Annotated in this window: 50 protein-coding genes, 1 tRNA gene and 1 pseudogene (2 of these 52 running past the window's edge); 37 read left to right on the forward strand and 15 right to left on the reverse strand. The window is 69.0% G+C overall.

All coding sequences use genetic code 11. The features are described from left to right. From ACO2Q2_RS04380 to ACO2Q2_RS04400, 5 genes are all read left to right on the forward strand, one after another. Positions 1–6807: the 3' portion of a GH36-type glycosyl hydrolase domain-containing protein gene (locus ACO2Q2_RS04380; RefSeq protein WP_423254682.1), read on the forward strand. 1680 nt of this gene lie to the left of the window's left edge; 6807 of the gene's 8487 nt are visible here — the last part of the coding sequence; its start codon lies beyond the left edge, outside the window; it ends in the stop codon at positions 6805–6807. 144 nt (positions 6808–6951) lie between these two features. Beyond that, entirely contained in the window at positions 6952–8625 is a 1674-nt protein-coding gene (pgi, locus tag ACO2Q2_RS04385; protein ID WP_423254559.1) for a glucose-6-phosphate isomerase, read from the forward strand. Between the two features lie 158 nt (positions 8626–8783). After that, positions 8784–10436: a phosphoglucomutase (alpha-D-glucose-1,6-bisphosphate-dependent) gene (pgm, locus tag ACO2Q2_RS04390; protein WP_423254560.1), complete on the forward strand. Its 1653-nt coding sequence runs from the start codon at positions 8784–8786 to the stop codon at positions 10434–10436. 27 nt (positions 10437–10463) lie between these two features. Further along, entirely contained in the window at positions 10464–11006 is a 543-nt protein-coding gene (locus ACO2Q2_RS04395; protein ID WP_423254561.1) for a cytochrome b, read from the forward strand. A 45-nt stretch (positions 11007–11051) separates the two neighbouring features. After that, a complete protein-coding gene (locus ACO2Q2_RS04400; RefSeq protein ID WP_423254562.1) occupies positions 11052–11747 on the forward strand; it encodes a VIT1/CCC1 transporter family protein in 696 nt (231 codons plus the stop codon). Positions 11748–12042: 295 nt separating this feature from the next. On the opposite strand, the pseudogene gnd reads toward ACO2Q2_RS04400, so the two are convergent. Both gnd and ACO2Q2_RS04410 read right to left on the reverse strand, forming a co-directional pair. Next, positions 12043–12969, reverse strand: a pseudogene (gene gnd / locus ACO2Q2_RS04405) (phosphogluconate dehydrogenase (NAD(+)-dependent, decarboxylating)); the annotation flags it as partial. Positions 12970–13024: 55 nt separating this feature from the next. After that, positions 13025–16489 (reverse strand): glycosyltransferase, encoded by a 3465-nt coding sequence (locus ACO2Q2_RS04410; RefSeq protein WP_423254563.1) that lies wholly within the window; start codon positions 16487–16489, stop codon positions 13025–13027. A 215-nt stretch (positions 16490–16704) separates the two neighbouring features. Between ACO2Q2_RS04410 and ACO2Q2_RS04415 the strand changes: the two genes are divergently transcribed. Further along, complete coding sequence (locus ACO2Q2_RS04415) at positions 16705–18513, forward strand: MASE1 domain-containing protein (RefSeq protein WP_423254564.1); 1809 nt, start codon at positions 16705–16707, stop codon at positions 18511–18513. Between the two features lie 44 nt (positions 18514–18557). Here ACO2Q2_RS04415 and ACO2Q2_RS04420 read toward each other — a convergent pair whose 3' ends face one another. After that, the gene (locus ACO2Q2_RS04420) at positions 18558–18998 is read right to left on the reverse strand and encodes a hypothetical protein (RefSeq protein ID WP_423254565.1); all 441 of its coding nucleotides are present in this window, start codon (positions 18996–18998) and stop codon (positions 18558–18560) included. 227 nt (positions 18999–19225) lie between these two features. Between ACO2Q2_RS04420 and ACO2Q2_RS04425 the strand changes: the two genes are divergently transcribed. Next, on the forward strand, positions 19226–19468 hold the full coding sequence (locus tag ACO2Q2_RS04425) for a type II toxin-antitoxin system YhaV family toxin (RefSeq protein WP_423254566.1): 243 nt from the start codon (positions 19226–19228) through the stop codon (positions 19466–19468). Between the two features lie 22 nt (positions 19469–19490). Here the strand turns inward: ACO2Q2_RS04425 and ACO2Q2_RS04430 are convergent, their stop codons facing one another. Then, positions 19491–20354 (reverse strand): AraC family transcriptional regulator, encoded by an 864-nt coding sequence (locus ACO2Q2_RS04430; protein ID WP_423254683.1) that lies wholly within the window; start codon positions 20352–20354, stop codon positions 19491–19493. A gap of 29 nt (positions 20355–20383) precedes the next feature. Between ACO2Q2_RS04430 and ACO2Q2_RS04435 the strand changes: the two genes are divergently transcribed. Then, positions 20384–20518 (forward strand): hypothetical protein, encoded by a 135-nt coding sequence (locus ACO2Q2_RS04435; RefSeq protein WP_423254684.1) that lies wholly within the window; start codon positions 20384–20386, stop codon positions 20516–20518. A 98-nt stretch (positions 20519–20616) separates the two neighbouring features. On the opposite strand, the gene ACO2Q2_RS04440 is transcribed toward ACO2Q2_RS04435, so the two are convergent. From ACO2Q2_RS04440 to ftsY, 5 genes are all read right to left on the reverse strand, one after another. Beyond that, a tRNA-Phe gene (locus tag ACO2Q2_RS04440) sits at positions 20617–20692 on the reverse strand. Between the two features lie 82 nt (positions 20693–20774). Continuing rightward, complete coding sequence (locus ACO2Q2_RS04445) at positions 20775–21053, reverse strand: oxidative damage protection protein (RefSeq protein ID WP_423254567.1); 279 nt, start codon at positions 21051–21053, stop codon at positions 20775–20777. After that, a complete protein-coding gene (gene mutY / locus ACO2Q2_RS04450; RefSeq protein ID WP_423254568.1) occupies positions 21050–22123 on the reverse strand; it encodes an A/G-specific adenine glycosylase in 1074 nt (357 codons plus the stop codon). Before mutY ends, ACO2Q2_RS04445 begins: the two co-directional genes overlap by 4 nt. Continuing rightward, entirely contained in the window at positions 22120–23175 is a 1056-nt protein-coding gene (locus ACO2Q2_RS04455) for an AsmA family protein (protein ID WP_423254569.1), read from the reverse strand. The genes mutY and ACO2Q2_RS04455 overlap by 4 nt, the downstream gene beginning before the upstream one ends. A gap of 24 nt (positions 23176–23199) precedes the next feature. Further along, the gene (gene ftsY, locus ACO2Q2_RS04460; RefSeq protein ID WP_423254570.1) at positions 23200–24291 is read right to left on the reverse strand and encodes a signal recognition particle-docking protein FtsY; all 1092 of its coding nucleotides are present in this window, start codon (positions 24289–24291) and stop codon (positions 23200–23202) included. Positions 24292–24365: 74 nt separating this feature from the next. On the opposite strand from ftsY, the gene rsmD reads away from it, so the two are divergent. From rsmD to ACO2Q2_RS04490, 6 genes are all read left to right on the forward strand, one after another. Further along, on the forward strand, positions 24366–24938 hold the full coding sequence (gene rsmD / locus ACO2Q2_RS04465; RefSeq protein ID WP_423254571.1) for a 16S rRNA (guanine(966)-N(2))-methyltransferase RsmD: 573 nt from the start codon (positions 24366–24368) through the stop codon (positions 24936–24938). After that, positions 24939–25508 (forward strand): pantetheine-phosphate adenylyltransferase, encoded by a 570-nt coding sequence (gene coaD / locus ACO2Q2_RS04470; protein WP_423254572.1) that lies wholly within the window; start codon positions 24939–24941, stop codon positions 25506–25508. Beyond that, entirely contained in the window at positions 25501–26001 is a 501-nt protein-coding gene (locus ACO2Q2_RS04475) for a hypothetical protein (RefSeq protein ID WP_423254573.1), read from the forward strand. The genes coaD and ACO2Q2_RS04475 overlap by 8 nt, the downstream gene beginning before the upstream one ends. Positions 26002–26096: 95 nt before the next feature. Continuing rightward, positions 26097–26357 (forward strand): YfhL family 4Fe-4S dicluster ferredoxin, encoded by a 261-nt coding sequence (locus ACO2Q2_RS04480; protein ID WP_423254574.1) that lies wholly within the window; start codon positions 26097–26099, stop codon positions 26355–26357. A gap of 28 nt (positions 26358–26385) precedes the next feature. After that, positions 26386–27252: an MBL fold metallo-hydrolase gene (locus ACO2Q2_RS04485; protein WP_423254575.1), complete on the forward strand. Its 867-nt coding sequence runs from the start codon at positions 26386–26388 to the stop codon at positions 27250–27252. Next, positions 27252–28322: a TMEM43 family protein gene (locus ACO2Q2_RS04490; protein WP_423254576.1), complete on the forward strand. Its 1071-nt coding sequence runs from the start codon at positions 27252–27254 to the stop codon at positions 28320–28322. The genes ACO2Q2_RS04485 and ACO2Q2_RS04490 overlap by 1 nt, the downstream gene beginning before the upstream one ends. Positions 28323–28526: 204 nt before the next feature. Here ACO2Q2_RS04490 and ACO2Q2_RS04495 read toward each other — a convergent pair whose 3' ends face one another. The 5 genes from ACO2Q2_RS04495 to ACO2Q2_RS04515 form a co-directional block, all read right to left on the reverse strand. Beyond that, complete coding sequence (locus tag ACO2Q2_RS04495; RefSeq protein ID WP_423254577.1) at positions 28527–29792, reverse strand: EAL and HDOD domain-containing protein; 1266 nt, start codon at positions 29790–29792, stop codon at positions 28527–28529. Between the two features lie 51 nt (positions 29793–29843). After that, positions 29844–30290 carry a flagella synthesis protein FlgN gene (locus ACO2Q2_RS04500; protein WP_423254578.1) on the reverse strand — a complete coding sequence of 149 codons (447 nt, stop codon included), beginning with the start codon at positions 30288–30290 and terminating at the stop codon, positions 29844–29846. Further along, positions 30287–30625 carry a flagellar biosynthesis anti-sigma factor FlgM gene (flgM, locus tag ACO2Q2_RS04505; protein ID WP_423254579.1) on the reverse strand — a complete coding sequence of 113 codons (339 nt, stop codon included), beginning with the start codon at positions 30623–30625 and terminating at the stop codon, positions 30287–30289. The genes ACO2Q2_RS04500 and flgM overlap by 4 nt, the downstream gene beginning before the upstream one ends. A 94-nt stretch (positions 30626–30719) precedes the next feature. Beyond that, positions 30720–31418 (reverse strand): flagellar basal body P-ring formation chaperone FlgA, encoded by a 699-nt coding sequence (gene flgA / locus ACO2Q2_RS04510; protein WP_423254580.1) that lies wholly within the window; start codon positions 31416–31418, stop codon positions 30720–30722. Next, complete coding sequence (locus ACO2Q2_RS04515) at positions 31418–32725, reverse strand: methyl-accepting chemotaxis protein (protein WP_423254581.1); 1308 nt, start codon at positions 32723–32725, stop codon at positions 31418–31420. The genes flgA and ACO2Q2_RS04515 overlap by 1 nt, the downstream gene beginning before the upstream one ends. Before the next feature lie 176 nt (positions 32726–32901). Here ACO2Q2_RS04515 and ACO2Q2_RS04520 point away from each other — a divergent pair, with 176 nt between their 5' ends. The 12 genes from ACO2Q2_RS04520 to flgL all read left to right on the forward strand — a co-directional run bounded on the left by ACO2Q2_RS04520 (position 32902) and on the right by flgL (position 44852). Further along, the gene (locus ACO2Q2_RS04520; RefSeq protein WP_423254582.1) at positions 32902–33831 is read left to right on the forward strand and encodes a chemotaxis protein; all 930 of its coding nucleotides are present in this window, start codon (positions 32902–32904) and stop codon (positions 33829–33831) included. A 222-nt stretch (positions 33832–34053) separates the two neighbouring features. Further along, on the forward strand, positions 34054–34446 hold the full coding sequence (flgB, locus tag ACO2Q2_RS04525; protein ID WP_423254583.1) for a flagellar basal body rod protein FlgB: 393 nt from the start codon (positions 34054–34056) through the stop codon (positions 34444–34446). Between the two features lie 5 nt (positions 34447–34451). Further along, positions 34452–34874, forward strand: coding sequence for a flagellar basal body rod protein FlgC (gene flgC / locus ACO2Q2_RS04530; RefSeq protein ID WP_423254584.1), 423 nt, complete (start codon positions 34452–34454; stop codon positions 34872–34874). A gap of 17 nt (positions 34875–34891) precedes the next feature. Next, positions 34892–35557, forward strand: coding sequence for a flagellar hook assembly protein FlgD (locus ACO2Q2_RS04535; protein ID WP_423254585.1), 666 nt, complete (start codon positions 34892–34894; stop codon positions 35555–35557). Between the two features lie 40 nt (positions 35558–35597). After that, a complete protein-coding gene (gene flgE / locus ACO2Q2_RS04540; protein ID WP_423254586.1) occupies positions 35598–36812 on the forward strand; it encodes a flagellar hook protein FlgE in 1215 nt (404 codons plus the stop codon). Between the two features lie 9 nt (positions 36813–36821). Then, positions 36822–37562: a flagellar basal-body rod protein FlgF gene (gene flgF, locus ACO2Q2_RS04545; protein ID WP_423254587.1), complete on the forward strand. Its 741-nt coding sequence runs from the start codon at positions 36822–36824 to the stop codon at positions 37560–37562. Positions 37563–37602: 40 nt separating this feature from the next. Continuing rightward, positions 37603–38388: a flagellar basal-body rod protein FlgG gene (flgG, locus tag ACO2Q2_RS04550; protein WP_423254588.1), complete on the forward strand. Its 786-nt coding sequence runs from the start codon at positions 37603–37605 to the stop codon at positions 38386–38388. An 8-nt stretch (positions 38389–38396) separates the two neighbouring features. Next, a complete protein-coding gene (gene flgH, locus ACO2Q2_RS04555) occupies positions 38397–39083 on the forward strand; it encodes a flagellar basal body L-ring protein FlgH (RefSeq protein ID WP_423254589.1) in 687 nt (228 codons plus the stop codon). 338 nt (positions 39084–39421) lie between these two features. Then, positions 39422–40504: a flagellar basal body P-ring protein FlgI gene (locus tag ACO2Q2_RS04560; RefSeq protein WP_423254590.1), complete on the forward strand. Its 1083-nt coding sequence runs from the start codon at positions 39422–39424 to the stop codon at positions 40502–40504. A gap of 1 nt (position 40505) precedes the next feature. Then, entirely contained in the window at positions 40506–41438 is a 933-nt protein-coding gene (gene flgJ, locus ACO2Q2_RS04565) for a flagellar assembly peptidoglycan hydrolase FlgJ (RefSeq protein ID WP_423254591.1), read from the forward strand. A gap of 301 nt (positions 41439–41739) precedes the next feature. After that, on the forward strand, positions 41740–43617 hold the full coding sequence (gene flgK / locus ACO2Q2_RS04570) for a flagellar hook-associated protein FlgK (RefSeq protein ID WP_423254592.1): 1878 nt from the start codon (positions 41740–41742) through the stop codon (positions 43615–43617). A 5-nt stretch (positions 43618–43622) separates the two neighbouring features. After that, on the forward strand, positions 43623–44852 hold the full coding sequence (gene flgL, locus ACO2Q2_RS04575) for a flagellar hook-associated protein FlgL (RefSeq protein ID WP_423254593.1): 1230 nt from the start codon (positions 43623–43625) through the stop codon (positions 44850–44852). Between the two features lie 250 nt (positions 44853–45102). Here flgL and ACO2Q2_RS04580 read toward each other — a convergent pair whose 3' ends face one another. Beyond that, on the reverse strand, positions 45103–45237 hold the full coding sequence (locus ACO2Q2_RS04580; RefSeq protein WP_423254594.1) for a hypothetical protein: 135 nt from the start codon (positions 45235–45237) through the stop codon (positions 45103–45105). Here ACO2Q2_RS04580 and ACO2Q2_RS04585 point away from each other — a divergent pair. From ACO2Q2_RS04585 to ACO2Q2_RS04635, 11 genes are all read left to right on the forward strand, one after another. Continuing rightward, positions 45236–46702 (forward strand): flagellin, encoded by a 1467-nt coding sequence (locus ACO2Q2_RS04585; protein WP_423254595.1) that lies wholly within the window; start codon positions 45236–45238, stop codon positions 46700–46702. The two genes, ACO2Q2_RS04580 and ACO2Q2_RS04585, sit on opposite strands and share 2 nt — an antisense overlap. Before the next feature lie 303 nt (positions 46703–47005). Further along, complete coding sequence (gene fliD / locus ACO2Q2_RS04590) at positions 47006–48400, forward strand: flagellar filament capping protein FliD (protein WP_423254596.1); 1395 nt, start codon at positions 47006–47008, stop codon at positions 48398–48400. 14 nt (positions 48401–48414) lie between these two features. Next, a complete protein-coding gene (gene fliS, locus ACO2Q2_RS04595; RefSeq protein WP_423254597.1) occupies positions 48415–48843 on the forward strand; it encodes a flagellar export chaperone FliS in 429 nt (142 codons plus the stop codon). After that, a complete protein-coding gene (locus tag ACO2Q2_RS04600) occupies positions 48840–49142 on the forward strand; it encodes a hypothetical protein (RefSeq protein WP_423254598.1) in 303 nt (100 codons plus the stop codon). The genes fliS and ACO2Q2_RS04600 overlap by 4 nt, the downstream gene beginning before the upstream one ends. 126 nt (positions 49143–49268) lie before the next feature. Further along, positions 49269–49829, forward strand: a complete 561-nt coding sequence (locus ACO2Q2_RS04605) for a PilZ domain-containing protein (RefSeq protein WP_423254599.1) — start codon at positions 49269–49271, stop codon at positions 49827–49829. Between the two features lie 417 nt (positions 49830–50246). Next, complete coding sequence (locus ACO2Q2_RS04610; RefSeq protein ID WP_423254600.1) at positions 50247–51662, forward strand: sigma-54 dependent transcriptional regulator; 1416 nt, start codon at positions 50247–50249, stop codon at positions 51660–51662. Positions 51663–51816: 154 nt separating this feature from the next. Continuing rightward, on the forward strand, positions 51817–52161 hold the full coding sequence (fliE, locus tag ACO2Q2_RS04615; RefSeq protein WP_423254601.1) for a flagellar hook-basal body complex protein FliE: 345 nt from the start codon (positions 51817–51819) through the stop codon (positions 52159–52161). Positions 52162–52202: 41 nt separating this feature from the next. Then, on the forward strand, positions 52203–53909 hold the full coding sequence (gene fliF, locus ACO2Q2_RS04620) for a flagellar basal-body MS-ring/collar protein FliF (protein WP_423254602.1): 1707 nt from the start codon (positions 52203–52205) through the stop codon (positions 53907–53909). Further along, entirely contained in the window at positions 53902–54906 is a 1005-nt protein-coding gene (gene fliG, locus ACO2Q2_RS04625) for a flagellar motor switch protein FliG (RefSeq protein WP_423254603.1), read from the forward strand. The genes fliF and fliG overlap by 8 nt, the downstream gene beginning before the upstream one ends. After that, positions 54906–55544, forward strand: a complete 639-nt coding sequence (locus ACO2Q2_RS04630) for a FliH/SctL family protein (protein ID WP_423254604.1) — start codon at positions 54906–54908, stop codon at positions 55542–55544. Before fliG ends, ACO2Q2_RS04630 begins: the two co-directional genes overlap by 1 nt. Then, positions 55541–55893, forward strand: the 5' portion of a protein-coding gene (locus ACO2Q2_RS04635) for a hypothetical protein (RefSeq protein WP_423254605.1). 82 nt of this gene lie beyond the right edge of the window; 353 of the gene's 435 nt are visible here — the first part of the coding sequence; it begins with the start codon at positions 55541–55543; its stop codon lies off the right edge, out of view. The genes ACO2Q2_RS04630 and ACO2Q2_RS04635 overlap by 4 nt, the downstream gene beginning before the upstream one ends.

The raw sequence follows: 55893 nt of genomic DNA on the forward strand, positions 1-55893 counted from the left end.
GGCAAGCTGGCCGACCTCAACGCCCTGTTGCGCGGCGGCGGACACGAGCCGTTTGTGCTGATCGTCGGCGAGTTGGCCGCGTTGCACGGCATTGCCTACGTGATCACGCTGGATTCGGATACCGAGCTGCCGCGCGACGCGGCGCGGCGCTTCGCCAGTGCCATGGCCCATCCGCTCAATCGCCCGGTGTACGACGCCGCGCGCGGTCGCGTGGTGCGTGGCTACGGCATCCTGCAGCCGCGGGTGGGGGTGAGCCTGCCCAGCGCCGCGCGTTCGCGCTATGCGCAGCTGTTCGGCAGCGAGGCCGGCATCGATCCGTATACGCGCATGGTGTCGGACGTCTACCAGGACCTGTTCGGCGAAGGCTCGTTCATCGGCAAGGGCATCTATCACGTCGATGCGTTCCGCCTGGCGCTGGAACAGCGCTTTCCCGACAACGCCATCCTCAGCCACGACCTGATCGAGGGCGCCTTCGCACGCGCCGGCCTGCTCTCCGACGTGCAGCTGTACGAGCCATATCCGTCGGGCTACCTGGCCGACTGCCAGCGGCGGCATCGCTGGATCCGCGGTGACTGGCAGATCCTGCCGTGGCTGTTGCCGCGCGCGCCCGGGCCGCACGGCTGGCAGCGCAATCCGCTGTCGGCGCTGTCGCGCTGGAAGATCCTGGACAACCTGCGCCGCAGCCTGGTGCCGGCCGCTTTCGTGCTGCTGTTGCTGGTGGGCTGGCTCGGTGTGGCGCAGGTAGTGTCGTGGACGGTGGCGATCCTCGGCCTGGTGGTGCTGATGCCGGTGCTGGGCACCATGCTGGTGCTGGTGCAGAAATCGCCCGATGTGCTGTGGCGCGCACATCTGCGTGTGGTGCTGCGCGCAGGCATCGCGCAGGGCATGCGTGCGGGATTCTGGGTGATGACGCTGCCGCACGAGGCGCTCTACAGCCTCGATGCGGTGATGCGCAGCCTGTGGCGGATGGGCGTGAGCCGGCGCCATCTGCTGCAGTGGCGGGCGTCGCGCGACTGCACGCAGGATGCGCGCGGCCCGTTGGCGCAGGTGCTGCGCCGGATGTGGATCAATCCTGCGCTGGCGATCGCCGCGGCGGTGGCGCTGGCCGTGCTGCGCCTGCCGGCGCTGCCGGTGGCCGTGCCGTTGCTTGCGCTGTGGGCGCTGGCGCCGGGGCTGGTATGGTTTTCCGGCCAGCCGCGTCGGCGCGAGGTGTTCGCGCCCACTGCCACTCAGCAGCGCTTCCTGCGCATGCTGGCACGGCGCATCTGGGGCTTCTTCGAGGTGCACGTGGGCAGCCACGACAATGCGCTGCCGCCGGACAACATGCAGGAGCATCCGACCGAGGCGATCGCCCATCGCACCTCGCCGACCAACATCGGGCTGGCGCTGCTGTCCAACCTGGCCGCCTACGACTTCGGCTACATCACCGCCGGCCGGCTGATCCAGCGCACCGCCGACACGCTGCACACCATGCAGGGGCTGGCGCGCTACCGCGGGCATTTCTTCAACTGGTACGACACCGTATCGCTGCAGCCGCTGGCGCCGCAGTACGTGTCGAGCGTGGACAGCGGCAACCTGGCCGGCCACCTGCTGACCCTGCGCCCCGGGCTGCTCGCCCTGATCGACGCGCCGGTGTTCCATTCGCGCCTGCTCGACGGCCTCGCCGACACCCTCGACCTGCTGGCCGGCGCGAGGCCGGACGACGACTTCCTGGTCGCCGCCTGTGGCGAGTTGCTGCAGCGACTGGACGAGGCGCGCGAGGCGCCGCCGCGCACGCTGGTGCAGGCCCGCGATGCGGTGCGTCCGATCCACGCCGGCGTCCTCGCCATGCGCACGCACGTGCCGGCCGACGATGCGCGCGACGAGGCCGCACTCTGGTACGGCCGGCTGGTGGAGCAGGTGGGCGATGTGTTCGGTGAGCTGGACTATCTGTCGGACGCCGCGCCGACGGCGGGCATGCCCACGCTGCGCCAGCTCGCGACGTACGCGGCGCCGATGGCTCCGGGAACCGACTGCGTGGCCGATCGCGCTTGCGCGCGCGTCGGCGAGCTGGGCCAGCTCGCCCGCCTCGCCGGCGACATGGCGGTGATGGATTTCAGCTTTCTCTACGACCGCCGGCGCGACCTGCTCAGCATCGGCTACAACGTCGACGAGCGTCGCCTCGACGCCGGCTTCTACGACCTGCTCGCCTCCGAGGCGCGGTTGGCCAACTACGTGGCGATCGTCCAGGGCCAGTTGCCGCAGGAGAGCTGGTTCACGCTGGGACGCCTGCTCACCACCACCACGCGCGGTCGGCCGGTGCTGCTGTCGTGGACCGGCTCGATGTTCGAATACCTGATGCCGATGCTGGTGATGCCTAGCATCGAGGGCACGCTGCTGGACGAGACCTGCCACGCCGCGGTGGCGCGGCAGATCGAGTACGGCCAGCAGCTCGGCGTGCCGTGGGGCGTGTCCGAGTCGGGCTACAACACGGTCGACGTGCAGCTCAATTACCAGTACCGGGCGTTCGGCGTGCCCGGGCTGGGCCTCAAGCGCGGGCTGGGCGACGACGTGGTGGTGGCGCCCTACGCCAGCACCATGGCGATGATGGTGGCGCCCGCCGCGGCCTGCGCCAACCTCGAACGACTGGCGCAGGAGGATCGCCTGGGCCGCTTCGGTTTCTACGAGGCGATCGACTACACCCCCGCGCGCCTGCCGCACGGCCAGAGCGCCGTGGTGGTGCGTTCGTTCATGGCGCACCACCAGGGCATGAGCCTGCTGTCGCTGGCCCACGCGCTGCTGGACCAGCCGATGCAGAAGCGCTTCGAGGCCGATCCGCAGTTCCGCGCCGGCGCGCTGCTGCTGCAGGAGCGTGTGCCGGAGACGGCGGCCGAATACCGCCATGCCACCGGCTTCCCGATCCAGCCGGTGGACGCCGCCACAGCCGAAGGCACGCTGCGCGTGTTCACCGATCCGGACATGCCGCGCCCGGCCGTGCAACTGCTCTCCAACGGCCGCTACCACGTGATGGTGAGCAGCGGCGGCGGTGGCTACAGCCGTCTGCGCGATATGGCGGTGACGCGCTGGCACGAGGACATCAGCAGCGATCACTGGGGCCAGTTCTGCTACCTGCGCGACGTGGAAACCGGCGCGTTCTGGTCCACCGCGCACCAGCCCACGCTGCACCAACCGGAGCATTTCGAGGCGATCTTCTCCGATGCGCGCGCCGAGTTCCGCGTGCGCGAGCGCGATTACGACGCGCACACCGAGATCGTCGTCTCGCCCGAGGACGACATCGAGCTGCGTCGCGTGCGCCTGACCAACCGCGGCCGCACCGCGCGCACCATCGAGATCACCACCTATGCCGAGGTGGTGATTGCGCCGGCGGCGGCCGACGCAGCGCACCCGGCCTTCAGCAACCTGTTCGTGCAGACCGCCTGGCTGCCCGCGGCGCAGGCGCTGATCTGCACGCGCCGGCCGCGCTCGGCCACCGAGGCGGTGCCGTGGATGTGTCACCTGATGGCGGTGCACGACGCGCGGGTGGAGTCGCTGTCGTACGAGACCGATCGCGCCGCCTTCATCGGCCGCGGCCGCAGCCTGGCCCGGCCCAGGGCGCTGAGCGACCGGCTGCAGGTGCAGCTGGGCAACAGCGACGGCTCGGTGCTCGATCCCATCGTGGCGATCCGCTGCCGCATCACGCTGGCACCGGAGCAGTCGGCCACCATCGACATCGTCACCGGCGCGGCCGACAGCGATGAGGCCTGCCGGCATCTGGCCGAGAAGTACCGCGACCGCCACATCGCCGACCGCGTGTTCGACCTGGCCTGGACCCACAGCCAGGTCTTGCTGCAGCAGCTCAATGCCGGGCCGGGCGACGCGCGGCTGTACGAGCGCATGGCCGCGTCGATCATCTACGCGAACACTTCGCTGCGCGCCGAGCCGGGCGTGCTGCAGGCGAACCGGCGCGGGCAGTCCGGGCTGTGGGGGCAATCAATTTCCGGCGACCTGCCGATCGTGCTGCTGCGCATGACCGACCCGGCCAACATCGAGCTGGTGCGCCAGCTGGTGCAGGCCCATGCCTACTGGCGGCTCAAGGGACTGGCGGTGGATCTGGTGATCTGGAACGAGGATCAGGCCGGCTATCGCCAGCTGTTGCAGGACCTGATCATGGGTCTGATCGCCTCGGGTACCGAGGCGAGCCTGATCGATCGTACCGGCGGCATCTTCGTGCGCCCCGCACAGCAGCTGTCGGTGGAGGATCGGGTGCTGGTGCGCTCGGTGGCACGGGTAGTGCTCAGCGATACCCGCGGCTCGCTCGCCGAGCAGCTGTCGCGACGCCGGGTGGAACCACCACTGCCGCGCTTCGATCCCACCCGCATCCATCTGCCCGAGCCGGTTGCCACGGACGCCACCGTCGACCCGCAGCTGGCCACGTTGCAGCTGGCCAACGCCTACGGCGGCTTCAGCGCCGATGGAAGCGAGTACGTGATCGTGCTGCTCCCGGGCAGCCCCACACCCGCGCCGTGGTGCAACGTGCTGGCCAATCCCGGCTTTGGCTGCGTGATCTCCGAGAGCGGCGGCGCCTGTACGTGGAGCGAGAACGCGCACGAGTTCCGCCTCACGCCGTGGCACAACGATCCGGTGACCGATGCCAGCGGCGAGGCGATCTACCTGCGCGACGAGGAGAGCGGTCACTATTGGTCGCCCACGCCGCTGCCGCGTCGCGGTACTGGCCGCTACGTCACGCGCCACGGCTTCGGCTACTCGGTGTTCGAGCACGTCGAGGACGGCATCGAATCGGAGCTGTGGGTATACGTGGCACTGCATGCGCCGATGAAGTTCTCGGTGCTGCGCCTGCGCAATACCACCCGCCAGCCGCGCCGGTTGTCGGCCACCGGCTACGTGGAGTGGGTGCTGGGCGATGTGCGCGCGAAGTCGGCGATGCACGTGGTCACCGAATCGGACCCGGCCACTGGTGCACTGTTCGCCCGCAACGCCTACCAGATGGACTTCAGCGGCCGGGTGGGCTTCTTCGACGTCGACGGCGGCGCGCGCAGCGTCACCGGCGACCGTCGCGAGTTCCTCGGCCGCAACGGCAACATGCGCGCGCCGGCGGCGATGGGGCAGGGCGGCTTGTCCGGGCGGCTCGGCCCGGGGCTGGATCCCTGCGGGGCGATCCAGGTGCCGTTCGAGCTGGCGCCGGGCGAAACGCGCGAGGTGGTATTCCGGCTCGGCGCCGCGCACGATCAGTCGGTCGCCAGCGACCTGGTGCAGCGCTTTCGCGGCTCGGCGGCGGCGGCCGCGGCGCTCGACGAGGTGCGCATGCACTGGCACTGGACGCTGGGCAAGGTGCAGGTGCGCACGCCCGATCCAGCCGTGAACGTGCTCGCCAATGGCTGGCTGATGTACCAGGTGATCGCCTCGCGCTTCTGGGCGCGCAGCGGGTACTACCAGTCCGGCGGTGCATTCGGTTTCCGCGACCAGCTGCAGGACACCATGGCGATGATCCACGCCAGCCCGTACAGCGCGCGCCGGCATTTGCTGCTCAGCGCGGCGCACCAGTTCGTCGAGGGCGACGTGCAGCACTGGTGGCATCCGCCCATGGATCGTGGCGTGCGCACGCACTGTTCGGACGACTACCTGTGGTTGGCGCTCGCTACCAGCCACTACGTGCTCGCCACCGCCGATACCGGCGTGCTGGACGAGCGCGTGGCCTATATCGAAGGCCGCGCGGTGAAGCGCGAGGAGGAGTCGTACTACGACCTGCCCACGCACTCCGAGCAATCGGCCACGCTGTACGAGCACTGCGTGCGCGCCATTGAGCATAGCCGTCCGCGCGGCCCGCACGGACTGCCACTGATCGGCACCGGAGACTGGAACGACGGCATGAACCGCGTCGGCGAGCGGGGACGTGGCGAAAGCGTCTGGCTGGGCTTCTTCCTGCACGAGGTGCTCAACCGCTTTGCCGTCACCGCGCGTCGGCATGGCGACGCGCCATTCGCCGAGCTGTGCGAGATGGAGGCGGCGGCCCTGCGCGATGCGCTGGAAGCCCACGGCTGGGATGGAGCCTGGTATCGCCGCGCCTATTTCGATGACGGCACGCCGCTGGGTTCCAGCGCTAACCTCGAATGCCGCATCGACTCGATCGCACAGAGCTGGTCGGTGCTGTCCGGCGCGGCGCCGGACGCGCGCCGGCGGCAGGCGATGGAATCGCTCGACACGCACCTGGTGAAGCGGCGTGCGGGGCTGATCCAGCTGCTGGAGCCGCCGTTCGATCGTTCCGACCTCGACCCGGGCTACATCAAGGGCTACGTGCCGGGCGTGCGCGAGAACGGTGGCCAGTACACGCACGCCGCGGTGTGGGCCACGATGGCCTTCGCGGCGCTCGGTGACGGTGCCCGCGCGTGGGAGCTGCTGGGCATGATCAACCCGGTCAACCACGGCAGCGGCGCGGGCGACATCGAGGTGTACAAGGTGGAGCCCTACGTGGTCGCCGCCGACGTCTACGGCGTGCCGCCGCACCAGGGGCGCGGCGGCTGGAGCTGGTACACCGGCTCGGCCGGCTGGATGTACCGGCTGATCGTCGAGTCGCTGCTGGGCCTGCGCATCGAGGGCGAGACCCTGCGCGTGACGCCGGTGCTGCCGCCGGGCTGGAGCGGCTTCGAGCTGGCGTACCGGCATCGCGAAACCGACTACCGCATCATCGTGCGACCCGGCGACGTGGCCGGCGCGGCGCCGCGCATCGTCGTCAACGGTGTGCCGATCGAAGGCGAGGTGGTGGCGCTGGTCGACGACGGCGGCGAGCACCGCATCGAGATCGCGCCGTGAGGCCTTGACGCTGCGTGCGCGCACGATCCGGATCATGCCCCGGGCCAAGCGCCGCGATGCGCGGCGCTTGGCGTTAATCTAGACATCCAACTGATCTTGTGCCGGCACCGCGCCGGTCTCCCTTCCACGACGACGGAACGCCCCGTGACCGCTTCTCCGACTCCCGACCTGACCCGGCTCCCGCAATGGCAGGCGCTGCGCGCCCACCACGAGCGCAACGGCGCGCGCCACCTGCGCGAGCTGTTCGCCGCCGACCCCACCCGCGGCGAACGCCTCACCGCCGAGGCGGCCGGGCTGTACATGGATTACTCCAGGCAGCGCGTCGATGACGAGACGCTGCATCTGCTGTGCGGCCTGGCCGTGGCCTGCGGCCTGGAGACGCGCATCGCGGCGATGTTCGACGGCGAAAAGATCAACGTCACCGAAGACCGCGCCGTGCTGCACACCGCGCTGCGCGCGCCGGCCCACGCCAAGGTGACGGTGGACGGCGAGAACGTGATCCCCGCCGTGCACGCGGTGCTGGAACGCATGGCCGCCTTCGCCGACAGGCTGCGTGGCGGTGCGTGGCTGGGCCATACCGGCAAGCGCATCCGCAACGTGGTCAACATCGGCATCGGCGGCTCGGACCTCGGCCCGGTGATGGCCTACGAGGCGCTGCGCCACTACAGCGATCGCGAGCTGACGTTCCGCTTCGTCTCCAACGTGGACGGCATCGACTTCGTCGAGGCCACGCGCGACCTGGATCCGGCCGAGACGCTGTTCATCGTCTGCTCCAAGACCTTCACCACGCTGGAGACGCTGGCCAATGCGCAGGCAGCGCGACGCTGGTGCCTGGCGGCGCTTGAGGACGAGGCGGCGATCGCCCGGCACTTCGTTGCGGTGTCCACCAACGAGAAGGAAGTGGCGAAGTTCGGCATCGACACCGCCAACATGTTCGGCTTCTGGGACTGGGTCGGCGGGCGTTATTCGATGGATTCGGCGATCGGCCTGTCGACCATGCTGGCGATCGGACCGGACGGCTTCGGCGACCTGCTCGCCGGCTTCCACGCGATGGACGAGCACTTCCGCAGCGCGCCGCTGCAGCGCAACCTGCCGGCGCTGATGGGGCTGATCGGCCTCTGGAACACCAACTTCCTCGGCGCCGAGACGGTCGCCGTGCTGCCCTACGAGCAATACCTCAAGCGCTTTCCCGCCTACCTGCAGCAGCTCACGATGGAGAGCAACGGCAAGCGCGTGACGCTGGACGGGCGCGCCGTGGACTACGCCACCGGCGCGATCTACTGGGGCGAGCCGGGCACCAACGGCCAGCACTCGTTCTACCAGCTGATCCACCAGGGCACGCGGCTGATTCCCTGCGACTTCATCGGCTTCGGTCGGCCGCTGACGCCGCTTCGCCTCCCCGACGGCAGCGATCAGCACGATCTGCTGATGGCCAACCTGATCGCCCAGGGCGAGGCGCTGGCCTTCGGCAAGAGCGCCGAGGAAGTACGCGCCGAAGGCGTGGCCGAGGCGCTGGTGCCGCACAAGACCTTCCCGGGCAACCGGCCCAGCACCACGATCCTCGCCGAACGGCTCACCCCGCACGTGCTCGGCGCGCTGGTGGCGCTATACGAGCACGCCACCTTCGTGCAGGGCGTGGTGTGGGGCGTCGACTCGTTCGACCAGTGGGGCGTGGAGCTGGGCAAGGTGCTGGCCAGGCGCACCGCCGCCGAGCTCAGCAGCGAGACCGAGCCCGAGCTCGGCCACGACAGCTCCACCAACGCGCTGATCCGCCGCTACCGCGCACTGCGCGACGGGCGCCCGGTGGACCCCGCGTAACACCCCTGGCCCCCGCGTGATGCCCCTGTAGGAGCGCACCCTGTGCGCGAATGCTCTTGGCTTTGATGTCCATCAGGAGCAAGAGCATTCGCGCACAGGGTGCGCTCCTACCCGGGAGGTTGGCGGCAAACGCATTCCGTGAACTTCTTCGAGCAACCATGAGCCCGACCCTCAGTCCTCTTGCCGGCAAGCCGGCGCCCGCCTCGATCCTCGTCGACGTGCCGCAGCTGCTCGCCGCCTACGCCGACCTGGCGCCCGACCCGTCGGTGCCCGCGCAGCGCGTGGCGTTCGGCACGTCGGGCCATCGCGGCTCCTCGCTGAGCCGCAGCTTCAACGCGGCGCACGTGCTGGCGATCAGCCAGGCGATCTGCGACTACCGCGCCATGCAGGGCATCGACGGTCCGCTGTTCGTGGCGATCGACACGCATGCGCTCTCCGCGCCGGCGTTCGAGCACGCGCTGGAAGTGTTCGCCGCCAACGGGGTCACCACCATGATCTCGGCCGGCACGCCGTACACGCCCACGCCGGTGCTGTCGCACGCGATCCTGGTCTACAACCGCGGCCGCACGGATCACCTGGCCGACGGCATCGTGCTGACACCCTCGCACAATCCGCCGGCCGACGGCGGCTACAAGTACAACCCGCCCAACGGCGGCCCGGCCGACACCGACGTCACCCGCTGGATCCAGGATCGTGCCAACGCGCTGCTGGCCGATGGGCTCAACGGCGTGCGCCGGGTGCCCTACGCGCAGGCGCGCCGCTCAGCGCGGGTGATCGAGCACGACTACGTGGCCAGCTACGTGTGCGACCTGGCGAACATCGTCGACTTCGACCTGATCCGCGCCGGCGGCCTCAGGCTCGGCGTCGATCCGCTGGGCGGCGCCGGCGTGCACTACTGGGCGTCGATCGCCGAGCGCTACCGGCTCGACCTCACCGTGGTGCGCGAGACGGTCGATCCGCGGTTCGCCTTCATGAGCGTGGACTGGGACGGCAAGATCCGCATGGATCCCTCGTCGAAGTACGCCATGGCCAGCCTGATCGCGATGAAGGACCGCTTCGACGTGGCCTTCGCCTGCGACACCGATCACGACCGCCACGGCATCGTCGCGAAAAGCTGCGGCCTGATGCAGCCCAACAGCTACCTCGCCACGCTGGTCGACTACCTGTTCCGCCACCGCCCGCACTGGCGCGCCGACGCGGCGGTGGGCAAGACGGTGGTCAGCAGTTCGCTGATCGACCGCGTGAGCGCGCGGCTGGGGCGCCGTCTGTATGAGGTGCCGGTAGGCTTCAAGTGGTTCGCCGACGGCCTGTTCGACGGATCGCTGGGTTTCGGCGGCGAGGAGAGCGCGGGCGCGTCGCTGCTGCGCATGGATGGCAGCGTGTGGAGCACCGACAAGGACGGCATCGTGCCGGCGCTGCTGGCCGCGGAGATGACCGCGCGCGAGGGGCGCGATCCGGGTGAGCGCTACGCCGACATCACCGCGGCGCTGGGCACGCCGCATTCCGACCGCGTCGACGCGCCGGCCACCGCCGGGCAGAAGGCACGACTGGGCAGGCTGGCGCCCGCGCAGGTGCACGGCACCGAGCTGGCCGGCGATCCGATCATCACCGTGCTCGACAAGGCGCCGGGCAACGGCGCGGCGATCGGCGGCATCAAGGTGGTGACCGCGGCCGGCTGGTTCGCCGCGCGTCCCTCCGGCACCGAGGCGATCTACAAGATCTACGCCGAGAGCTTCCGGGACGAGAACCATTTGCGCGAGCTGATCGCCGAGGCGAATAAGATGGTGGACGGCGCGCTCGCCACCCCCTGAGCAGCAGCGATTTCCAAGGAGCCTTCCATGTCACCGATCAACCCGCCCAGCCGCTACGCGGCGTCGTTGCGCTGGCTGCACTGGACCGTGTTTGCGCTGGTACTGCTGGCGTACGTGTTCATCAACCTGTTCGATCTGTTCCCCAAGGGCAGCACGCCGCGTCTGAATACGCTGGCGGCGCACTACCTGGCCGGCATCGCGGTGCTGCTGCTGGTGCTGCCGCGGCTGGCGGTGCGGCTGTCGCACGTGGATCCACCGATCCTGCCCGAGCCGGGCGTGTGGATACAGCGCTTGAGCAGGCTCACCCACGTGGCGCTGTACCTGTTCCTGATCGCCCAGCCGATCATGGGCATCGTCACGCTGCAGATCGCAGGCAGGCCGGTGACGCTGTTCGGCGCCACCTTCCTGCCGGCATTGTTCGGACCCGGTGACCGCGCGCTGGCGCACCAGTGGGAGGATATCCACGGCACCGTGGGCGAGATCTTCTACTACGTGATCGGCCTGCATATCGTGGCCGCGCTGTGGCATCACTTCGGCCGCAGGGACAACACGCTGCGGCGCATGGTCTGATCAGTCACACCGATCCGCTGCCGCACGACCGACCAGTGAACCCACATGCATCATCGACACAGCGAGCGGCACGTCACCGGCCGCATGGGCTGGCTGCGCGCCGCCGTGCTGGGCGCCAACGACGGCATCGTCTCCACCGCCAGCCTGGTGCTCGGCGTGGCGGCGGCGCATGCCGGCCTGCAGGGCATCCTGATCGCCGGCACCGCGGGCCTGGTGGCCGGCGCCATGTCGATGGCCGCGGGCGAATATGTGTCGGTGCACTCGCAGGCGGACAGCGAGGCGGCCGAACTGGCGCGCGAGCGCAGGGAACTGGAGACCGACGTGGACGGCGAGCACAGGGAGCTCGCCGCGATCTACGTCGGGCGCGGGCTGGATCCGGCGCTGGCCAGGCAGGTGGCCGAGCAGTTGATGGCGCACGATGCGCTGGACGCGCACATGCGCGACGAGCTGGGCATCACCGACACGCTCAAGGCGCGTCCGCTGCAGGCCGCGGCCGCCTCGGCACTGAGCTTCGCGCTGGGCGCGGCGCTGCCGCTGATCGTGGTGGCGCTGGCGCCGGCCGGCGTGCTGCTGTGGTCGGTGTTTCTCACCTCGCTGGTCTTTCTCGCGGTCCTTGGCGGATTGGCGGCGCGTACGGGTGGTGCCGACATCCGCATCGGCACCTTGCGCATCACCTTCTGGGGCGCGCTTGCCATGGCGATCACCACCGGCGTGGGCATGCTGGTGGGCGTGGCGGGTTAGGGATGCCCTGATCAATCTGTGCGCCTTCTGGACATCATGGCGCCTGCGCAGGGTTGATCCGAGCATTCCTGGGGTGGTGTCACGCCACCCGCGCAACACCACCCCGGGCGTTTGGCGACGGTCGCAGTAGGCGGGCGATTTTTTCTCAGCCTCTCAGCCGCCGCGTTCGTCCCACAGCCGGATGCCGCCGGTCAGGCCGGCCTTGTTGGAGGCGATCAGTGCGGCGGCCTTCAGCCCGCTGCCTCCGATGTCGATGGCCACGTGGCGGGGCGGCGTTGACGGGTCCGTGCCGCGCTCATTCGGATTTCACCGCGTGGCCGCCGAACTGGTTGCGCATCGCCGCCAGCAACTTGTCGGAGAACGTATCGGTATCGCGCGAGCGCAGCCGTTCGAGCAGCGCCAGCGAGATCACCGGCGCGGCGACGTTGAGGTCGATCGCCTCGGCCACCGTCCAGCGGCCCTCGCCCGAGTCGGCGACGTAGGGGGCGATGCCGTCCATCGATGGATTCTTCTTCAGCGCATCGGCGGTGAGGTCGAGCAGCCACGAGCGCACCACCGAACCCACGCGCCAGATTTCGGCGACCTGGTGCAGGTCCAGCGCGAATTCCCGCTTGTGCCGGAGGATCGAGAAGCCCTCGGCGTAGGCCTGCATCAACCCGTACTCGATACCGTTGTGGACCATCTTGGTGAAGTGGCCGGAGCCCACGGCACCGACGTGTCCCCAGCCCTGGCCGGGCGCCGGGGCCAGCGCCTCGAACAGCGGACGCAGCCGCGCCACGGCCTCGTCGTTGCCGCCCACCATCATGCTGTAGCCCTCGGCCAGTCCCCACACGCCGCCGCTGGTGCCGCAGTCGACGTAGTGGATGCCGGCCTCGGCGAGCTCCGCCGCGCGGCGCAGGGTGTCCTTGTAGTGGGCGTTGCCGCCGTCGACGAGGATGTCGTCGCGGTCGAGCCGGCCCTTCAGGGAGGCAACGGTGCCGGCGGTGATCTCGCCGGCCGGCACCATCATCCAGACGGCCCGCGGTCCGGGCAGCTGTTCGACCAGCGCATCGAGCGAGGCGACCGCTTCGCCGCCGCGCTGCGTCCACGCCTCGCGCGCCTTCGGCGAGGGATCGAACCCGACCACGCGGTGTCCGGCGCGCCGGAGCCGCTCGGCCATGTTGCCGCCCATGCGGCCCAGCCCGACCATGCCGATGTCCATGCCTGCCTCCTTCGATGCCGATAGGTCAGCGTGGAAGTCTGCCCCCCGGCACCTGCAGGCGGCGTGATGGGGGCGCTCAGCGGGTCGTTGCGCAGTCCTTCGGCCGCGCCGTCGCCGGCGGGGCCTCGATCTCCTCGATCTCCTCGCTGCCGACCTTCACCGTGGCCTTGCGTTCCTGTCGACCCCAGCCGACCGACAGTCCGCGCAAGGCGGTCGACACCGAGCGCACCACCACGTAGTACATCAGCTGCCGGTAGCCGAAGCGCTGCAGCACCAGCCACCACAGCAGGCTCCAGCGCTCGCGCTTCTCCATCGCGAAGGCGAGTACGCCGGCGCCCAGGTCCACCGCCATGAACAGCGCGTAGAACGCGCCCATCCTGATCAGGTTGCTGTCGTTGAACTGACCGCGGTGCTGCAGGTAGTCCAGCCCGGTGGCGATGATCTGCCAGACCAGCAGCAGGTCGACCAGCGGCGAGACCACCGAGAACACGATCTGGAACAGCCACACCTGCGGCAACGCGATCATGCCCAGCGCGCCGTAGCGCGGGCGGAACGTGACGTCGCGGTGCTTCCACAGGCACTGCAGCGTGCCGTAGGCCCAGCGGAAGCGCTGGCGGGCCAGCCCGCGGGCGGTGTCCGGCGCCTCGGTCCAGGCGATGGCGTCGGCATCGAACACGGTGCGGTAGCCGGCCTTCTGGATCGCGATGGTGAGGTCCTGGTCTTCCGCCAGCGTGTCGCCGGGGAAGCCGCCGAGCTGCTCCAGCGCCTCGCGCCGCCAGGCGCCGACCGCGCCCGGCACCACGGTGATCGCGCCCAGCGCGGCCAGCGCGCGGCGCTCCAGGTTCTGCGCAGTGACGTATTCCAGCGCCTGCCACGCGGTGATCAGGTTGATGCGGTTGCCCACCTTGGCGTTGCCGGCGACGGCGCCGATGGCCGGGTCGGCGAACCAGCGCACGAGGCGCGCGATGGTGTGCGGTTCGAACTGCGTATCGGCATCGAGCGCCACGATCACCTGTCCGCGCGAGGCGCGCAGTGCCGTGTTCACCGCGTTCGCCTTGCCGCCGTTGGGAATGCCGATGAGCCGCACGCGGGGATGGTCGGCGTACTGGCTGCGCACGATCGCGGCGGTGGCATCGGTGGAGCCGTCGTCGACCACGATGACTTCCAGCGCGCCGTGGCGGCTGTTGAGGATGCGGCCGATCGCGCTGGCGATGACCTTTTCCTCGTTGAACGCGGGAATCAGCACGGATACCAGCGGCGGATCACCCGGCGCCGGCGCCACGCGGCGGCGATCGCGATACCAGTTGAGCCCGCCCAGCCCGCCCAGCAGCAGCAGCCGCGCCACGCCCAGCCAGATCGCGGCGAGGAACAACGCGTTGAGGAAATGGCCGAACCAGCCGAGGGTGAGGAACACCGAGCGGTCCGCCCACTGCGACAGCGAGCCGACGGTGAGCGGCGGCATGCCCTGGTCGCGGGTGAGGCCGGCCAGCGCCGAGACGGTGACGAAGTCGTAGCCCTCGGCGCGCAGCGCATCGATGATCCGAGGCAGCGCGGCGACCGTGTTGGCGCGGTTGCCGCCGCCGTCGTGCAGCAGCACCACGCGGCTTTGCCGATCCGGGCTCTGGTGATGCACCTGGTCGAGCACGCGCTGCACGATCGTGTCCACCGGCGGGCGCTGCCAGTCATTCGGATCGATGTGCAGGCCCACCGCGATGTAGCCCATCGCCTGGGCCTGCTCGATCGGCACCAGCTCGTCGGCGGTGGTGGGCTCGGCGTCGCCGAAGTAGGGTGCGCGAAACAGCCGCATCGAGCGGCCGGTGAGCGCCTCGAACAACCGCTGGGTGGCGTTGAGTTCCAGCGCGGTGATGCCCGGCGAGGTCTCGCCCAGGTTGGGATGGGTGAAGGTGTGGTTCCCCACGTCGTGGCCTTCGGCCACCATGCGCTGGACCAGTCGCGGCGACGCCTCGGCGTTCTCGCCGATGATGAAGAAGGTGGCCGGCACGTGCCTGGCCTTGAGGATGTCGAGGATCTTCGGCGTCCAGTCCGGATCGGGGCCGTCGTCGAAGGTGAGCGCGATCTTGCCGGGCTGGGTGCCCACGCGCTGGATCACGTAGGAGGTGGGCAGCGCGGTGTAGTGCTCGCCGTCGATCTCGCCGCTGTCCTTGTCGATGGTGAAGCTGCGCGCACCGGCTTGCGGCTTCGAGACGATCTGCAGGATTTCGCCCTGGCCCTCGATGTCGATGCTCTGGCCCTGGCCGATCTCGCGCAGGGCGTCCGGCGCGCCGGCGCCGTAGGGGCGCCCCATCACAGACCAGATCGACGGATCCTCCGAGCCCAGCCGCCACACCGCGTAGCCGTAGGGCTGGTAGCCGTCGGCATCGTGGATCTGGTTGTAGGCGGTGGCGGCGTCGAGGAACCACAGGTCGTGGACGGTGCCGTTGTCCTCGCTGTAGGAAAAATGCGGGTTCTGCGTGTCGTCGTCGAAGTCGATCGTGGTCTGCGCGTCGGCGGCGCGGTCCATCGCGTCCTGGAAGGTCACCGCCTCGGCGTTCCGGCCGCGTGCCCAGTCGTAGCCGTAACTGCCCAGCGCGATGATCGTCTGGTCGGGGTCCAGTTCGTTCATGCGCTTGTCGAGCGTGCTCTCGAACCAGTCCTGCGCCGCGATGCTGCCCGGATCCTTGCCGGCCCAGTGCTGGTCGTAGGCCATCAGCAGTTCGAAATCGACGATTTTGGCAAGGCCGGCGTAATCCCACGCCTCATCGTCGAAGGGTACCGACAGCACGATGCCCCAACCGTAGGGCGCGAACGCGTCCGCGAGCTCGCCGAGGAACTGCTTGAGGTCGGGCTGGGCGCTGTCCGGCAGGTTCTCGAAATCCACCGTGACGCCCTGGAACCTGTTGGCCGCCAGGAACGCCACGATCTGTGCCACGCGTTCGTGGCGCAGATCGGCATCGGCGAGCATCCTCGCCAGGCCGTCGCCGTCCCAGCTGCTGTTCACCGCGTTCTGCAGCAGCGGCAGGATCGGGGTGGAGGGCTTCTCGCGCCGGATCAGGTCCAGCGCCCTGGTGTCCACATGGGTCTGCAGCGCCATGTCCGGCCCACTGACGGACATCCAGCCGGGAATGACCCAGTCCAGCGTGGGCAAGGCCCGTTTCAGCGACGGATAGCTGTCGTCGTCCCAGTTCACGTAGAAGCCGATCGCCAGCGCGCGACCGGCCGGCTTGTCCAGCGAAGGCGGGGTCGCGCGAAGCGCCCCATGGATGCGTGCAGCGTGCGCAGCGTGGTGGTGGGCGCGCACCTCGGACGCCAGCCGGGCGGCCCGCCTGGCCAATGCCGGCGCCGCCAGAGTCACGCCCTTCAAGGCATGCAGGCCCTTGCCGTGCCGGCCCAGTTGCACGCCCTCCATGGTCGGTCCCACGAACAGGCTCAGTACGAAGGCAACGACGAACAGGGTGCTGATCACCGCCAGGGCCAGCCCCATGCGCGAAAGTCGACTGGCCCGCCGGCCGGTAGGGTCGAAGAACACGGGTTTCTTGTGCATGGAGCGGCGCAGGCAGGGCGAGGCCGCTATTGTGGGGCCACGATCCCGGTTTCCGGCAGGAGGCGCTCAAGTCGCAGCATCCTGCGGCCGCTGACTGTTCAGGCTTCCAACGGAGATGCCGTGGATCGACAGTCCGCCACGACGTGCCCAGGCAAGGTCGGTACCGTCCACTTCATCGCAGTGGCGGACCTCACGGCGGCCGAGAAGAGAATGGCGTGGTGTTCTGCCAGGCGGGTGGTGTCGAGGGCGGCGGCATCGGCGGCGCGGGCCTGTCCGGGACATCGCCGGATCGATCCGCGCTGCATGACCCGCGCTGCAGCTTGTGTTCGGCGCCACCGCATACGATGATCCAAAAGTCAACGCGCGGCGCGCAGCCCGCCGCCAGTCTGCCGGGGTTGTACAGGGGAAGTATCCAGCGCAGGGGGAAGCAGTCGATGTCGAAGCAGGGAAGTCGATGGGTTGAGGTTTCGAAGCACGTTGCCGTGGCGCTGGGGTATGCGCTGGGCTTCATGCTGCTCCGCGAGGTCTCGTTCTCGCACTGGGTGCTTTTTGCTGGTTTTCGGTTCTGTTCGTTGTTGCTCGTACCATACAAATATTGGCCGGCCCTGGCGGTTGGTGAGCTGGGCCCAGCCGCATACACGAGCTTCAGCTGCATCGAGGTCTATGGACTTGCCTGGTCCATGCTCGCAGCGGTTCCGCCCATCATCTTTGGTATGCCGCTTATCTGGTGGGGGCGTGCCCACCTGAATGTTCTCCCCCAAAGCGGCTCTGTAAATATCAGGTCACTACTTCTGTGCACACTGGCAGCCGCGAGTGTGTGGAGCTTCTTCAATCTGTCCGTCCTCTCGCTTGCCAAGCTGCCGACTCATGCCCCCCCTCTCGCTTACCCAAGTATTCTCGGGCGCTGGTTTGTCGGCAATTTCCTTGGGGTGCTCACGGTCGCCCCACTTGTTCTGAGCTTGCGCGAGTTAATCGGTAGGCGTTCTGGACGCGAAGATATTCGAACTGCGTTCGCCAAAGAGGTGTTTGGCACCGGTGGAATGGTGATTACTTCCCTGACTGCTCTCGCCATGGTGGGGCATTTCGCGTCTAGCGAGGGCCTGCGGCAAAGCGCTCGAATGGCCATGTTCCTGCCCGTAGTCTGGCTAGCGTTGAAGTACGGATGGCATGGTGCCGCCATAGGCGGGACTCTTGCGAGTATCGGTGTTGTTGCGACGATGCCGGCAGTTGCCGATACCGATACCATGCAGGCTCAGGTGTTTATTGCTTTCGCCATCACGACGATGCTTTTGCTCGGAGAGCGCATCGCATCTCTCCATTACGACGGGCAAAAGGAGCGGCAGGAACTGCGCAGTGCGATGATGCTTGCCCAAAAAAACATGTTCCTTGGTGAGTTGCATTTGCGTCAGACCTCCGAGGCTCTGGAGCACGTCCGCGAAGCAGTTCAAGGCACATATGGTCAACTTCTCACCCGATTTCAGCACTTGTTGCCCGATCAAGATGAGAGGGATTGCCGAAAGAAAGCGGCGGTAACCCAGCAACAATTGTTTCGTCTTGCCGACAGTCTGAATCCGGTTGTGTGGCGTTCCGAGGGTTTGGCCGCGGCATTGCGTCAGGGGTCAATTGCACGCGCCTTGTCTGAGTGGGGCGTCGATTATTGGTGCGACATTCGAGAGAGGGGGCTGGAAGACATTTCCGACACGCTTTCCATCTCTGCCTACCGACTGGTATGTGACGCGATTTTCGATCTTTGCAAGGATCACCCCGTCAGTTCCATATCGCTTGCTCTCAGAGTTGGTACAGAGAACAGGGGGCGCCGCTGGCTGGTAGTGTGCGTCACGGCATCTTGGCTGGGGGAAGCCAAGCCCCTCCACTCCTCGGAGCTTGCTTTGCGGCTCTCAACCAGTGGGCTGGGAATCGAGGCTGTACAAGACAGGGTCTCAACTTTTTCCGGTCGACTTAAGTACCGCCACTATGATGATTACGCGCGTATCAGCATCATCATGTACGACCTCCAGCCCTGACTGGTCGGCAGGGCTGGAGTTGGTTCAAGCCCACATCCAATCGATCAATTGACGCGGGTGCTGCACTCCACCGGATCCTTGCAGTCAGTCGAAACCAGGAGTGTGGTCACGCCAATGCTCGGCGATGCAGCCTTGATGGTCATGGTGCCATCGCTGTACACCGTGTTGCCCGTGGTGTTCGTCGTGGTGCCGGTCGTGGTGGTGACGTTTTGTGCATCCGTGCCGATCGGCAGGACCAGCACCTGGCCGCCGGCGGTGGCGATCGCGGCGTGCACGCCGCCGTTGATGTCATTCACCTGGACGTAGCGCACGCCGTCCTTTTCGAACACGTATACGTGCCAGTGCGGATTGGCGCTGACATCGGTGGCGTTCGGCCAGGACTGGCCCAAGCCGGAGGAGGGTGCATCCGTGGCCTGGGCCATGCCGGACAAACCGAAGGCGAGGAGCACTCCGGCGATTGCGTGAAAACGCGAAATCTTGAGCATTGCAATTCCCCTTTTTTGTGGACGTGATGACTGCCAGTGATCGTGAGATCGCGCCCAACATACCACTGCAGGATTCCGATGGGTGGGGACCTGCATCACGCGGAACAGGCCGTGGCTCCTGCCCGTGGGGATGATTTGAATGTCTCGCGTGCTTGATTCGCGCGAATGGGTCGGGATCGGGCGGTACTGAAAACAAAAGGCCCGCCTGGCGGCGGCTTTTCGATGCCATGGTTGCAGATTCTGGCCAAGTTGAGCACTTGATCCATGAGGGCTGGTCACGCTGCTGCGCCTGGGCGAATGACGAAGACACCAGACGCGCCTGCAAAAGTAGCGACGACGCCTACCGGGTGTTTCGCAAGATGCTGAAAGGCGGGCATCCGCCCGATGACTGGGATCGGCCCCTAGCCCACGCGCAGAAAGAATCGCAGCGGACGCAGGAATCATTGGCACGGGCGCCAGCCGTGCAGTGATTGGCGCAGCGTGCGTCGTCCCTCAGCCGTGACTCGGCCCGCCCGTGGAACCGCTGCCGATCCATTCGCGCGGACACGCACCGAAGCGTTGCTTGAAGGCCCGGGACAGCGAAGAGGGGCCGGCGAACCCCACTTCCCCGGCAACCTGCTTCAAAGGGCGGTCGTCGCGCAGTAGGGCCGTCGCCAGCGTCAGCCGCCAGTCCGTGAGATAGCGGGCGGGGGTGACGCCGGCCGCGCGTTTGAACGCTTGTGCGAACGCGCTGCGCGACATCGCCGCCTCCGATGCGAGCGAGGCGAGCGACCAGGCGTGGGCCGGCGAGCGATGCATCGCGACAAAAGCCCGCGCCAGCCGCGGATCGGACAGCCCCGCGATCATGCCGCTGCTGACGCCGACCTCGTCCGGGTGGTCGATGATCCAGCGCAGCAATTGAATGAAGACCACCTCGAACAGTCGGTCGATCAAGACCCGCGATCCGCATCGAACGCGATCGGTCTCCGCGAACAGCAGATCGAGCGCCGGCTGCAGTCCCTCGATCCGCGCCAGGGGCACGCAGATCGACGGGGGCAGGGCGTCGACGATCGGATTGTGTTCGGCGCCGTCGAAATCGAGCGTGGCACAGGTGAAGTCCGAGCCTTCCCGCGGTGGATGGATGAATTCGTGGAAGACCGGGCGGGCGTACAGCAGCAGGCTCGGCTCATGCAGTTCCATCAGCTGCGCAAGACCCGGCGTCCGGCGATGGCGGACGGTGAGTGTCCCGCGCCTGAGCACGTGCAGGAATGCCCGACCCGGCCGGGCATCGAAGTGCGTCCGGCCGCACAGCGGGCCGTTGTGGAGGAGCGCGGCCCGAACCCGGAAGCGCTCGAGCAGAACCGAGAGCCGATCGATCGGCTGCTTGGCCGGGGACTCGGCAGGCCTTGGGCAGGATCTGGACGCAAGCCGGCATCGACCTCGATGCGCTGCGTGCCCCGGCCCGCGAGCATCGGCGCGGGCTCGCGCAGGCGCTCGATCGCGTGCTGTCCGATTGGTTCGCACGCAACCGGCTGGCCTGAAGCGGTGGTGGCACAGGCAGATCGGCGCCGAATCCCGCGTGGCGTCGCGGAACCCGGAAATGAAAACGCCCAACCGGAGAGGGTTGGGCGCTGAAAGGTGGTGGCCGGGGACGGAATCGAACCGCCGACACGGGGATTTTCAATCCCCTGCTCTACCAACTGAGCTACCCGGCCAGGGTATGGGTCCGCCGAGGCAGGCGCGGCCTGGGCCGGTGCGTCGTGGAGCCGCGCATTAAACTGGATGCGCCTTCCAGCGTCAAGACGCGGATGGCGGTGGCACGTAGCCTGCGGGCTGTTCGGCGCCACCCTCGAACAGGAATTTCTCCATTTCCCGGGCAAGGAACGAGCGCGCGGCCGGATCGAGCGGATTGAGCCGGTTCTCGTTGATCAGCATGGTCTGGTGCGTCATCCACTGTTGCCAGGCCGGCTTGGAGATTTCCGCGTAGATGCGTTGGCCGAGCGGGCCTGGCCATGGGGCGAAGTCGAGTCCTTCGGCATCGATGCCGAGCTTGCGGCAATGGACGGTACGGCTCATGGGGATTCCTCGTGATCGGCTTGAAGGGACTGGAGCAGGACGCGGACCGGCGCGGGCAGGCCCAGCACGGCGCATTCGTCCCGATCGCACCAGCGGTGCAGCGGCTGGTCGGCCACGCCGGGGTGCGCGCTGGCGCGATCGAACAGCAGCGGCTCCACGGCGAGCCTGTAATGGCTGAAGACGTGGGTGAACGGCGCCAGCGGTCGCGCGTCGTCCACCCGCGCCCATTGCCCGGCGGTGCGCCAGGCGGCGTCCGGGTCGGGCGCTTCGGGCAGGCTCCACAGGCCCGACCACACGCCCTGCGGCCCGCGCCGCTCCAGCAGGATGCGGCCCCGCTCGTCGCGCAGGATCAGCATCAGCGTGCTGCGCACGGGCTGGCGCCTGCCGGGCCTGGCGGTGGGCAATTGTGCGGTGAGGCCCTCGCGACGGGCCACGCAGTCTTCCTGCAGTGGGCAGTCTCCGCAGCGCGGCTGGCTGCGAACGCACACGGTCGCGCCCAGGTCCATGATGGACTGGGTGTAGTCGGCCACGCGCTGGTCGGGTGTGTGCGATGCGGCGAGCTGCCAGAGTTTCTTTTCGACGGCGCTCTGGCCCGGATCGCCGTGGATGCCGTGGTAGCGGCTCAGCACCCGCTTCACGTTGCCGTCGAGGATGGGAAAGCGCAGCCCGTGGGCCTGCGCCAGGATCGCGCCGGCGGTGGATCGGCCGATGCCGGGCAGCGCACGCAGCGCCTCGAAGTCGCGCGGGAGTTCGCCCTCGTGGCGCTCGACGCAGCGCTGCGCGGCCTGGTGCAGGAAGCGCGCGCGCCGGTAGTAGCCCAGGCCCGACCACAGCGCGAGCACGGTGTCCTCGTCGGCGCGCGCGAGATGGCCGAGGGTCGGCAGTGCCTCGATGAAGCGGTGGAAGTACGGGACCACCGTCGCCACCTGGGTCTGCTGCAGCATCACTTCGGACAGCCAGACCCGGTAGGCATCGCGGCAGCCGGCCGCATCGCCGTGTTGCCACGGCAGATCCTTGCGGCCGTGCCGGTCGAACCAGCGCAGCAGGCGGGCGGCGACGCGCTCGGTCATGGCGAGGCGGTGGGTGGCATGGCCGCGCTGGCGGTGCCGGCGGGGACGTCCTTGCCGATATCCAGGCTCAGTCCCTCCACGTGGATGCCGCCGACATCGAGGCGGTCGGCATCCACGTGGCCCTGGCCGGGCGGCATGGTCAGCGGCGTGCCGCCCCGGGTGCCCAGTTGCGACCACCAGCCCGCCAACTGCAGCGGTGGCAGGCGCAGGTCGACGTGGTTGGCGGCGCCATCGAGCTTGAGCGCCAGCAGCAGCGGATCGCGTGCGTTGGCCGGGGTCAGTCGCATGGACACCTCGTAGCGCCCGCTGTCGGCGCTGTCGAGCTGGCCGGCGAGATCGGCCGAGGCGTCGGCCGCGCCGTGCCAGCGCGCGCTGCCGCGCAGATCCAGGACCATGCTTGCGCCGTGCGACAGGTGCAGCACGATGTTCTCGAACAGCATGCTGGCGCCGCGCATGCGGGGCGTGGCGAGCAGGCGCAGTTGCACCGGATCTTCGCCGGCGTCGCGTCCGGTCATGTCCAGCGAGAACGGCTTGCCGGGATTGAGCTGCCCGGTTTCCAGCGCGAGGTTCTGCAGCAGGATGTCGTTGCCGCGCACCACGCTGGCCCGGCTGATCAGGATGCCGGTGACGATGCGTGGAATCTGCGGCGGGTGGGCGGCGTCCGTGGCCGGAAGGCGCGCGGCCCAGGCCTGCAGGGCGTCCAGATCGACGCGCGGAGCGTCGATCTCAAGCCGGGAGATCACCGTCCGTCCGCCGAACAGCGTGCGCCACGGCAGCGCCAGCCGGCCGCGCGCGGCCAGCAGGATCGGCATGGTCGCGTCCTGCTCGTTGAGCGTGATGCCTTCGAGCTCCAGCGCGGGCCGGGGGAACAGCGTGGGCCGGGCCGGGCTGGCCAGGTGCAGTTGCAGCCCCGCGGCGCTCGCCTGTGCCTGCAAGGTGGCGGTGAAGCGATCCGGCTGCAGCAGCCAGTAGACGCCGATGACGATGGTCAGCAGCAGCGTGGCCGCCGCGCCGGCCAAGCCGAGCAGGGCGATACGCCAGCGGCGCTTCATCCGCGCAGGCCCGCGTGGCGCGACTCAGTCATGGCCGAGCCGGGCAGGGAGCAGGCCGTCGACGAAGGCCGCGGCATCGAACCGACGCAGATCCGTGGCGGTCTCGCCCAGCCCCACGTAGCGGATCGGCAGGCCGAACTCGCGGGCCAGCGCGAACACCACGCCGCCCTTGGCGGTGCCGTCCAGCTTGGTGACGACCAGGCCGGTGACGCCGACGATCTGGCGGAACTGGCGGACCTGGCTCACCGCGTTCTGGCCGGTGGTGCCGTCGATCACCATCAGCACCTCGTGCGGCGCCGCCGGATCGAGCTTCTTCAGCACGCGGGCGATCTTGCCCAGCTCGTCCATCAGGCCGCCCTGGGTGTGCAGGCGGCCGGCGGTGTCGGCGATCAGCACGTCGGCGCCACGCGAGCGGGCCGCCTGCAGCGCGTCGAAGATCACGCTGGCCGAATCGGCGTCCTGGCCCTGCGCGATCACCGGCACCTGGTTGCGCTCGCCCCAGGCCTTGAGCTGGTTCACCGCGGCGGCGCGGAAGGTGTCGCCGGCGGCCAGCAGCACGCTGCGGCCCTCGTCGCGATAGCGGCGCGCCAGCTTGCCGATGGTGGTGGTCTTGCCCACGCCGTTGATGCCGACGGTGAGCACCACGAAGGGCTGGTGGCCGGAGACGTCCAGCGGCTGCTGCACCGGCACGAGCTGCGCGACCAACGCCTGGCGCAGCGCATCGAGCAGGGCGTCCGCATCGGCGAACTCGCGCGCGTGCATGCGCCTGCGCAGCGCCTCGACCAGGTTCGTGCTGGCCTCGACGCCCACGTCGGCGGTGATCAGCGCGGTTTCCAGCTCGTCGAGCAGGTCGTCGTCCAGCCGCGGATGGCGCACGAACAGCGCGCCCAGGCTCCTGGCCAGGCCGCTGCCGGACAGGCGTTCGCGCCAGCTGCGCCGGGCCGGTTCCGATTCGCCCGCGGTACCTGCTGCGGTAGATGCGACGGCGGTGGGCATGGCCGCCCCCGCCGGCGCGGCGGGAACATCCGATGCGGTCGAGGCGGCATCGTCAGCTGCGGTGGCCGCATCCTGCGCCGGTTCGCCGTCGGCGGGCTTCTTCTTCCAGAACTTGAGCATGGCGAGGGCGATTCAAAGACAATGGGCGGCATGCTATCACCCCGATCCGAACTGCCCGCTGAGGGCGCGACCCGATGAGGCGCACGCCCGGGCGCATCCGCATCATCGGCGGCAGCCTGCGCAATTCCCGCCTCGACGTGCCGGACCTGCCGGGCTTGCGGCCCACTCCCGAACGGGTCCGCGAAACGCTGTTCAACTGGCTGTCGCCGGTGATCGCCGGCGCGCACGGGCTGGATCTGTGCGCCGGCACCGGCGCGCTCGGCCTGGAAGCGCTTTCGCGCGGGGCGGCCAGCGTGCATTTCGTGGAGCCGCAGGCGGCCGCGGCGCAGGCGTTGCGCGCCAACCTGGCCCGGCTCAAGGTGGCCGGGGCGAGCGTGGATGCGGTCGATGCCGCCCGTTTTCTCGCCGGCGCGCCGCGGCCGTTCGACGTGGTCTGGCTCGATCCGCCGTTCGCCGCGGATCTCTGGAGCACGCTGGCGCAGCGGCTGGAGCAGGGCTGGCTCGGCGCCTCGGCATGGATCTACGTGGAGTCGCCACGGGATCGGGTGCTCGCCTTGCCGGCCCACTGGATGCTGCACCGCGAGGCGCAGGCCGGCGAGGTGCGCCATGCGCTCTATCGCCGCGCCGGGATGCTTCCGTTAAGCTAAATGCCCATTCATTCGGGCTGCCGAGCATCCGTGAGCAAGCCGTCGATCAACCAGCGCCTGGCCGTCTATCCGGGCACCTTCGATCCGATCACCAACGGCCACACCGACCTGGTGGCGCGCGCCGCGCCGCTGTTCGAGCGCATCGTGGTGGCTGTAGCCGAAAGCCCGAACAAGGGTAAGGGGCCGGGCTTCTCGATGCACGAGCGGATTGCGCTGGCGCGGCTGGCGCTGGCCGACCTGCCGAACGTGGAAGTGCGCGGCTTCGACTGCCTGCTGGCGCAGTTTGTCGACCGGGTCGGCGCAGGCGTGATCATCCGCGGGCTGCGCGCCGTGTCGGATTTCGAATACGAGTTCCAGCTGGCCAGCATGAACCGGCACCTGATTCCGCAGGTCGAGACGCTGTTCCTCACGCCGGCGGAGCAGTACAGCTTCATTTCCTCGTCGTTGGTACGCGAGATCGGCCGCCTCGGCGGGGATATTTCCGGTTTCGTGCATCCGGCGGTGCAACAGGCCATGCGCCAGCGCTGGCACAAAAAGCAACCTGACAACGAAGGTGACCACCATGCGTAAGTTCGTCCTCGCCGCCACGCTCGCCCTGGCCGGTACCGTCATGCTCTCGGCCTGCAACAAACAGGGTGACGGGCAGCAGACCGCCCAACAGACCCAGAAGGCCACCAAGCCGACCGATCCGAACGATACCAAGGCCTGGAACGCCTACCTCGGCCAGATCGTCACCGCCAACATGCAGGGCATGAGCGCCGATCGCCCCTACGCCTACCTGGTGCCGGCCGGCGACGATGCCGATTCGCAGGCCAAGTACGGCCGCCAGCTCGAGGCGGTGCAGGGTGTGGTCGCCCGCGGCGTGCTGCCGGGCAACATGCTGGTGTTCGCCGGCCCCAACTCGGCCAAGACCGCCGACTTCATCACGGCCGCGTTCAAGGACGCCAGGCCGGGTTCGTTCAAGGACGTCATCGTGCTGTTCATCGGCGACGAGGCCGACAAGCAGCGCGTGATGGACGTGCTGACCCCGACCAGCGCCAACATCCGTTTCGTCGCCATGTAATCGGCAGCTGCGGAAGCCGGGTTGCGCTTGCGCGATCCGGCCTGGCGCGTGGTGCCATGCCGCCACGCGCCTTTCCGCCGGCCGTATACCGCCCCATGGCCCTCAAGATCCTCGACACCTGCGTCAACTGCGACGTCTGCGAACCGGCCTGTCCGAACCAGGCGATCTCGCTGGGCGAGGAGTTCTACGTGATCGATCCGGCCCGCTGCACGGAGTGCCACGGGCATTACGACGAGCCGCAGTGCGTGGTGGTGTGCCCGGTCGAATGCATCATCGTCGACCCCGACCACGTGGAAACCGACGCACAGCTCGACCTGAAGTACCGACAGCTGACCGGAACCGGCGACGGTTCCTGAGCCGGCGCTCCACCCGCAGGGTCGACCCATGCCATTGTTCTCGATTCTCGGCAATTCGCAGCGGCTCGACGGCGGCGCGATGTTCGGCAACGCGCCGCGCGCGCTGTGGTCGCGCTGGATCGCGCCGGATGGGGAAAACCGCATCCCGCTGGCCTGCCGCTGCCTGCTGGTGAAGGATGCGGACGGCCGCCACGTGCTGTTCGAGACCGGCATCGGCGCGTTCTTCGAGCCGGCCCTGCGCGAGCGCTACGGCGTGGTGGAATCGCGCCACGTGCTGCTCGATGCGCTGGCGGAACTGGGCCTGTCGCACGAGGACATCGACGTGGTGGTGCTCTCGCACCTGCACTTCGACCACGCCGGCGGCCTGCTCGCGCCGTGGGCCGATGGCGCGCCGCCGCGGCTGCTGTTTCCCCGGGCGCGCTTCCTGGTGGGCGCCGTACACTGGCGGCGCGCGCTCGATCCGCATCCGCGCGACCGCGCCTCGTTCATCCCCGAACTGCCCGGCCTGCTCCAGGCCAGCGGGCGGCTGGAACTGGTCGAGGGGGCACACTCGGCCACGCTGGGCGAGGCGGTGCGCTTCCATTATTCGGACGGCCATACGCCCGGCCTGATGATGGCCGAGGTCGGCGGCGTGGTGTTCTGCGCCGACCTGATCCCCGGCCGGCACTGGGTGCACCTGCCGATCACCATGGGCTACGACCGCTGGCCGGAAAAGCTGATCGAGGAGAAGCGCGAGTTCCTCCAGGACAAGCTCTCCCGCGGCGTGCGGCTGTTCTTCACCCACGATCATGAGTGCGCGCTGGCGGAGGTGACCTGCGACGCGCGCGGTCGCTTCGGCACCGCGCACGAGCGCGCTGCGCTGGCCGGTTCGCTGGCCGCGCCGGAGGCGACGTGATGCGCGGCGAGCATGTCCCACGCGTGCTGGTCATCGGCGGCGTGCTGCTCAAGGTGCTCGGTGCGCTGCTGGTGCTGGGCGGGCTGGCGCTGCTGGCATCCACCGAGAACGGCCTGCTGGCCTATCGCCAGGCGGCGCAGCGGCACGGTGGCGAGATTCTCGATCTGGACCGGCAGATCGGCCCGGAGATCGGCCAGTACGGCTACATGGCGCGCATCGCCGGCACCCCCCGCGTGGTGGTCCCGCCGCGCGATGCGGACTTCAACCAGAGCGCGGCGGTGCCCGTGCTGATCCGCCACGTGGAGATGTTCCAGTGGCGCGAGGTGGTCGTCGGCGGTGTCGCCCACTACGAACTGGACTGGGTCGACCATCCGGTCGACGCCAACCGTTTCGAGCATCCGGCCGGCCACGCGAACCCGGGCAGGTTTCCGATCGTGGGGCGGCAGTTCGACGCCGGCGAGGTGCGCCTGGGCGGGTTCCGGCTGTCCACGCCGCTGCTGCATGCGCTGCCGGGCAGCGCGCGGCTCACGCCGGACGCCAGGGCGCTGCCGCCCAACCTGGCGGCCAGTTTCTCGGCGGACGGCGACTACCTCACCACCAGCGCGCAGCCGCAGTCGCCGCGGCTGGGCGACCTGCGCGTGAGCTGGGAAACGGTGCCGGTGCAGACGGTGACCGTGGTCGGCCGCCTCGACGGCGACACCCTGGTGCCGGCCACCGACGCGCCCGACGGCAAGGGTTACGAGGTGCAGCTCGGCGAGCGGGCGCTGGTGGACATCTTCCCCGACCTGCCGATGCCACCGGAAGGCGTCATGCCGCGGCGCGCGATCGCGCTGCTGCTGGCCGCACTGGGCGTGCTGGCACTGCTGTGGGAGCGCCGCGAGCACGTCAGCGACCTGCTGCTGCCGGTGGGCATCGGCGCCCTGCTGATCGGCGCGGTCGGCGGCACGATGTGGCTGGGCGGCAGTGTGGGGATGAGCCTGCGCTGGTTCATGCTGGCCGGGTTGGGGCTGGCGATCGCCGCCTGGCCACTGTGGCGGCGCCAGCGCGCGGGCGGTGGCGAACCGGGCTGAGAGCCGAGAAAAATTCGACCGCCGCAGGGAACCTCGAAAAACCGCTCTTTGTTCATCATTTCCGCGAAAGCGGGGATGACGAGCCTTATTTCGAGTTTTTCGAGGTTCGCCGCAGCGATCGCGCCGCGCCGCGTCGCGTTTGGTTCCATGAAAAAGCCGCCTCGCGGCGACTCCCCGCATCCATCGGGATGGCCGCCTGGCCGATCAGCTCGGCCGCGCCTCGGCGTGCGAAAACACTTGGTCGGCAAACTGGGTCGCCTCCAGGTAGATCGCGGCCATGCGCTGGATGCGCTGCGGCTGCGCGTTCTGGCCGGTGAGCTCGCCCGCTTCCCACGCATGGATCTGCTCCAGCAGCGGGCCGAACGGGCCGCGTCCGCCGACCAGCGCCTCGGCGATCTCCGGCACCAGCGGCAGGTGCCTGAGCACGAACTCCATCGGCGCGCACATCAGCGTGTCCAGCAGCGAGAACAGGCCGGCGGTGAAGGCCATCTCCTGCCTGTCGCGCGCCATGCCGGCGCCGACGGCGAGCTTCTCGCACATGTGGGCGCGGATCAGCGCCGCGCGCAGCAGCTCCGGCGGACGATCGTCCATGCCACTGAGCGACATGGTGTAGATCCAGTTGCGCATGCGGGTGACGCCGAAGAAGATCGCCGCCTGCTGCACCGACTTCAGCTGCTTGGGCAGCGAGAAGTAGGCCGAATTGACGCAGCTCAGCAGCTTGTAGCTGAGGATGGCGTCGTCGCGGATGATGTCGCCCAGCTCCACCGGACCCGGGTTGGACTCCTGCAGCTCGCGCATCAGGCGCAGCATGCTCAGCCGGTTGGCGGTGAGCACCGGCACCTCGACGGTTTCCGGGATCAGCAGGTAGCGGCCCTGGATCGCCTGCAGCGGCAGCTCCAGGCAGCGCTGGTAGGTGGCGTGGTCGTCGACCTGGCCGGCCACCACCCAGATGCCGCGGTCGTGCAGTTGCTGGCTGGTTTCGCGCAGCACTTCGGGCGCCATCACGCTGGCGTCCAGCCGCACGAACTGCACGATCTGCAGCAACGCCTCCAGCGCCGCCGAGCCGGCGATCTCCGGTTCCGTGACGTCCAGCATCAGCAGGCAGCCGCGCTGGGCCATCTGCTGCAGGCGCTCCATCAGCGTCGTGTCGTGCGCCACTTCCGGGCGCAGCAGCACGCCGAAGCGCGGCTGGTGCAGCAGCACGTCGGTCTGCTCCAGCAGCAGGTCGCGCGACAGGCGCAGGAAGGTGCGGTTGCCGCGCACCAGGCGGGTCAGCGCGCCGTCGAGGATGGTCGACAGCACGCGCTGCATCAGCGCGGCCTCGTCGACGCCCTCGCGGTGAAACAGGATCTCGTAGGCGAACAGCTGGCGCCTGGCGTCCAGCATCGGCAGGCGCACCACCGGCAGCGGCTGCTCCGTGCTCATGGCGGGCGGAAGGGCGGAGGAGGCAGCGGCGGCGACTTGGTTCATGGTGACTCTTCGCGCAGGGCGGGGCGCGTGGCGCGCCTCGCGGGGAGGGGATCAGACTTCTGCCAGCGTGTGCGAGCGGGCGCGCGCATGCAGCGCACCGCTGCGGCCATACACGCCGGCCTCGCCGTCCTGGCCGGTGAGGATCGCCAGCGCCCGGCGCACGCTGCCCAGACGCTGCTGGACGATGCTGCCGTTGCGCTGGTTCTGGTCGCGGCAGTCGCGCAGCCGGGCCAGCAGCTCGTGCCAGCGCGGCTGCCGTGCCGCGGCCGCGTGGGGCGCCGCCAGGGCCAGCTGCCGGCGCTCGGCGTCGAGCCGCTCCAGCGCCTGCATCAGCGCCTGCTTGCGCGCGCCGGACGCGTCGATCGCGGGGACGTCGGCGTCGAGCAGGGCGGTGCGTTCGCGGGCGAGCGCGTCGGCCAGCTCGGCCAGCGAGCGCTGCATGTCGTCCAGCACGGCGCCCAGGGCATCGTCCAGCTCGACCTGCAGCGCGGCACTCATGCGTTGCCGCCCGCAACCGGTTTGCTGCCGGCGATCTGGCTGTCCAGCGAGAGCATGCGGTCGGCGATGCGCTCCGGGTTCACCTGATAGGTGCCGGCGGCCAGCGCCTGGCGCACGCGTTCGACCTTGGCGGTGTCGATCGGCGCGGAGTCGCCGGCGCGCGCGGCTTCCTGCAGGGCGCGGGCCGAGTCGGTCAGGTTGACCTTGTCGGCGGCTGCCGCGCTGCCCGGCTCGCTGCCGCCCGCGGCGGCCGGCGCCTGCGACGGCGCGTTGCCCTGGCTGCTGCCCGCCTGCGCAAGCTTGGGCAGGCCGTTGTTGGAAATGGTCGTGTTCATGGGTCCGCTCTCTGGTCGGTTTAGGCCCTGTGTCCCTGTCATCGGCGGCGCCGGCAGGAACTTTAGGGCCGATCGGGCCGTTCTTTCGAAGCGTTCAGGGTAATGCCAGCACCACCCCGGGCGCGTCCACCATCGCATCCACCACCCGGCCGGAGACCTCGTTGCGCACCCGCAGGCGCGCGCCGCCGTCGCCGCTGCCCAGCGCGATGCCGCCGGCACGCACCTCGATGCCGTCGAGCCGGGCCACCACCTGCACGCGATCGCCCGCCCGCACCATCTCGCGCCCGCCCAGCGCCGAAGGCGTCAGCACGCTGCCGGGGCCGAGCGGCCGGGCCAGCGTGCGGCCGGCGGTCTGCTGCAGGTTGTCGATGTAGCCGTAGCCCAGCCGGGTGATGTCGCGTGATGTGCTGCGCACGTCGCCCGCGGTGATGCCGTCGCCGCGCTGCAGCGGCCGCGCAGTGACCAGCACGTGGCGGAAGATCTGCAGGCGCACGGGTACGTGCACGGTCCAGCCCGCCCCGGCCGTGCAGTGCACCTGCACGCTCATGCGCGGGCGCGGCGGCAGGTTCGGCGGCAGGCTGGCCACCATGGCGCCGCGGCAGTCGGCCAGGTCGAGGCGCGCATCCACCGGCGTGGCGCTGGCCTGCACCCGGTTGCCGGGCAGGCTGTATTGCGCCACCAGCCACTGCCGGGCGAACGCGCTGACCGGCTCGTCGCCGGCGCGCGCGGGCATCGCCGCGGCAACGACGCCGATACCCAGCAGGCAGCGCAGCAGGGCGGCGGCGCGCGGCATCAGCGCTCGGACGCCAGCAACTGCGCGAGCCGGCTGACCAGCGCCTCGCGCTCGGATTCGAGTTCATCGGCCAGCGCACCGGCTTCGGCTTGCTTGCCTTCGCACAGCAGGCCGACAAAGGCGCTGCCGTGCTCGCCCAGCCGGACGCAGCCCGCCTGCATGCCGGACGCCGCCGGGTGATCGGCATACTGGGCGAGCAGACGCGCCAGCGCGCGCTGCAGTGCACTGGTGTCGAACCAGCGGCGGTCCAGCGCGGCCGGTTCGGCCAGCGCCAGTTCCATCGCCTGGCGCATGCCCTGGGCCGATTCGCGCACGGTGAGGCTGAGGCTGGCCGGATCCTTGCCGCTGAGGCTTTCCAGCCATTCCAGTCCGAGCCGCTGCGAGAGCAGGGCGGAGCGGGCCAGCACTTCGGCCTGCCGGCGCGCCTCGGTGCCGCGGCGCTGCAGCGCGCCCAGCGTGGCCTGCGTGCCGGTGGCGCGCACGTGCTGGGCATCGTGGTTGTGGCGCAGCGTGCCGATGCGCTCGCGCGCCAGCTGCAGCGCGACGGCGCCCTGCTGCAGCGAGGCGTCGGCCCGGCCGATGCCCTGTTGCGCGCGTTCCAGTCGCTGCATGCCCTGGCGCACGTCGCCGTCGAGCTGCAGCGAGAACTCGCCGATCGAGCCGGTGACGGCCTCGATCTCGGAGGTGGCCTGGGTGGTCTTCTCGGCAAGCTGCTTTACCTCGTCGGCGACCACCGCGAAGCCGCGGCCGGCCTCGCCGGCGCGGGCGGCCTCGATCGCCGCGTTGAGCGCGACCAGGTTGGTCTGGTGCGCGATCTCCTGTACCACGCCGGTGAGCTTGCGGATCTGCGCGACCTGTTCGGCCAGCTTGTTCTGGTTGCGGTTCATCGCGGCCATCGCGCTGCGCAGCAGGCGCAGCTGGCCGTCGAGCTCGCTGACGTTGCCGACGCCGGCATGGCTGGCCTGGTCGGCGTTGTCCAGGCTGGCGGCGACCTGCTGCAGGCCCGTCGAGATCCCGGCGCTGCCATCCGTCAAACGCCCGACGTTGTCGTGGCATTCGCGGGCGGAGTCCTCCAGCGCCTTCTGTTCGTGCGCGAGCTGCTGGGCGGCACCGAGCAGCAGGCTCTGCTGTTCGATGGTCTGCAGCGCGACGGCCGCGGGCGCCCGCCCGCCGGCCAGCTTCAGCAGCGGCGCCAGCGCCTGCGCCAGCCGGGGGTGCTGGCCACTGAGCCGGGCGAGTTGTGCCTCGTCGCCCGATGCGGCGGCCTGGGCGAAGGCGGCCAGATGCTGGCTGCGGATGAAACTCATGGACGGGCGTTTCCTTTTCAGGTGGCCAGCGGGGATCGACCGCCGGCGACGGAACTTGAGCAAGCAAGGCACATGCCATGGCACGACAGGCCCTGCGCTCAAGCCGCGCCGGCCAGCGCCGATAGCGGTGGGTCCGCCGCGCACGCGGTGCTGCTTTCAAGATAGGGAAACCCGGCATGAGCGGTGCGTTGTTGGAAAGCGTGGAGCGGCACACCCGGCTGGCCGGCCACAACCGCGTGGCGATGCTGCTGTTCCGGCTGGGCGACGCGCAGCTGTTCGGCATCAACGTGTTCAAGGTGCGCGAGGTGCTGCGCCGGCCACCGCTGGAACGCATGCCCGGCGCGCACGAGCTGATCGCCGGCAGCTGCGACTACCGCGGCCAGACCATCGCGGTGATCGACCTGGCCGCTGCGCTCGGCTATCCGCCGCTCAAGGACGTGGCCTCGGCACACCTGCTGGTGACCGAGTTCAGTCGCACCATGCAGGGTTTCCTGGTGGCCGACCTCAGGCACATGATGCATTGCGACGGCAGCGCGCTGGCGACGCCGGAGCCGGCACTGGGCTTCGGCACGCGGGTCAACGCGATCACCCGGGTGGACGGCGCGCTGGTCGCGGTGGTGGACGTGGAACACGTGCTGGCCAGCATCCACGGCGTGCCGGGCGAGCTGTCCGCGCACATGCAGCGGGCGGTGGACGGCCATGCCATGCAGCCGCGCCGCGTGCTGGTGGCCGACGACTCGCTGGTCGCCCGACGGCAGATCGAGGGCGTGTTCCGCCAGATGAACATCGAATGCGTGCTGGTGGAAGACGGCGTGCGCGCGTTGGAAAAACTCACTGAACTGGCCGAGGTGGATCCGGCCGAGCGCGTGCACCTGGTGGTGTCGGACATCGAGATGCCGCAGATGGACGGCTACGCGCTGACCCGCGCGATCCGCGAGACGCCCGCCCTGCGCGGGCTCAAGGTGGTGCTGCACAGCTCGATCAGCGGCATGTTCAACGAGGCGATGGTGAAGGAGGTCGCCGCCGACCGCTTCATCGCCAAGTTCCAGCCGGACCTGCTGGCGCAGGCGGTGCTGGATCTGTTGCCGGAAAACCTGGCCCGGTAGGAGCGAACCCTGTGCGCGACTGCACGACGCTGAGTAACCGCCCGATTGCTGGCTAACTCCCGCGGCCGGCGATGCCGCCCGGTGCAGCGTCGGCTTTCCGTCTTTCAGCCCGTGGCGTGACTCCGTCGTGCGGTGAAAATCCAGCTCCGGCAACGCTTTGCGCCCCGTGGCACGCGAATTGCCTCCAGCCCCCTGCGGTCCGATGCCGCGCGGAGGCAAGCCATGAGTGCACCGATCGACAACCTGTTCGGCATCCACACCCGGGCGCTGGGTCTGTGGCAGCGCCGCAGTGAAGTGCTGGCCGGCAACCTGGCCAATGCCGACACGCCCGGCTACCAGGCGCGCGATCTCGATTTCCGCGCCGCGCTGATGCAGGCCAGCGGCCAGTCCGAAGGGCTGGCGCTGAGCACGCCCACGCCGGGCCAGATCGCCCCGTCCACGCAGGTCGCGGACAAGCTGATGTGGCGCAACCCCACCCAGCCCAGCATGGACGGCAACACCGTCGACGAGCAGGTCGAGCAGGCCGACTTCGCCGCCAACGGCGTGCACTACCAGGCCAGCCTGGCCTTCATCACCGCGCAGATCCGCATGCTGCGCACCGCGATCACCGGGTAATCGCCATGTCGATGTTCAAGATCTTCGATACCGCCGGTTCCGGCATGGCCGCGCAGTCGCTGCGGCTCAATACCGTGGCCAGCAACCTCGCCAACGCCGAGAGCGTGTCGAGCACCGAACAAGGGGCCTACCGCGCGAAGGAGCCGCTGTTCGCCGCCGTCAAGCAGCGCGTGGACGGGGCGATGGCCGATGCCGGCACGGTCGGCGTGAAGGTGGACGGCGTCACCGAGAGCCAGGCGGCGATTCCCAGCCGCTACGAGCCGGGCAACCCCATGGCCGACGCCAACGGCTACGTCTACGGCAGCAACGTCAACCCCGTCGACGAGCTGGTCAACATGATTTCCGCCTCGCGTTCGTACCAGAACAACGTCGAGGTGATGAACACCACCAAGCAGTTGATGGTGAAAACCCTCGACCTCGGCAAGTAGTCCGAAGGAGCGCACGCATGACCATCAACACCATCGGCAACGCCGGCACGGCCGGCACCGCCAGCCAGGTCACCACCGCGGCCAAGGCCGGCGGCATGACGCAGAGCGATTTCCTCAAGCTGATGACCGCCCAGCTGCAGGCGCAGGACCCCACCCACCCGGTGGACAACAACCAGTTCGTCTCGCAGATGGCGCAGTTCAGCCAGCTGCAGTCCACGCAGGATCTGCTGGGCTCGGTGAAGACGCTCAACAGCACCGTGAACGGCGCGCTGCAGACCTCGCAGGTGCTCGGCTCGTCCAACCTGGTGAACCGCGAGGTGGTGGTGCCGTCCTCCACGCTCCACTACGCCGGCGCCACCGTCAGCGGCGCGGCCAACGTCACCGTGCCGGGCAACCTCACGGTCAACATCATCGACGGCGGCGGCAGCGTGGTGCGCACGATGAGCGTGCCGGCGCCCAGCGCCGGCCTTACCTCTTTCAGCTGGGACGGCAGGGACGACGCCGGCAACGCCCTGCCGCAAGGCAACTACACGATGGCCGCCAGCAACGCCGGCAGTCCGTTCGATACCTATGTCGCCGGCAAGGTGACCGCCGTGGGCTACGGCGGCAGCGGCGTGGGCACCTACCTGCAGGTGGCTGGCGTGGGCGGCGTCGCGCTCAGCCAGGTGGCCCAGATCCTCTGACGCACGCGTGGCATCCCTTCACTGATTCGAGGAACCCATCATGGCTCTGAACACCGCGCTCACCGGCATCAACGCCGCGCAGTCCGACCTCAACGTCATCGCCAACAACATCGCCAATGCCAACACCACCGGCTTCAAGGGCTCGCGCGCCGAGTTCGCCGACGTGTTCGCGGTGACCGGCCTCAACCTCAACTCCACCGCCACCGGCAGTGGCGCGCGCCTGCAGGACGTGGCGCAGCAGTTCGCCCAGGGCGACATCGTCACCACCAACAACTCGCTGGACCTGGCGATCAGCGGCAACGGCTTCTTCGTGGTCGACAACGGCAGTGGCGTGCAGTACACCCGCGCCGGCGACTTCAAGAAGAGCGCGGACAACTACGTGCAGACCAACAACGGCGCACGCCTGCAGATCTACCCGCCCAACGGCCTGGGCGGCTTCGACACCAGCACGCTGACCGATCTGAAGCTGCTCTCCTCGCAGAGCAATGCCACCGCCACCTCGCTGATCACCATGAACTCCAACCTGCCGGCCAGCGCCAGCGTGCCGGCCACCGCGTTCAGCCCCAGCGACGCGACCTCGTTCAACGCCGCCACGCCAGTGACCATTTACGACTCGCAGGGCGGCTCGCACCAGGCCACCGTGTACTACGTCAAGACCGCCACCAACGCCTGGGACGCGCACCTGTACGTGGACGGCAGCAGCGCCGGCACCCAGCCGCTCACCTTCGACACCAGCGGCAACCTGGCCACCCCGGTCGGCGGCAACCTGAGCTACACCCCGGTCAACCTCGGCAACGGCTCCAACCCGCTGGCGCTGTCGGTGAACGTGACCAACACCACCCAGTTCGGCACCGCCTATTCGGCCGGTGCGATCAGCCAGAACGGCTTCGAGGCCGGCACGCTGTCGAACATCGACATCGATTCCAAGGGTGTGGTGACGGCGCACTACTCGAACAACCAGAGCACCCAGCTCGGCCAGATCGCGATCGCCAACTTCTCCAACGTGCAGGGCCTGCGCCAGGTCGGCGAGACTGCCTGGGCCGCCAGCGGCGACTCCGGTTCGGCGGTGATGGGCGCCGCCGGCAGCGGTACCTTCGGCAATCTGCAGTCGGGCGCGCTGGAGTCGTCCAACACGTCCGACACCACGGCGCAGCTGGTCAACATGATCAAGGCGCAGCGCAACTACCAGGCCAACGCGAAGGTGCTCGGCACCGACGAGACACTGACCACCGCACTGTTCAACGCGGTCCGGTAATCGATCGCCATGGACCGTTCCCTCTACGTGGCGATGACCGGGGCGACGCAGATCATGCGCGCCCAGGAAGCCGTGAGCCACAACCTGGCCAATGCCTCCACGGTGGGTTTCAAGAGCGAGCTGAGCGCGTTCCAGAGCCTGCCGGTGCTGGGGCAGGGCGAGGCCACGCGCATCAACGCGGTGGCCCGCGGCATCGGCGCGGACACCACCCAGGGATCGGTCACCAGCACCGGGCGCTCGCTCGACGTGGCGGTGCAGGGCAGCGGCTGGATCGCGGTGCAGGCGCCGGACGGTTCGGAAGGCTATACGCGCGCCGGCGATCTGCAGCTCACCGCCGACGGACTTTTGACGGACGCCAGCGGCCATCCGGTGATCGGCAACGGCGGGCCGATCAACCTGCCGGCCAGCGCGCAGCTGCGCATCGGCGAGGACGGCACGATCTCCACCGTGCCGATCGGCGAGGGCCCGTCCACGGTGGCCGCGCTGGACCGCATCCGCCTGGTCAATCCCGACCCGACCCAACTGGTGCGGGGCGGCGACGGCCTGATGCACCTGGCCGGCGGCGGCAACGCCGCGCCCGACACCGCCGTGCGGGTCACCTCCGGCGCGCTGGAGAACAGCAACGTCAACGCCTCGTCGGAGCTGGTGAGGATGATTGCGCTCTCGCGCCAGTACGACATGCAGATCAAGTCGATCAAGGCATCCGAAGACAACGCCGCGTCGGCATCCAAATTGCTTCAGTCGAACTGACGACGGGTTGCCGTCGCGGTTTTTTTAGGAGTCCCCGAACATGCTCTCGTCCCTCTGGATCGCCAAGACCGGCCTCGATGCGCAGCAGACGCGCATGGACGTCATCTCCAATAACCTGGCCAACGCCAACACCACCGGCTTCAAGAGCTCGCGGGCGTCGTTCCAGGATCTGATGTACCAGAACCGCAGCCAGCCCGGCGCGCAGACCACCGAGCAGACGCAGTCCCCCTCGGGTCTGATGCTGGGCACCGGCGTGCGCGTGGTCGGCACCGAGAAACTGTTCACCCAGGGCAGCATCAGCCAGACCGGCAACTCGCTGGACGTGGCCATCCAGGGCCGCGGCTTCCTGCAGGTGTCGATGCCCGACGGCACCGTCGCCTACACCCGCGACGGCTCGCTGCATACCGATGCCAACGGCCAGCTGGTCACCGCCGACGGCTACGCGCTGGACCCGGCGATCACCCTGCCGACCGGCGTGCAGAGCATCACCATCGGCGCCGACGGCACGGTGTCCGCCACCACCGCCGGCTCGGCCGCGGCGGTGCAGGTGGGCACGCTGCAACTGGCCGACTTCGTCAATCCCGCCGGGCTGCAGGCGCAGGGCGGCAACCTGTTCCTGGAAACCGGCTCCAGCGGTGCGCCGCAGACCGGCCAGCCCGGCCTGAACGGCATGGGCACGCTGATGCAGGGCGCGCTGGAGTCCTCCAACGTCAACGTGGTGGAGGAGATGGTCAACATGATCGAGACCCAGCGCACCTACGAGATGAACTCCAAGGCCATCAGCAGCACCGACCAGATGCTGCAGGACCTCACCAACAAGATGTGAGCACGCCCATGCGCCCGATCGCCTCCCTGTTCCGCCTCTGCGCCGCCGCTGCCGCGCTCGCGCTGGCCGGCTGCGCCTCGATGGGCGCGGGCCGCGACGACAGCCAGTGGGCCGCCACCGCGCCGGTGCTGCCCGAGGCCGCGCCAGTGGCCAACGGCGCGATCTACCACGACGCCGGCAACATGGAGCTGTTCGCCGACCCGCGTGCGCATCGCGTGGGCGACATCCTCACCATCGTGCTGCAGGAAAGCACCCAGGCCAGCAAGAAGGCCACCACCAGCACCAGCAAGAAAGACAAGACCGCGATCGACGCGCCGACCCTGCTGGGCCAGGCGGCCACGCTCAACGGCCTGCCGGCCAGCATCGGCCTCAACGGCAACCGCGGCTTCGCCGGCGACGGCTCGTCCAGCCAGAGCAACCAGCTCAGCGGCCAGATCACCGTCACCGTGGCGCAGCGGCTGTCCAACGGCAATCTGGTGGTGCGCGGCGAGAAGTGGCTGACCATCAACCAGGGCCAGGAGATGGTGCGCATCTCCGGCATCGTGCGCCCGCAGGACATCAACCCCGACAACAGCGTGTCGTCCAGCCGCGTGGCCGACGCGCGCATCGCCTACACCGGCCGCGGCTCGCTGGCCGACGCCAACACGCAGGGCTGGCTGTCGCGTTTCTTCAACTCCAAGTGGATGCCGTTTTAATGAAACCCGCTGCCGGCAAGAATCGCTATCCAGACGATGCGGGAAACGACGAGGGTGCGAGCCCGCACGGCCCATTCGCCCCTTCTCCCCGCCGGGGAGAAGGTTGGGATGAGGGGCACGTGCTCGCAGTAAAAGCTCCCTCTCCCCGCCGGGGAGAGGGCTGGGGTGAGGGGCGGGTGCTCGCAGGACTGTCGGCCATGTCGCTCATTGCTCTTGTTTCTTCAATCACTCGCCTGTTCAAACGCCTTTGCACCCGTGGCCCCTCACCCCAACCCCCCGATCGGGTCGAGGGCAGGCTCTCTCCCCGAAGGGGAGAGGGGGCTGGGCTGGCGGCTACCATGGGCATCACGCTCTGCCTGCTGGCATCCCCCGTTTACGCCGACAAGATCCGCGACCTCGCCTCGGTCGGCGGCGTGCGCAACAACCAGCTGATCGGCTACGGCCTGGTGGTGGGCCTGGACGGCTCGGGCGACCAGACCACGCAGGCGCCGTTCACCACGCAGAGCCTGGAGAACATGCTGCAGCAGTTCGGTATCGTGGTGCCGGCCAACGCGCGGCCGCAGCTGAAGAACGCGGCGGCGGTGATCGTCACCGCCGACCTGCCGCCGTTCGCCAAGCCGGGCCAGACCATCGACGTCACCGTCGCCTCGATTGGCAACGCCAAGACGCTGCGCGGCGGCCAGCTGCTGATGGCGCCGCTGAAGGGCGCCGACGGCAACACCTACGCGATCGCCCAGGGCAGCGTGGTGATCGGCGGCATCAGCGCGCAGGGCAAGAGCGGTTCCAGCGTGCAGGTGAACATCTCCGACTCCGGCCGCATTCCCAACGGCGCCACGGTGGAGCGCAGCGTGCCCTCGGCGTTCGGCAACGGCGGCGATCTCATGCTCAACCTCAACACGGCCGATTTCACCACTGCCTCGCGCGTGGTCAAGGCGATCAACGCCGCCTACGGCGCCGGCACCGCCAGCGCGATCGATGGCGGCTCGATCGCCGTGCGCAGCCCGGTCGACCCGTCGCAGAAAGTGGCGTGGCTGGGCGACATCCAGAATCTCGACGTGACCCCGGCCGACGCCCCCGCGCGCGTGGTGGTCAACTCGCGCACCGGCACCGTGGTGATCGGCTCGGACGTGCGCGTGAGCGCCGCCGCGGTGGCGCATGGTTCGATCCAGGTGACCATCAGCGAACAGCCGCTGGTGAGCCAGCCGGGCCCGTTCAGCAAGGGGCAGACCGCGGTGGTGCCGTCCAGCAGCGTGCAGGTCAGCGAGAATGGCGGCCACATGTTCAAGTTCGGCCCCGGCGTGAGCCTGGACACCATCGTGCGCGCGGTGAACCAGGTGGGCGCGGCGCCGAGCGATCTCATTTCCATCCTGCAGGCGCTCAAGCAGGCCGGTGCACTGCATGCGGAGCTGGTGGTGATCTGACATGGCCGCGAACCTCGATGCCACGGCGCAGAACCTCAGCACCTGGACCGACCTGTCCGGCTTCAGCGCGCTGCGCCAGAGCGCGCAGGCGGACGCGAAGTCGGCGTTGCCGGTGGTGGCCAGGCAGTTCGAGTCGATCTTCACCCAGATGGTGCTGAAGTCGATGCGCGACGCCAATTTCGGCGATCCCAACTTCGACAGCCAGGCCGGCGACTCGTGGCAGGGTCTGGCCGATCACCAACTGGCGGTGACGCTGTCCAGCCAGGGCCACGGACTGGGCATCGCCGAGATGCTGGTGCGCCAGCTCGGCGGCAGGGACGCGGCCACCCCGTCGGCCAGCGCGGGCGACGACTGGAAGGCGCGGCTGGGTTCGGTGGCGCGGGCGGTGGGTTCCACGGCGCAGGCGGTGTCGTACTTCATTCCCGGCGACCCGGCGGACTTCGTCACCAGGATGGCGCCGTTCGCGCAGAAGGCAGCCGAGAAACTCGGCGTGTCGGTACGCGCCGTGCTGGCCCAGGCCGCGCTGGAAACGCAGTGGGGCAGGCACATGCCGCAGCACGGCGACGGCACGCCCAGCTACAACCTGTTCGGCATGAAGGCCGGTTCGAGCTGGGACGGCCAGCGCGTCAACGTGCCCACGCTGGAAGTGGAGGGCGGCGTGCCGGTGCGCAGGCACGCGGCGTTCCGCGCCTACGCGTCGCCGGCGCAGTCGTTCGACGACTACGCCCGCCTGCTCGGCGACAGCCCGCGCTACGCGCAGGCGCTGGGCAAGGGCGACGACGTGGCGGAATTCGCCCGCGGGCTGGTGCAGGGCGGCTACGCCACCGACCCGTCCTACGCCCACAAGATCGCCGCCATCGCCGACAGCCCGGCGATGCGCCAGGCGCTGGACGCGCTCAAGAACACGGCCGGCGCGCCGATCCCTTCCGAATGAAGTGCCGGGCGCCCGTTCAAAGTCTCCGCATGGCACCGCGCTGGATGCCGTGTGCCCGAAGGCCAGCGTCATCGTTCGGTGGCGGGTGGACCTCTGCAGGAGCCCACCCCTCGATCGAGTCGAGGGCAGGCTCTGTGGGCGAATGCCTTTGTTTCCACCGGGATCAGGAGCAAGAGCATTCGCGCACAGGGTGCGCTCCCGCAAGCGATTGGATCCGGCTGCGGACACCGCTCCGGAAGGCTGCGCCACGCTGCGGTCGCAGTGGCAATCACCCGCATGACCTTCGGAATAGGACGCTCTCATGAGTAACCTGCTCAGCACCGGCATCTCCGGCCTCAACGCCGCCCAGGTAGCGCTCAACACGGTCGGCAACAACATCGCCAACGCCGGCACCGACGGCTACAGCCGTGAGGTGGTGCGCCAGACCGAGCGCGTGGTGCCGCCGTCGAACCGCTACACGGTGGGCAGCGGCGTGGACGTGGTGGCGGTGGAGCGCGCGTATTCCAGCTACCTCACCAGCGCGGTGTGGAGCAGCAACGCCAATCTTTCCCGCGCCGGCACCTACAACGACCTGACCACCACGCTCAACAGCATGCTCGGCGCCAGCGGCAACCTGCAGGGCGCGCTGGACAAGTTCTACGGCGCCTTCGACACGGTGGCCAACGCGCCGGGCGACAGCGCCGCGCGGCAGGCGCTGCTGGGCAATGCGTCCACCGTCGCCTCGGTGTTCACCACGCTGGGCGCGCAGCTGGACAGCCAGCAGAAGCAGATCAATGGGCAGGTGACCAACACCGTCAAGAGCATCAACACCACGCTGGACAACATCGCCGACCTCAACCGCAAGATCCACGACAGCCTCGGCAGCGGCGCGCCAAATGCGCTGCTGGACCAGCGCGACGCGCTGGTGAACACGCTGTCGGGCTACCTCGGCGTCACCGCGGTGAGCGAGACCAACGGCACCTACAGCATCTACAGCAGCAGCGGCCAGAGCCTGGTCAGCGGCAGCCATGCGTTCAAGCTGTCCACCGCCGGCGATCCCTACGACACCGCGCGCGTCAACGTGCTCGACAGCAGCGGCAGCGACATCACCGCGCGCCTCAGCGGCGGCTCGCTGGGCGCCCTGCTCGATTACCGCAGCAACGTGCTGGACAGCGCGCAGAACCGGCTCGGCCAGGCGGCGACCGGCCTGGCCACCAGCGTCAACGCGCAGCAGGGCAAGGGGCTGGATCTCAACGGCCAGCTCGGCGCGCCGATCTTCGCGCTGCCGGCACCGCAGGCGCTGGCCGCCGGCACCAACGCGGGCAGCGCCACGGTCAGCGCGCAGGTTTCCGACGTCGCCGCGCTGACCAGCGCCGACTACACGCTGCGCTACGACGGCAGCGCCTGGAGCATGACCACCACCGGCGGGCAGCCGGTGGCGCTCACCATCAATCCGGATGGCACGCTCGGCGGCGCCGGGCTGACCCTGGCCGTGGCGGGCACGGCACAGGCGGGCGACAGCTTCCGCATCCAGCCCACCCGCAACGCGGCCAGCGGGCTGACCGTGAGCCTCGCCGATCCGTCCGGCATCGCGGCGGCCGCCGCCCTGCAGGCCAAGGCCGCCAGTGCCAACACGGGCAGCGGTGCGGTGTCGTCGCTGCAGGTGACCGATGCCAGCAACCCGGCGCTGTTCAACGGCGTCACCGTGAGCTTTCCCACGGCCGGCAGCTACACCCTCACCGATGCCGGCGGCACCGTGCTGGGCAGCGGCGCCTACGCGCCGGGGCAGGCGCTTGCGGCCAACGGCTGGAGCCTCTCGCTGTCCGGCGCGCCGGCGGCCGGCGACAGCTTCGCGATGAGCGCCAACAGCAACGGCCTCAACGACAATGCCAACGCGCTGGCGCTGGGCAGGCTGGCCGATACTGGCGTGCTGGCCGGCGGCAGCCGTTCGGTGATCGACAACTACACCTTGCTCACCACCGAGATCGGCAACGCCGGGGCGCAGGCCGCAGGCAACCTCACCACGCAGACCAGCCTGCACAACCAGGCGATGTCGGCGCAGCAGGCGGTGTCGGGCGTGAACCTGGACGAGGAGGCGGCCAGCCTCGTGAAATACCAGCAGGCCTACCAGGCCTCCGCGCAGGTGATCGCCACCGCGCAATCCATCTTCAGCAGCCTGCTCGCTGCCGTGCAGAGGTAATCGTCATGCGCCTTTCCACCAGCTGGATGTACCAGCAGTCGCTGTCCAGCATGATGAACCAGCAAAGCACGCTGGCCGCCACGCAGAACCAGGTGAGCACCGGCAAGCGCATCAACGTGGCTTCGGACGATCCGGCCGGCGCCGGTCGGGTGGTCAGCCTCGATCACATCCTCGCGGCGAATACGCAGTACACCGCCAACATCGATGCGGCGAGCACGCGGCTGAACACCGCGCAGTCCACGCTGAACTCGGTGAATGATCTCTACAACAGCGCGCGCGATCTCACCCTGCAGGCGCTCAACGGCTCGCTCGCCAGCAGCGATCGCCAGGCGATCGCCACCCAGCTCATCCAGATGCGCGACCAGTTGCTGCAGATGGCCAACACCACCGACGCCAACGGGCAGGCGCTGTTCGCCGGCACCAGCAGCAACACCGTGCCGTTCGTGAAGAACGCGGACGGCAGCGTGAGCTACATCGGCAACGATGGCCAGCCGCGCGCGGCCATCGCCGCGGGCCTGAGCGTGCCGACCGGCGAATCGGGCAGCGCGATCTTCATGGACGTGGCCGCCGGCAACGGCCGCTTCGTCGCCAGCGCCGGCGCGGGCAACACCGGCACGCTGGTGGTGGGCGGGAACGCGGTCTCCGATCCGGCCGCCTTCGCCGCCGGCCTCGCGGCGAACGGCAGCTACTCGATCACTTTCGACGGCGCCGGCAACTGGAGCGCACTGGACGGCAGCGGCAATCCGGCGCTCGATGCCGGCGGCAATCCGCTCACCGGGACCTACACCGCCGGCGGCAGCATCGGCTTCAACGGCCTCACGATCTCGCTCAGCGGCACGCCGCAGGCCGGCGATACGGTGAGCATCCAGGGCGGCGCCTCGCAGGACATCTTCACCACCTTCAACAACATGATCAGCGCCCTGCAAAGCAGTGGCAGTACCAGCGAGTCGCAGCTGACCAACACGCTCAATCGCCAGCTCGAGGCGCTCGACAATGCACGCGCCGGCGTGACCCGCGCCGAGGTGGACATCGGTGGACGCACCAACGCGCTCGCCGCGCAGCGCGCGGCCTACCAGGATCTGGGCGTGACCTATCAGGCCACGCTGTCGGACACGCGCGACGTGGACGTCTACAAGGCCATCAGCAATCTCTCGATCCAGTCGGCTGCGCTGCAGGCATCGCAGCAGGTGTTCGCGCAGGTCAAGTCGTTGAGCCTGTTCAACTACATCAAGTAGTTCCACCCACCGCGCTGCCGCCCTTGTGGGAACGACTTCAGTGTGGGAGCGACTTCAGTCGCGACTTCCTGTCCCTCGCCACAGCCCGTCGGGGCTGAAGCCCCTCCCACAACAGCAGCGCGCGTGGCCCACCCACCCCTGTGGGAGCGACTTCAGTCGCGACTTCCTGCCCCTCGCTGAAGCCCCTCCCACAACCGCCGCGCAGTTCCCGCATCGGTCCTGGCGCGTCTCCGGCGGGTCTGGAAAAAAATCAAGTGTTGGTGCTCAAGTAATTTCCGCCCATGACGAAACAGTCTCCGAGGCGGATGGCATCCATACGGAACCCCGCCGGGAATACATCAAGCCCCTTGTCCGGCTCATCGATTTCCGTCAGGAGAACTTCCATGTCATTCGTGATCAACACCAACGTTTCCTCGCTGAACGCGCAGAACAACCTCGCCACCTCCAAGAGCGCGCTGGCCCAGGCCACGCAGCGCCTGTCGTCTGGCCTGAAGATCAACAGCGCGGCCGACAACGCCGCCGGCTTCGCGATCTCGCAGCGCTACACCACGCAGGTCGGCGGCCTGGCCCAGGCCAGCGCCAACGCTTCGGACGCGATCAACCTGGCGCAGACCACCGGCTCGGCGCTGGATCAGGTCACCGCCAACCTGCAGGCCATCCGCGATCTGGCGGTGCAGTCGGCCAACGGCACCTACAGCTCGGCGGATCGCGCCACCATCGACCAGGAAGTGCAGCAGCGCCTGGCCGAAGTCACCCGCATTGCCAGCCAGACCACGTTCAACGGCCAGAAAGTGCTCGACGGCTCGTTGAAGTCGCAGAACTTCCAGATCGGCGCGGACGTCGGCCAGACCATCAGCGTCAGCCTGGGCACCAGCGTCAAGGCGAGCGATCTCGGCAAGGTCGCCGAGGTGTCCACCGGCGACATCAGCGCCGCGGTTACCGGCGGCTATACGCTGCCTGGCGATGCGACCAACGGCCTGACCGTGCAGATCGGTTCCGGTTCGGTAGTGAACGTGGCGGGTGGCAACTACAAAAATGCCAGCGATCTGGCCGCGGCCATCAATACCGCAGCGGGAAGCGCGATTACCACGGTCGACAGCACCTCCGGTGAACTGACTTTCACCAATACTTCTTCTTCCAATGCCATCACGTTTGGTGGTGCAGCCGCGACCACGCTTGGCATCCCGACCACGGTAGCTGCAGAGACCACTCCTGGCACGCCGGTCACGGGGTCTTCCACGTTGGTCAAGGCAGCCGTGACGGCGGCTCCGAAGATCCAGACAACTGGCTTGGTCATCAATGGTGCTGCCATCGATACGAGCAAGGTTGCCAGCCTGCAGGACCTCGCCGACGCCATCAACGCCAAGACCTCCGACTCCGGCGCCAGCGCCTCGGTCAATTCCCTGGGCACTGGCCTGAACGTGGTTTCCGACAAGACGTTGACCATCGTTGATGGCGCTGGTGCGGCCCTCAACGGGGCAACGGACCTCAATACCGGCAACGGCTACGCGAGCAACGGCATTGCCTCCGTGGGTGGTTCGCTCTCGACGGCAAGCGTAAAATCCGTCGATGCTGCGAACGACATCATCTCGCGTGTCGACACCGCCCTGACGACGGTGGCCGGTTTTGCTGCCCAGCTCGGTGCGGTACAGAACCGCTTTCAGTCGACGATCTCCACGCTCAGCTCGCAGTCGACCAATCTTAAGGCCTCGCAGTCGACCATCCAGGACGCCGACTTTGCGGCCGAGACGGCTGCCTTGAGCCGCGCCCAGGTGCTGCAGCAGGCCGGTATCTCGGTGCTGGCCCAGGCCAACTCTCAGCCGCAGCAGGTGCTCAAGCTCCTGCAGTAACGGCCACCGCCGGTGGCCCGCACACGCGGGCCATCGCACATGAAACTGCTTTTCGACGGCGGCGCCGGCAGGTTCGGTGCTGCCGTTTTTTTTTGGCTTTCTGCGGGCACTTGTGTGCGGCGAAATTCCTGCCGCTTACGCCGCGGATACTTCAGTTTCCGGGTGCCTGGCCGATCCACTGAAACGGGCAGGGCGGCGCAGCCGACCTCGACAGACTAGGGTCTCGCAGGTGGCGAGGTTCTTGCAGAATTTTGTTGGCCGTGCTCGTGCGGCAGCAGTGTCAAGAAAACAACGGGAGCCAGCATGGCCATCAGCAACGTCAGCACCAGCGGCAACCCCGGCAGCGGCATATTGAGCTCTGCCGGTATCGGTTCTGGCCTGGATGTGAAGTCGATTGTCGCGGCTCTGGTCAATGCCAGGAAGGCCGGTCCGCAGGCGCAGATAACCAGCAAGGCGACACAGACCAACGCTCTTCTTACCGGGCTGACGTCGCTCAGTTCTGTATTGAGTTCATTGCAGTCGTCGCTGTTCACGCTGACGCAGACCAGCACCTTCGCCAGCTTCAACGCCACGCTGGCGGACAGCACCATCGGCACCACCAGCACGCTGTCCAGCGCCCAGCCGGGCAGCTACGCGCTGGTGGTGAGCAAGCTGGCCACCGCGCAGAAGCGCGGCAGCGACGCCTATGCCGGCACCGCCGCGATCGGCGCCGGCAACCTCACGCTGACGGTTGGCGCCAACAGTTCCACCGTGGCCATCTCGGCCACCGATACCGTGGCCGACATCGCCGCCAGGATCAACGCCGCATCGGGCAACCCGGGCGTCAGCGCCACCGTGGTCAATGGCACCAGCGGCGCACAGCTGCTGCTGAGCTCCAGCAAGACCGGCGTGGCGAACGGTTTCAGCATCAGCGCCGACGGCAGCAGCAGCGCCGGCTTGACCACGCTGGCCAACAAGCTCAATACCGCCGGCGCGAACGAGGCCAAGGATGCCCAGCTGAGCCTGGACGGCATTGCCATCACCAGCGCCAGCAACAGCGTCAGCGGCGCCATCGACGGGGTCACGATCAATCTGGCCGCCGCCGGCAGTACCACGCTGACCGTGTCGCGCGACAACAGCGTGGCGACCAAGGCGGTGCAGGACTTCGTCGATGCCTACAACAGCTACACCAAGACGGTCGGCACGCTGTCCAGTTACGACAAGGCCTCGGGGAAAGGGGGCATCCTGCTCGGCGATGCGATGCTCCACTCGGTGCAGCGCACGATCGGCAGCGTGCTGAGCGGCAAGGTGGCCGGCAACAGCATCGGTTCGCTCGCCTCGCTGGGCATCACGCGCTCGGCCGACGGCACGCTGGCGGTGGACAGCAGCAAGCTCACCGCCGCGCTGGACGGCAATCCTGCCGTCGTGCAGGACCTGTTCGCCGGGTCCAACGGTTACGCCAAGCGGCTCACCACCGCGCTGGACAGCTTCACCGCGGCCGGCGGGGTGATCTCCACGCGCCAGCAGAGCCTCACCGACAGCCTGGGCAAGCTCAACACCGAGCAGAGCCAGCTCGATGCGCGCATGAGCGTCTACGAGAAGCAGCTGCGCGACCAGTACGCGCAGCTGGACACGCTGATGTCCTCGCTCAACAACACCAGCAGCTACCTCACCGGTGCGCTGGCCCAGCTCGAAGCCACCTACACCCGAAAGAACTGATTGCGGAGTGGAACATGACCTACGGACCCATGCGCCAAGCCAGCGCCCTTTACCAGCAGAACAGCGTGGCCGGCGTCGAGAGCGCCGACCCTCACAAGCTCGTCAGCCTGCTGTTGGACGGGGCGATGGATCGCATCGCCCAGGCCCGCGGCCACCTGCTGCACGGCAACGTGGCGGCCAAGGGCAACTGCATCTCCAGGGCGGTGGCCATCGTGGGCGAATTGCACGACAGCCTGGATCACCAGGTCGATCCCGCCTTCAGTCAGCGGCTGGAATCGCTGTACGAATACGTGACCCGGCGCCTGCTCTACGCCCAGTTGCACGATCACGTGGCCGCGCTGGACGAGGCCGCCCGCCTGCTCGCGCCCGTACGCGAGGGCTGGCAGGGCATTCGCGCCAACTACCTCGCCACGTCCGCCGCGCAGGCCAAGAGCGCGTCATGAACGAGGCGCCGCATCCCGATCTGCAGCGCGCGCTCGCCCTGAGCGCCGACATGCTGCAGGCCGCCGGCCGCGGCGACTGGGCCGGCGCCACCGCGCTGCAGGCCGAGTGCGACCGCCTGCTGCGCCAGGCGCCGGTCAATGCGGCCGGTTTGATGGCCCTGCGCCGGCTGCAGCTCGACCAGCGCGCCATGCTGGAACTGGCGGCGCGGGCGCGTGGCGTGGTGGGCGAGCACCTGGCGCGCCATCATGTGAACCACCGTGCGGTGAGCGCCTACCTCGATACGGCCGATCCGGACTGAGAGGCTGAGAAAAAATCGCCCGCCTACTGCGACCGCCGCCGGCACGGGCGTTTGGCGGCGCTCTCGCTACGGCGGTCGAATTTTTCTCAGCCTCTGACGCGCCGCCACCGCCACAGGATTCCCGCCATGACCGACGCCCTCTGGCTTGCCTTCTCCGAACGTGTCTGCGTGGACGACCGCCTGCGCGTGGCCGTGCTGCCGCGCGATGCAGCCTCGACGCCGCTGGCCCAGCTGGCCGAGCGCAACGCGTCGGCGCTGGCCGGCATCGCCGCGACCGAGGAACGCCGGGCCGAGGGCGCCGAGGAGGACAGCCCGGTACTGCAGGAACTGGCCCGGCTCGACGCCAAGCTCAACGCGCTGGTGGATATCGTCAACCGCCTGCTGTTGCCGGCCAGCGCGCTGCCGGAGCGAGTACCCGTGCGTTTCAACGCCGTCGGCGCGCTGCTGCCCGCCGCACTGTTGCCCGTGGCCGGGGCGCCAGGGCAGGCGATATCCCTGCGCATCCATCTGGATGCCTGCCCTGGCCTGCCGTTGGAGCTGCCGGCGCGGGTATCGCGTCGGTTCGATGACGGTCTGGCCTTCGTGGTCTTCGAACCGCTCGGCGAGGCAGCGGCCGATGCGATCGAGCGGTTCGTCTTTCGCCACCATCGGCGCAAAGTGGCCGAAGCGCGTCAGTCCCTGACCTGAACGCTTTCGACCTACGGGGTCACAATGTGATGGCCGTCATGTAAGCGGTTTCAACGAAGTCGGGCGAAAGTGTGAGTTGCTTCACGTTTTCAGTAGCCGTGCGCGAAATTGTTGACGAGCCAAATTGTCGACGTGACCGCCGACGTCATCTGTACCGCGTCGTTTCGGAACGGCAAAATCTTTACGCAACATTCATTTACATGAACCTTCGCGACGTCATCGCCTTCACAAGAAAAACGGGTGACGCGCAGCGGCGATCCCGCTGACACCGACTGCCGTCGGCACGCTGGCGCACTGGCCCCCTTTTTGCTCCTCTCTCGACGCGGACCGACGGCAAACCGTCGCGCTCCGGAAAACACGGCGGCTCTCCCACCCCACCGCTGCGTCCCACCGAGTCAGTACGAGAGGCGTTGCACAATGGACAAGACGGATTTCCTGGTCATCGAGTCGAACCCCGCCCGGGCCGATTCGGTCATCTCGGCACTGCAGTTCCTGGGCTTCAGCCCGCAGCGTGCCGGGAGCGTCGGCCAGGCGCCGTCCGATCCCACCGCCCTGCGCGGCATCTATATCGGCGACATCGCTGACGAGGCGGCGGCCCAGCGCCAGCTCGACGATCTCGGCGAGGCCGTGGCCCACCTGCCGCTGCTGCTGGCCGAGGATTCGCCGTGGGCCGCGCGCCTGCTCGGCGCCAGTTCGCCGTTCTTCAACCATGTCGGCGTGATCGGCTTTCCGTTGCGCTACGAGCAGTTCGCCGAAGCGATGCGCTGCGCCAGCGCGCGCAGCTCCGGCCCCCGTCGCGGCGAGCAGCGCTTCGTCGGCGAATCGCGCGCCATGGGCCGCGTCAACGCGCTGATCCGCCAGGTCGCACCGTTCGACTCCAGCGTGCTGGTGCTGGGCGAGTCCGGTACCGGCAAGGAAATGGTGGCGCGCACCATCCACGACTGCTCGCCGCGCAAGGACAAGCCGTTCGTCGCCATCAACTGCGGCGCGATTCCCGCCGAGTTGCTGGAGAGCGAGCTGTTCGGCCACGAGAAGGGCGCCTTCACCGGTGCGATCAGCGCCCGCAAGGGCCGCTTCGAGATGGCCGAGGGCGGCACGCTGTTCCTCGACGAGATCGGCGATATGAGCCTGCCGATGCAGGTGAAGCTGCTGCGCGTGCTGCAGGAGCGCATGTTCGAGCGCGTCGGCGGCAACAAGACCCAACGCTGCGACGTGCGCATCATCGCCGCCACCCACCGCAACCTGGAGCAGGCGATCGCCGACGGCCGCTTCCGCGAGGATCTGTTCTACCGCCTGAGCGTGTTCCCGCTGGAGCTGCCGTCGCTGCGCGAGCGGCTGGAAGACCTGCCGGTGCTGATCAACGAGTTCAACCTGCGCCTGGAGCGTCGCGGCCTGGGCTCGGTGCGCTTCTCGCCCAGTGCGCTGCAGACCCTGCGCGGCTATCCGTGGCCGGGCAACGTGCGCGAGCTGTGCAACCTGGTAGAGCGCCTGGCGATCCTTTATCCGCACGCCGAAGTGCGCGCCGCCGAGCTGCCCGAGCGCTATCGCGGCGCGGTGCCGGCCGGGGAGCCCGACGGCAGCAGCCAGTTGCTGACGATGGTGGACGCGGCGATCGCCGACCCGGTCGCCGCAGGCAACGACACCACCGTGCTGCCGCAGGGCGGCATCGACCTGAAGGATCACCTCGCCGACATCGAGGTCGGGCTGATCCGCCAGGCGCTGGATGCCACCGATGGCGTGGTGGCGCACGCCGCCAAGCTGCTGCGCATGCAGCGCACCACGCTGGTGGAAAAGCTGCGCAAGTACGGGCTGCAGAACGGGTTGGCCGCCTGATCGATATGCGACGGTCGGGGCTGGAGTCCCTCCCACAAGGGCGCGGGCAGTGGCTTTTGCGGGAGCGACTTCAGTGGCGACGCCCTTGTCCCCGGTGATGGCACACATCCTGCAGCAACCCCCTCGAAAACCCGTCACGCGTTGGAAAACCGTCATGACCACGATCGACGTCAACAGTCTGCTCAGCCAGATGCGCCAGATGTCCGCCCAGGTGCGCACGCCCGAGGTGGCGTTCTCCTCCACGGCCATGCCCGCGACCGCACCGACCCACGGCGCCAGCCCGTTCGGCGCGCTGCTCAGGCAGTCGATCGCCGCGGTCGGCGACAGCCAGATGCAGGCCGGGCGCATGGCGGCGGCGTTCGAGCGCGGCGACCAGGGCGCGGACCTGGCCCGCACGATGGTGGCGATCCAGAAGGCCGACCTCTCGCTCAACGCGATGACCCAGGTGCGCAACAAGCTCGTCGAAGCCTACAAAGACATCATGAACATGCCGGTCTGACGGCGGCCTCTTCCTTCGCCCATCGATAACGAGCAACCCCCATGGCAGACGGCGGCATGACCCCCTCGGAACCGAAGGCCGACAGCGAGCGCCCCGGCGCGCGCCTCGACCTGCGCGACATCGCGCGCAGCCCGGCCTCGCGGCAACTGATGCTGCTGGTGGGTGTGGCGCTGGCGGTGGCGATGGGCGTGGCGGTGGTGCTGTGGTCGCGCGGCCCCAACTTCGGCATGTTGTACGCCGGGCTCGACCAGAAGGACGCCGCCGCGATCACCCAGGCGCTGCAGGCGAGCAACACGCCCTACACGCTGGCCGGCGACGGCACCACCATCATGGCGCCGCAGGCCGACCTGGCCGCGATCCGCCTGCGCCTGGCCGGGCAGGGCCTGCCACAGGGCAGCGCCAACAGCAGCATGCTGCCGGCGGCCGACTCGCCGTTCGGCATGAGCGACATGGCCGAGCGCGCGCGCTACCGGCAGATGCTGGAGACCGACCTGGGCAACACCATCGGGGCGCTGCAGTCGGTGCGTTCGGCGCGCGTGCACCTGGCGCTGCCCAAGCCGTCGGCCTTCATCCGCGACAACCGCCAGGCCAGCGCCTCGGTGCTGGTCACGCTGTTCCCCGGTCGCCAGCTCGACGCCAGCCAGGTGGCGGCGATCGTGCATCTGGTGTCGTCCAGCGTGCCCGAGCTCGACGCCCGGCAGGTGTCGGTGGTCGACCAGCAGGGTCAGCTGCTCACCGGCGACGCACCGGACGACGCGGCCGCCGTGGGCGACACCCGCCTGCGCCTGGCCACGCGCATCGAGAACACCTACGCCCAGCGCATCGAGGAACTGCTCACGCCGCTGGTCGGTGCCGGCAAGGTGCGCGCGCAGGTGTATGCCGATCTGGATTTCAGCCAGACCGAGAAGGCCACCGAAACCTACGACCACGATCACCCCGCGCTGCGCAGCGAGCAGACCAGCTCCGAGCAGCGCATCGATGGCGCCGCCGGCAACGGCGCCGTGCCCGGCGCGCTGAGCAACCAGCCGCCGAACACCGTGGCCCAGCCCACCGCGGCCAATCCGCAGGCCGGCGCGGCACCGAACGCCGCCGCCGGCGCCAGTGCGGCCACCACGACCACCGCCACGCCCAGCGACACCACCTCCAGCGCCACCCGCAACTACGAGCTGGACCGCACCATCAGCCACGTCAGCGATCCGGCCGGGCGGCTGGCGCGGATCAGCGTGGCGGTGGTGGTCGACAACAAGCTCGTCGGCAGCGGCAAGGACGCCAAGAGCGTGCCGTTCACCCCGCAGGAGCTCGAGCACCTCACCGAGCTGGCCAAGAACGCGGTGGGCTTCAACGCCGCGCGCGGCGACACGGTGAGCGTGGTGAACCAGCCGTTCCACCACGACGCGGTGGGCACCGACGCCGATGCGCCCGCCGCGCCGTTCTGGCAGCGCCCCGGCATGCTCGACCTGATCAAGCAGGGCGGCGGCATCCTGGTGGCGCTGCTGGTGGCCTTCGGCCTGCTGCGCCCGTTGCTCAAGGGACTGGCCGCCGGCCCGGCGCGCGCTGCCGCGGCGGCGCTGCCCTCGCCGATGCCGAAAGTTTCCGTGCGCGTGGACGATATCCCGGAGGACGAGCCGGCCCGCATCGGGCAGGCGATTGCCTACGAGCAGAAGATCAACATGGCCAGGCGTCTGGTGAGCGAAAACCCCAAGCAGGTCGCGCAGGTCGTGCGCAACTGGGTGGGCGACCATGGCTGAGCAGGTGTCCGAGGGCGCGCGCAACGCCGCGATCCTGCTGCTCACGCTGGGCGAACAGGACGCCGCCGAGGTGCTCAAGCACCTGTCCGCCCGCGACGTGCAGGCGGTGGGCTCGGCGATGGCCGGCCTCACCAGCGTCACCCGCGACCAGGTGGAGCAGGTGCTGCATCGTCTGAACGAGGACGTCGGCCGGCAGACTGCGCTGGGCGTCGGCACCGAGGAGTACATCCGCAAGATCCTCACCAACGCGCTGGGCGAGAGCAAGGCCGGTGGCCTGATCGACCGCATCCTGCTCGGCCGCTCCAGCAAGGGGCTGGAGTCGCTCAAGTGGATGGAGAGCCGCGCGATCGCCGAGCTGATCAACCAGGAGCACCCGCAGATCGTCGCGCTGGTGCTGGCGCATCTCGAACCGGACCAGGCCGCCGAAGTGCTCGGCTACCTGCCGCCGCGCGTGCGCTCCGACGCGGTGATGCGCATCGCCACGCTGGACGGCGTGCAACCGCACGCGCTGAACGAGCTGGACGAAATCATGGAGCGCCAGTTCTCCGGTAACTCCACCAAGCTCAAGTCCGCCAACGTGGGCGGGCTGAAGGCGGCCGCGGACATCCTCAACGCGATGGAGACCAGCCGCGAGGCCGAGCTGATGGCGGCCATCCGCAGCCAGGATGCCAGCCTCGGCGGCAAGATCGAGGAGCTGATGTTCGTCTTCGACGACCTCGCCGGGCTGGACGACCGCAGCATGCAGACCCTGCTGCGCGAGGTGCCCTCCCCGCGCCTCACCGTGGCGCTCAAGGGCGCCGAGCCGGCGATGCGCGAAAAGATCTTCGCCAACATGTCCAAGCGCGCCGCCGACATGCTGCGCGACGACCTCGAAGTGGCCGGCCCGGTGCGCGTGAGCGAAGTCGATGCCGCACAGAAGGAAGTGCTGATGATCGCGCGCCGGCTGGCCGATGCCGGCCAGCTCACCCTGGCCGGCGGCGGAGATGACTTCGTCTGATGGCCGCGCAGATCAGCCGCGATGCGTTTGCCGGCGCCGCGCGCTGGGAGCTGCCGCAGGTGCGCGACGCCGCGCGCAGCGAAGCGGTCGACGAACTGCCCGGACCGCCCACCGTGGCCGAGCTGGAAGCGCTGCAGCGCCAGGCGCGCGACGAGGGTTACGCGGCCGGTCGCGCCGAGGGCCTGGCCGACGCCGCGGGCGAGCGCCGGGCCGTGGTGGCGCGGCTCGAGGCGCTGCTGGAATCGGCCGCGTGCCCACTGGCCGCGCTGGACGACGCCACCGAACAGGAGCTGGCGCGCCTGGCGGTGGTGATCGCCCGCCGCGTGCTGGCGCATGAACTGGCCACCGCGCCCGAACTGATCGTGCAGGCGGTGCAGCAGGCCGCCCGCGCGCTGCCCTCGGCGACGCGCGCACTGCGCGTGCGCGTGCACCCGGACGACCTGGCCCTGCTGCGCGAGCACGCGGTGGCCGAAGAACACTGGCAGTTGCTGCCCGATCCCGCGCTGGCCCGCGGCGACTGCCTGCTGGAAAGCGAACGCTCGCGCCTGGACGCCCGCGTGGACACGCGGCTGGCCGCCGTGGTCGATGCGGTGCTCGGCATGGACGAAGACGATGGCGGCGAGGAGATCACCGCATGAGCGGCCACGCCGCCAGCGCCTGCGTGATCGACTTGGCCGCGCATCCGGCACTGCGTTCGCGCGCGCGCCGGGTCGACGAGGCTGCGGCGCCGTGCGTCGCTCCATCGCTCCGTGATGAGGCCGGCAATCCACGCATCGCCGCACGCATCGCACGGCGTCGGGCGCGTGCGATGCCTGTGACGCGGGAGGTGCGCGTGATGCGCTTCCGTCCCTGGCTTCCCCTGTTCCGGCTATGGCGCCGCTGGCGCCTCGGCCTGCCCCTTTCGCGCCTCTGGTGTGCACCCGCGAAGCTGTCCTCCCCGCCTTCCTTCCCCGGCGGCGCGGTGTGGCAGTACCAGCGATCCCCCCG

This window comes from Dyella sp. KRB-257 (assembly GCF_049445995.1).
Taxonomy (GTDB): domain Bacteria; phylum Pseudomonadota; class Gammaproteobacteria; order Xanthomonadales; family Rhodanobacteraceae; genus Dyella_A.

What these genes read in the sequence shown, in the direction of transcription:
- ACO2Q2_RS04600 (WP_423254598.1), top strand. Translation starts at nt 48,840, where the DNA reads ATGAACGAGGCGCCGCATCCCGATCTGCAGCGCGCGCTCGCCCTGAGC.
- flgB (WP_423254583.1), top strand. Translation starts at nt 34,054, where the DNA reads ATGAGTGCACCGATCGACAACCTGTTCGGCATCCACACCCGGGCGCTG.
- flgH (WP_423254589.1), top strand. Translation starts at nt 38,397, where the DNA reads ATGCGCCCGATCGCCTCCCTGTTCCGCCTCTGCGCCGCCGCTGCCGCG.
- fliG (WP_423254603.1), top strand. Translation starts at nt 53,902, where the DNA reads ATGGCTGAGCAGGTGTCCGAGGGCGCGCGCAACGCCGCGATCCTGCTG.
- ACO2Q2_RS04410 (WP_423254563.1), bottom strand. Translation starts at nt 16,489, where the DNA reads ATGCACAAGAAACCCGTGTTCTTCGACCCTACCGGCCGGCGGGCCAGT.
- pgm (WP_423254560.1), top strand. Translation starts at nt 8,784, where the DNA reads ATGAGCCCGACCCTCAGTCCTCTTGCCGGCAAGCCGGCGCCCGCCTCG.
- mutY (WP_423254568.1), bottom strand. Translation starts at nt 22,123, where the DNA reads ATGACCGAGCGCGTCGCCGCCCGCCTGCTGCGCTGGTTCGACCGGCAC.
- ACO2Q2_RS04560 (WP_423254590.1), top strand. Translation starts at nt 39,422, where the DNA reads ATGGGCATCACGCTCTGCCTGCTGGCATCCCCCGTTTACGCCGACAAG.
- ACO2Q2_RS04605 (WP_423254599.1), top strand. Translation starts at nt 49,269, where the DNA reads ATGACCGACGCCCTCTGGCTTGCCTTCTCCGAACGTGTCTGCGTGGAC.
- fliD (WP_423254596.1), top strand. Translation starts at nt 47,006, where the DNA reads ATGGCCATCAGCAACGTCAGCACCAGCGGCAACCCCGGCAGCGGCATA.
- ACO2Q2_RS04475 (WP_423254573.1), top strand. Translation starts at nt 25,501, where the DNA reads ATGCGTAAGTTCGTCCTCGCCGCCACGCTCGCCCTGGCCGGTACCGTC.
- ACO2Q2_RS04420 (WP_423254565.1), bottom strand. Translation starts at nt 18,998, where the DNA reads ATGCTCAAGATTTCGCGTTTTCACGCAATCGCCGGAGTGCTCCTCGCC.
- rsmD (WP_423254571.1), top strand. Translation starts at nt 24,366, where the DNA reads ATGAGGCGCACGCCCGGGCGCATCCGCATCATCGGCGGCAGCCTGCGC.
- ACO2Q2_RS04395 (WP_423254561.1), top strand. Translation starts at nt 10,464, where the DNA reads ATGTCACCGATCAACCCGCCCAGCCGCTACGCGGCGTCGTTGCGCTGG.
- ACO2Q2_RS04495 (WP_423254577.1), bottom strand. Translation starts at nt 29,792, where the DNA reads ATGAACCAAGTCGCCGCCGCTGCCTCCTCCGCCCTTCCGCCCGCCATG.
- ACO2Q2_RS04515 (WP_423254581.1), bottom strand. Translation starts at nt 32,725, where the DNA reads ATGAGTTTCATCCGCAGCCAGCATCTGGCCGCCTTCGCCCAGGCCGCC.
- flgE (WP_423254586.1), top strand. Translation starts at nt 35,598, where the DNA reads ATGGCTCTGAACACCGCGCTCACCGGCATCAACGCCGCGCAGTCCGAC.
- flgF (WP_423254587.1), top strand. Translation starts at nt 36,822, where the DNA reads ATGGACCGTTCCCTCTACGTGGCGATGACCGGGGCGACGCAGATCATG.
- ACO2Q2_RS04480 (WP_423254574.1), top strand. Translation starts at nt 26,097, where the DNA reads ATGGCCCTCAAGATCCTCGACACCTGCGTCAACTGCGACGTCTGCGAA.
- ACO2Q2_RS04455 (WP_423254569.1), bottom strand. Translation starts at nt 23,175, where the DNA reads ATGAAGCGCCGCTGGCGTATCGCCCTGCTCGGCTTGGCCGGCGCGGCG.
- ACO2Q2_RS04445 (WP_423254567.1), bottom strand. Translation starts at nt 21,053, where the DNA reads ATGAGCCGTACCGTCCATTGCCGCAAGCTCGGCATCGATGCCGAAGGA.
- flgK (WP_423254592.1), top strand. Translation starts at nt 41,740, where the DNA reads ATGAGTAACCTGCTCAGCACCGGCATCTCCGGCCTCAACGCCGCCCAG.
- ACO2Q2_RS04485 (WP_423254575.1), top strand. Translation starts at nt 26,386, where the DNA reads ATGCCATTGTTCTCGATTCTCGGCAATTCGCAGCGGCTCGACGGCGGC.
- ACO2Q2_RS04400 (WP_423254562.1), top strand. Translation starts at nt 11,052, where the DNA reads ATGCATCATCGACACAGCGAGCGGCACGTCACCGGCCGCATGGGCTGG.
- flgL (WP_423254593.1), top strand. Translation starts at nt 43,623, where the DNA reads ATGCGCCTTTCCACCAGCTGGATGTACCAGCAGTCGCTGTCCAGCATG.
- ftsY (WP_423254570.1), bottom strand. Translation starts at nt 24,291, where the DNA reads ATGCTCAAGTTCTGGAAGAAGAAGCCCGCCGACGGCGAACCGGCGCAG.
- ACO2Q2_RS04535 (WP_423254585.1), top strand. Translation starts at nt 34,892, where the DNA reads ATGACCATCAACACCATCGGCAACGCCGGCACGGCCGGCACCGCCAGC.
- ACO2Q2_RS04500 (WP_423254578.1), bottom strand. Translation starts at nt 30,290, where the DNA reads ATGAGTGCCGCGCTGCAGGTCGAGCTGGACGATGCCCTGGGCGCCGTG.
- ACO2Q2_RS04610 (WP_423254600.1), top strand. Translation starts at nt 50,247, where the DNA reads ATGGACAAGACGGATTTCCTGGTCATCGAGTCGAACCCCGCCCGGGCC.
- ACO2Q2_RS04520 (WP_423254582.1), top strand. Translation starts at nt 32,902, where the DNA reads ATGAGCGGTGCGTTGTTGGAAAGCGTGGAGCGGCACACCCGGCTGGCC.
- flgA (WP_423254580.1), bottom strand. Translation starts at nt 31,418, where the DNA reads ATGCCGCGCGCCGCCGCCCTGCTGCGCTGCCTGCTGGGTATCGGCGTC.
- fliE (WP_423254601.1), top strand. Translation starts at nt 51,817, where the DNA reads ATGACCACGATCGACGTCAACAGTCTGCTCAGCCAGATGCGCCAGATG.
- ACO2Q2_RS04585 (WP_423254595.1), top strand. Translation starts at nt 45,236, where the DNA reads ATGTCATTCGTGATCAACACCAACGTTTCCTCGCTGAACGCGCAGAAC.
- ACO2Q2_RS04580 (WP_423254594.1), bottom strand. Translation starts at nt 45,237, where the DNA reads ATGGAAGTTCTCCTGACGGAAATCGATGAGCCGGACAAGGGGCTTGAT.
- ACO2Q2_RS04630 (WP_423254604.1), top strand. Translation starts at nt 54,906, where the DNA reads ATGGCCGCGCAGATCAGCCGCGATGCGTTTGCCGGCGCCGCGCGCTGG.
- fliS (WP_423254597.1), top strand. Translation starts at nt 48,415, where the DNA reads ATGACCTACGGACCCATGCGCCAAGCCAGCGCCCTTTACCAGCAGAAC.
- fliF (WP_423254602.1), top strand. Translation starts at nt 52,203, where the DNA reads ATGGCAGACGGCGGCATGACCCCCTCGGAACCGAAGGCCGACAGCGAG.
- ACO2Q2_RS04490 (WP_423254576.1), top strand. Translation starts at nt 27,252, where the DNA reads ATGCGCGGCGAGCATGTCCCACGCGTGCTGGTCATCGGCGGCGTGCTG.
- flgC (WP_423254584.1), top strand. Translation starts at nt 34,452, where the DNA reads ATGTCGATGTTCAAGATCTTCGATACCGCCGGTTCCGGCATGGCCGCG.
- flgM (WP_423254579.1), bottom strand. Translation starts at nt 30,625, where the DNA reads ATGAACACGACCATTTCCAACAACGGCCTGCCCAAGCTTGCGCAGGCG.
- coaD (WP_423254572.1), top strand. Translation starts at nt 24,939, where the DNA reads ATGCCCATTCATTCGGGCTGCCGAGCATCCGTGAGCAAGCCGTCGATC.
- flgG (WP_423254588.1), top strand. Translation starts at nt 37,603, where the DNA reads ATGCTCTCGTCCCTCTGGATCGCCAAGACCGGCCTCGATGCGCAGCAG.
- flgJ (WP_423254591.1), top strand. Translation starts at nt 40,506, where the DNA reads ATGGCCGCGAACCTCGATGCCACGGCGCAGAACCTCAGCACCTGGACC.
- ACO2Q2_RS04425 (WP_423254566.1), top strand. Translation starts at nt 19,226, where the DNA reads ATGGTTGCAGATTCTGGCCAAGTTGAGCACTTGATCCATGAGGGCTGG.